The organism is Candidatus Avelusimicrobium sp. (assembly GCF_051874775.1).
GTDB lineage: Bacteria > Elusimicrobiota > Elusimicrobia > Elusimicrobiales > Elusimicrobiaceae > Avelusimicrobium.
Genome location: NZ_JBJEGE010000029.1, coordinates 57,672 through 107,674, shown reverse-complemented (window position 1 = coordinate 107,674; position 50,003 = coordinate 57,672). Strand labels below are relative to the sequence as shown.

Sequence of the window (50,003 nt, the reverse complement as noted above, 5' to 3'; positions counted from 1 at the left end):
CGTCCCAACGTTCACGTGCGGTTTGCTGCGCGAAAATTTTTCCTTTGCCATTTGTTTAGTTCTCCTGTTTTAATATCTACTGCATTGTTTAGTTTCAAAAATAAGCTGGGAGTGGGAATCGAACCCACGACCTTCTCCTTACCATGGAGATGCTCTACCTACTGAGCTACCCCAGCATATCCTACATTTCCCGCCCTAAGGCGGATCCTTCTCAAATTCACCAGCTGGGAGTGGGAATCGAACCCACGACCTTCTCCTTACCATGGAGATGCTCTACCTACTGAGCTACCCCAGCGCGTTTACGCTATATAACACACAAAAACATATTGCCAAGCGGGCGATGGGAATCGAACCCACGTATCAAGCTTGGAAGGCTAGTGTTCTACCATTGAACTACGCCCGCAAGAGGCAATACTTTATTATATCAAAAAAATGACATTACGTAAAAGTTTTTAATATAATCGGCGCAAAAAACATATTTCGGTATGCGCCATAGCGGCTGGTATTCTTTATTTTAACAAAAAAAGACCGTCAGCAAAATAGCCTTATCCTTTGCGAAAATAACCAATAATCCAATACCCCAAAAAGATGCCTAAAATCCCCAGCACGCCGTTAATATGGTTGGGGGCCGGAATCGGAAATTTGAGAGCAGCAAACAGCAATCCTACACCAATTCCAGTAATTAAACTGTATAACGCACTAAGCATAGTAACACCTCCCGGAATCTGCTAGGTTCATTATAACAAAACTTCCGCACGACATACAAAAAAACCGCAGCGCATAAACGCCGCGGCTCAAAGCTCAAAAAAGAGGGAGGCCGATCCCCTACAAGAGGTGTACCCTAAAACGGGCGGTGTTGGCACTCCCATACCGAAAGTATAAGAACAATGTAAAAAAAATCAAGGCCCAAAACGTGACTTTCTAAAATTATGTTTTTTTGCTATAATAATTAAGTAATAATAATTTGACGTATACGGTGCGGTGGCCAAGTGGTAAGGCGTCAGTCTGCAAAACTGATATTCGTGGGTTCGATTCCCGCCCGCACCTTTTCTTTTTTATATTTGAATACCACACGCAAGGGGCGGTTTTTTTACACCCAACCTCCGAAAACCCGTTGACAACGCCGTTCCTCAGCAGCCGTTTTCCAACACCTGAACAGTTTACCCTCTTTGATATAGCATAAGCAAAAGACGGAAAAATCCTGTACCAATTAATAGTTTCCAAGCGGGCCGAACAGTACTGTGTCGTTTTATGATACATATCAACTGCCACGGGTACCGTCCGTGGCTTTTACGCTTCGCGAGTTTTAAACAGCCTTGCTGTTTCCCCGCGCCAACTACAAAGAAAAATCTACAATTTTAGCGCGGCTTTTCTTCACCGCCATAAGCTACTGCCTATGCTTTCCCCCAGTATTACAAAAACCCCGCCTCGTTAGAAGCGGGGTCTTCGCAAAAAATTAAGTACACTACACAATGATCAGCCCAACAGCTACAATGGCTAACAGTACGCCGGCTAATAATTCCACTTTCTTGCTGGCAACCGTTTTTGATTTTTTATTTCCCAAACGAAATCCGAGCAGCGTCAGCCCAAATGTAAGAAGCAACAAAAATACTACTTGCGGGAAAAAAGACGTGTTCATCGTTTCTACAGCATATCCAACCAAAAACGAATTAAGCCCCATCAGCGCGGACACTTTTATCAGTTTACGCGTATCATCCGTTTCCAGATTGGTAAAACTGGGAGATTTTTCAATAGACTCCAACATAAATTTAATTCCCAACAACAACAGAAACGCAAATGCCACCCAGTTGTGGACAAAAGATACCCACTCCCGAAAGAAAATAATACTGAGTAAATATCCTACCCCAAAAAACAACGCGTTAAAACCGGAAAAAAACAACGCCATTTTAATAGAAAAAATGTTTTTGTTTTCAGCATCCAGTTTCATCGCGGTCATGTTGGCACAAACCATATTATCCACACAAATACATACAAAAACAAGAACAACAGCAAACATTTCCATAAAAAACACCTCTAGTTTAGATATCAGAATTCTATCAAATGCCCAGCCCTTCTAGCAACAATTTAACGCCAATACTCACAAGCGCTAACCCGCCCAAGCCTTCCATTAATTTACCAAATTTATGTCCCAGCCACGCGCCCAAATAAAATCCTGCCCAGCTGGTAACAAATACGCACAATGAAAGCATACACACTGTCGGCCAAAAGACCGACGAGGCAAATGCCATTCCCATCCCTACCAAAAGAGCATCCAAACTGGTAGCCACCGAAAGCGCCAACAGCGTTTTAAGCGAATGGAACGAACAGGCACTCTCTTCATCTGAAGATGAGAACGCTTCTTTTATCATTCGGACACCGATAAATACTAAAATCAAAAAAGCAATCCAATGGTCCACCGCCCCGATATACCGCGCCGCTTCGGCACCGCAAAACCAGCCGGCCGAAAACATAATAAAATGCGCCAGCGTAAAGCAAATGCTGACTTTGAAAATATAAGAAAAGGGAACTTTTTCCCGATGGCAGCAGCCGGACGCCACCGTAACGGCGAAATTGTCCATAGATAACCCAAGCGCCACCAACAAAGAAGATAGTATATTCATACCAATTATGATACCATTTTATATATAACTTTAAGGCGGAAGATATGGAATCTTTAAAAGAACTGTATAAAATAGGAATGGGCCCTTCCAGCAGCCACACAATGGGCCCCCGCAAAGCGGCGGATGCGTTTAACCGCACTTACCCACAGGCCGAGTCTTTCAAAACAGTATTGTACGGATCTTTAGCGGCAACGGGAAAAGGACATCTGACTGACTTCGCCGTAAAAGAAGCGTTTTACCCCAAACCGGTGAACATCCAATGGGACAATACCACCTTTATGCCCAAACATCCTAACGCCTTAAAATTTCAGGCACTTGACAAGGCAGGACATATCATCGGCGAGCAAGTGGCCTACAGTGTTGGAGGAGGGGACGTCCGCACGGATGATACCATCGGCAAAAAAATTAACAACGTTTATCCGCACACCTCTATGGCCGCTATTTTAGAATACACTTCCCAACAACGAATGTTGCTGTGGGAATACGTAGAAGAATGCGAAGGCCCCGAAATATGGGATTATCTGACCACCGTTTGGAATACGATGAAGCACACGATCAACCGCGGGCTGGAAAAGCGCGGAGTGCTGCCCGGATCGCTGAATTTAGAACGCAAAGCACGGCGCTACTTATATAAAGCGGAAAATTCGCCCCGCTATTTGCGCCGAATGAATAATCTGTTCGCTTACGCGCTGGCCTGCGCCGAAGAAAACGCCAGCGGCGGCATTGTGGTTACCGCTCCCACCTGCGGATCTTGCGGAGTAGTACCATCTATCTGCCGGTTAATACAGGAAATTTGCGAATTTGAAGACAATACGATTATCCGTGCTTTAGGCACCGCCAGCTTGTTTGGCAATTTGGCAAAAGCGAATGCGTCAATCTCCGGTGCGGAAGTAGGATGTCAGGGAGAAATAGGCGTAGCCTGTGCGATGGCCGCAGCCGCCACTTGCCAGCTGGAAGGAGGCGACAACCGCCGCATCGCCTACGCGGCTGAAATGGGACTTGAACACCATCTCGGACTGACGTGCGATCCAGTAGATGGACTGGTGCAAATTCCTTGTATAGAACGCAACGCACTGGCGGCGTCGCGTGCACTCGACTGTGCAACATACGCCTTAATGTCCGACGGGGACAACCGTGTCTCTTACGACGATGTTCTCGCCACCATGATGCAAACCGGACTAGATATGAACAACGATTACCGCGAAACTTCCCGCGGCGGTTTGGCAAAATTTTTTAAAGAGAAAGTTTTACGTTTAAAAAATGATAAAAAATAAATCCGGCATTGATCTGTGGAGCGTTTAATGAAAAGTTGTTGGATTTACTCGTGTTTAGGGCTGCTATTTGCGGGAGCAGCGGTATTGGTTTATATTGCCACGGAATCTTCTACCCCGCAAGAGAAAGAACAAAACCGCCTCATCCAATGTGCCGGATTGCATTTATCCGATAGAGAAAGAAATATTTTTTATAATGCAATTCTTTCCTTAAAAGAACGGCGAGATTGGCTAATCCTAGTGGACCCGCAGCATCGCTTGCCCGCCGATTATAAGCCGAACGATTTAACCGTGCAGTTTCATCCCCACTGGCCTAAAAAAGCACAACTGCGCCAAGAAGCGTTTGAACAGATGAATCTAATGGCAGAAGCGGCAAAAAAAGACGGAATTACGTTGATTCCCATATCTACTTACCGCACGTGGAAATACCAAAAAATGCTCAAAGACCGCAAGCCGGATAATCCATACGTGGCGCGCGCTGGAGAATCCCAACATCATCTGGGAACGGCCGTGGATTTTAATACGGTAAACCCATCTGACGAGAATATTCCGCCGCTTGCTTGGCTGCGCAAGCACGCAGGCGAATATGGCTTTAGCCTCTCTTTCCCCAAAGGAAAAGATGCCGAAAAGGAAAGTGGCTATCCTTACGAAGCGTGGCACTATCGGTATATTACACGTAAAGCCGTGCAACTGCAAGATGATTTTTTTGATGGAGACCAACATAAAACCTTGACCTTTTTGTACAACTGCGTATTTAATACACCATCTGAAACAGAATCCAAGCGGATTTTGCCCAATTAAAAACAAAGACGATGTTTGCCAAGGGAAGGCGGAATTTGCTAGAATATAGTATCAATTTATGGTGGATGTAGCTCAGCTGGTTAGAGCGCCGGTCTGTGGAACCGGAGGTCGGGGGTTCAAATCTCCTCATCCACCCCATATTATATCCCGCTGAACTTTTGGCGGGATTTTTTAATTATATTTTGGCCTATTTATCCCCGTTTTCCGTCGGGGATTTTTTGTTTATCAGCTATTAGTACTGAAAAGATAGATTATTGCCCCAGCCCTAAAAGATAGGAAAAAGGGCTATTTTAGGCTTTTTGTATCTTTTTGCCTCTAAATTTAACTTTCAAAATTTAATTTTTGCTGACACCTTATTCAAACATATATTAAAATATGCTGAAATGTATTGTATAAAGGATAAACCAATGGACTTATCTAAATTAACAAATTCAGAAATTACCTCATTATATGGCGCAATAATTCAAGAACTTAAAAATCGCAATATTATACGTACCAAAAATATATGTGGGGACTTAGGGGAATTTTTAGTAATTAATTATTACAATACCCATGCCAATCTTCCCAAGCTACAAGAAGCTCCTATAGGGACAAAAAACATTGACGCCATAAGCAGAGAAGGAGAACGATATTCTATTAAAGCCACTACTACAAACACAACAGGCGTATTTTATGGGATAGAGGATAAAACTCAAAAAAAATTTGAGTATGTTATTATCTGCCAACTGGATGAATCTTATTCGCTAAAAGCAATATATGAATTATCATGGGAAAAATTTTTTCAGTTAAAACATTGGCATAGTCGGATGAAAGCCTGGAATATTGTTATTTCCAAAAAGGTAATTGATAACTCCACCGTAATTTATTCTTCTACAATCTAATCATATCTTATCAATCTGCATCAACTGACTCCCCCTCGCGCTACTTAGCCCAAGGGCTTGCGCGCATTCTTTCTGGCTTAAGTTATTTACACGCATATATTCACGTATTTGCAGGGCAAGGGCTTTGTAGTAGGTAGCCTGATCAGCTTTTAAGTGTTGGATTTCTTTGTAGGCTTGGCGTTCTTTTTTCGGTATTCCACCCGGGTGCGGTTTCACAGCGGTGCGGAAACCAAATTGCACCCCGTTTTTCAAACTTACTTCAATATAGCTTTCTTTGTATTCGTAGGTAATCCCAGATACAATTTTCATTAATTCTTCGGTTTGTTTATCTATATCTAATTGATGAAAATCGTTTTTATTTAATAACCCACGTTCCATTAAACGCCTAAATACAGCTTCGTTAAATTCCACCTGCCGAACTGTTTTCGTAGGGCAGGCAGAATACCCATCTCTCACACATTTATGGCATACATAGTAAAAATGCTTCCGGCCGTTCTTTTTTGCATAGGTAGGGACCATTTTACTGCCACATTCTTTGCAATATAACAATCCATTAAGTACGCCCTCTATCCGTTTGCGCACATAGCCGCGAGCAGTATATTTTTCCGCCAATAACTTCTGCACGGCATTAAATGTTTTTTCAGTTACTAATCCGTCATGTTCCCCTTCATATATTTTCCCTTTATAGAGCACCTTACCAATATAAACAGGGTTATGCACTATACGATATAGATAGGAGCGAGATATGGGCCTAGCAGAGCGAATAACCCCGTTTTTATATTTCTTTTCCGGTAAGCCTATTCCTTTAATCTGAAGAATGTTCATCACAGAGGCCAAGTTTTCTTCACGCAACAAACATTCAAAAATAAACCGAACTTGCTCAGCCTGTATATCGTCCGGCACTAATACATGCCGCTCTTTGTCTAACTTATAACCAAATGGGATGGTTCCGCCAATAAATTTTCCTTTCATACGGGAGGCCGCCATTTTATCCCGCGTGCGTTCGCTAATAATTTCACGTTCAAACTGAGCAAAGGATAAAAGGATATTTAATGTTAAACGTCCCATAGATGTCTTGGTATTGAAGTTCTGCGTAACAGATACAAAGGATACCTCATATTTATCAAAAAACTCTAAGAGTTGGGAAAAATCTAACAAAGAACGCGATAAACGATCTACCTTATACACAACTACACAATGTATCTTGCCTGCCCGAATATCATCTAATAAATGTTGCAAGCGGCGTCAATTTACACAAAAGGCGAAGGAGGACACTGGAATGACGAAGATATGATTATGGTTATGCTGGAAGTTGCGCGGACTTCTTTGAAAATGTTAGGGAGTGATATTTTTGAGCAACTTAGCAGGCGATAATCTGATATCTGCCATTATCTTTTAGTAATAGCTTGTAGATTTAAGCAACAAACGGGCATAAGAAAACGGCAGAAATCCTTTATTTTCAAGGATTTCTGCCGTTCTGAACATACTCCTTCTAAAAATATACATTTCTTTTTCCTAAGGGATAGTGTTATCGGTAATATGTAACAGTTGAAAAAAATCAAAGCAGTCAGTACTCTTTAATAAATATTTGAGATTTTGTATTAAATTAGGAAGATTTAACTTGTTCCATAATATTAAAGATATAGATAGCTAATTCAAAAGCTGCAACAATTTTCTGTATGCTTAAAATCGTATTCATTTGATTATTGTATCAAAAAGTTATAAAAAGCAGTGACAACAGTACCCCATACGCAATACTTAGACCCTTCAGCCATTAGGCTGAAGATTTTTTGTCGCTTTAATTGATGAAGGTTGACAGATAGGACTATTTATCATATACTACGGATACGTAAATTATGGCCTAAATTACAATAAGGGAGTAAAGCTATATGAAAAAAATTACTATAATGGCTCTTGCCTTGTTTTTGTGTGGGTCGGTATTCGCGATTACATTTCCCGAACACGAGGGTTCTGTCAAAGTGCACAAAAAATTAACTGCTAAGGTTTTTGAAATGTTGCGTAATGGGAAATATGCTCAAGCTAAAAAATTTTTAGAATCTCTCCCACAATGCCCGGAAGGGACCATTAAAAAAAGTCAAATTCCGGCCTATTGTGCTTCCGGCAAACTGGATTACAAGAACTTTACATCGTGGTTTGATTATGTTGTAGATGTGGAATCTGACACCGAACCAGGTGTTGTGCTCAGGGACTATAACTTAAATACAGTCGCGCCGAATGTTATTTTATATGATGCAATAAGGACACATTATCGTTATCTTGCAGGTAATAATCCGGACGCGCCAGGAGCATTTAATAAGAAAAAGTCCATACAACTCTACAATACTTATAAAGATAATGCTTGGCTAGAGCCACTTGTTAAGAGCTTTGTGTTATTTTTTTGGCCAAGAGCCGGCGAGCAGTATACAACCGACGAAAGTAGATTGGGCGCCGATTTGTATGATCGGGTTGCACTTGCGCAAGCATTAAACTTTAAGATCGATGATGCGCTGGACAATTATACTCTTTTTTGTTATTCTGTATCCGAAACAGAACAAATGCTAAACGCTGTTTCTCGGCGTGCTCAAGAAGCAAACGATAATAAGCCAGTAGTTGCCATTAGACGTAAAATATTTGAAGATATTTTAGACCCCACAAAATATGTTTTGGATCGGGATGGTAGTTGCACATCCTTCGCTTTAAAAACATTTACGTCGGCTTTGGGGGCCGAACAAGAAAAACAAGCTACGCATGCATGGAAAGTTTTGGCGGTGAAGCCGTTTACGCAGACTATGAAGAAAAATGCGCCGAAACTATATCAATTTTGCTTGGCTAACAAAGATGGCTATGGTAGGGGCCGCCGCTCCAGAAAGACCATGAAAAAAATCTGGTGTGATAACTTTGCCAAAAATGCGCTAAAATACGGTTTGCTGGAGCTGAAAGTTAGTACTACCGCCGTCCGTAGTATGGTGCGTGGGAATATCCGTTCAAATTCCAACGGGACTAGTCGGCCCAATAAATAGTTTGATATTATAAAAACCAGCCTCTTAACGACGCTGGTTTTTTTATAACTACTGCTCACAAAACCACTGATTACAAATTTGATTGCAGTCTAAACCTAAAGTGGTTGGTGCAACCTCATAATCACGGGCTAAGTTATCCAAATATACACAGAGAACTTCTGCATTCTGTATTATGTAGGTTATCAGTTGGGAATTTGCTTTTCTCCAATGATTTTTCTGTTACACCCGACTGTAAAACAAAGGACAGACAAACGCACTTTTTCATAAATTTTCTTCTAATACGGCGTACGTTTTTGGACGTTTTCTGCTAATTTAGCGGGCAATTTGCGAATGTGTTTATATCATACGCGAGTTTAATTTCGTTATGTAAGTTGCACTCCTTTACCCTAATGAAAATGCGTTTATGGCGGCGGGCAGCCATATCTTTCTCGCGCCGAATAAGTCCGCCGTGAACCAGTTTATCCAAAATGCGCGTTATGTTCCCTTGGGAAACCAGCATCCGCTGACTGATAGACAGCTGATTAATACCGTCGTCCTCTTCGGCCAACACCGCCAGCACATTATATTGCGCCGCCGTAATGCCGCGGGAAAGCAAGAAAGCATCCGTTCTTTTTTCTGTCTTGGCATACAAGAGAAGGTAAACTCTCGCATCAAAAGCTCGGCGGACGTTTTAGATTTACTAAAGCATTTTTTTGGAAAACTAACTGTTTAATAGCTGTTATATTCAAAGGATGAGTATTTGATAAACGTTTTTCTTAGTGCTCTTGCGCACAGCACGGCAAAAATATACGCTGATTAATCGTTAAATCCATTATCAATTTCTCTTAAATAGAGTAATGCTCTATCAACGAAATAAACTGATGTTAAAAAGTCTGTTTACTGCAACAAAAATGCCCAATAGTATCTCCGATTTTAAATTGCACTAATCATCCTTTGATATAAGCTAAATCTTATACTTAAAATTCGCAATCCACAATGACAGTTCCTCCAGCAATAAGTAATCCTTGCCGAACGCGTCTGTTTTATCATCTTGCCAATAAACGGCAACAATACAAAAACCTCCTCTTTTCTCTTTTTGCTAAAAATTCCTGCTACCTTCTACATTCCCTATAGATAAATTGTCTTGGCCGGTTGTTATTATTTTTGGGAGAAATTTTTCCTGTTCAGTTTTTAGGAAAAAAGGATTTCTCAAATTTGTTATCGCAGATCTGTTTGTCTTCCTTGTCTTTCAACTTGTTTTTTGCTACTATAGGCTGTATCTTTCCGTTTTGGAAAGGACTTTCACAAAGGGAGATGACAAGATGAAAAAAATCGCAGTATTAGGTATTTTGTTGGGTGTATTATTCGGTTTTGCCGCTTCTGCCAAAGCGGAAGGGATTGAAGCCGGTACGCAGTTGGTCAGCGGTTATTTAGGCGGATCCGCTCCGTTGCAAGACGCAGGCTTTGATGATCTGTATTATCGCGATAGCGGAGGCTATACTTTTCACCTGAACGACTTGGACTGGGGCGATGCCGGTGTAACGTTTGGGGCTTCTTATCTGTATTTTCTAAATGATTATTTGGGTTTAGGGGGTGAACTCAGCGGAACCGTATTCGGCGAAGCTGAATACGATACCTATTCTCCTTTTGGTCATTCTACTTTTAAGTCTTCTATGAGTACTTTTAATGCGATGGCTGTAGGACGCGTAAACGTCAATCCCCAAAGCCGCGTTCGCGTCTATTTCCCGTTTGGTTTAGGTTTAACTTCCGCAAAAGGCGAAATTAAGCTGGACTCTCCTATGGGAAACGATTCTACCGACGGCACGACGACTTCTTTCGGCTATTTTATCGGTGCGGGTATTGAAGCCGATTTGGGCCAGAGCAACTGGATCCTTGGAGGCGAAATCCGCTATCAAGGATTCCAATTTGATACCGCTAAATACGATATTGACGGTATTTCCGGAAAAGAAAACTACAGCTATCTGTCATTTATAGCAAAAGTCGGTTACAAATTCTAAGTTGTTTGGTTTAAAAAACCCCGCTTCTTCTGAAGCGGGGTTTTTTACCGTAAAACTTATTTTTTCTTTTGGTCTTTCAAAGCCAAGTATCCCATTAGACGGTAAATTAACTTAGACGTGTTAAATTCCGTAATCGGGTCGGCTTTGCGCTGGCAGGCTTCCACCACGTCCACGGCCACGATGTTTTTATGTTTGATTACTTCGCGGAACAAGTCCAGCGCTTCATACCACATAAATCCGCCGGGCTGCGGCGTCCCCGTGGCGGGGATGACGGACGGGTCAAAACCGTCCACGTCAATCGTAATGTAGACGGTATCGGTCAGTTTTTTTAGCACTTGCGGAATAAGTTTTGCGATATCACGGTTTTCGTGCATCAAAAACGTGGTTACTTTCCCCGCATTGCAGTACTGTTTCTCTTCGCTCGCTACGCTGCGGATTCCTACCTGTACCACGGGCACTTGGCGGGAGGCCGGATACAGTGCGCAGGCGTGGCTTTTGGGCGTGCCTTCAAACGTCTCGCGCAAATCAGCGTGGGCGTCAAAATGCAGAATGCTCAAATTTTTATATTTTTCGATATATGGCTGGGCCAATGCTTGGGTAACCGTATGTTCGCCACCAATGTAGAATGGAACAGCTTTGTATTGCATCAAGTTGCGCACGGTTTTATCGATGTTTTTAAACACCGTATTTGTTGACCCTTTGCAGTTGACGGCCGGCTGTGTATTAATGCCAAGTTCCCACGTTTCGGTTTTGGTTTCTTCGTCCCAGAGCTCGATTTGGGTGGAGGCTTCAATAATAGCAGCGGGGCCTTTGGCGGTACCGTGTCCGTAGCATACCGTTTTTTCAAACGGGACGGGCACTACCACGAATTTACAAAGGGGCAGAGAGCTGTATTTGCTCTCTAGCCCCATAAACTTATCAGTTTGTACGTTGTCGCTCACAATGTTACCGTGATAATTTATTTCACGAATACGGCGGCGGCCACAACAGTAGTCCACATCCCTTCCACGCAGATAGCGGATTGAGTGATGTTGGTTGTGCGGACGATTTTCCCGCTCATTTTCCAGATTTCTTCTTTCTGATCCCAAGTGGTGTTGTTATCAAATTCAATACCCAAGGTGGTAGAAAGCATAAGTGCGGCCAAGTCTTCGGCGTAATCACCGGCTTGTTTGTCGGTTTCGCCAAAACTATGGTGCTCGGAGATGTACCCGTGCGTTTTCTTGTTTTCTTTCGGAATAGCCAGCCCTACGGAAGCCGAAATCAAGCGGCGGTATTCGTTGCTCGTGTTTCTGCTGATGACGCAGTGCAGAATCTGGCCCGGATGCAATTCTTTTAACCCTTTAGAAACGGGGACGGTTTTGCAGCCGGGAGGGAAAATGCTGGACACAGGCACCAAGTTAAAGCTGGCGATTTTGGCGTCTCTTAGCGCCTCTTCAAAACTCGCGAGTTTTTCTTTGTGTCGGCCGATTCCTTTGGTAAGGAAGATTTCTTTAGGTACAAAAGCTTCGTACATTTTTATTTTTCCACTAATTCCTTGATGTGAATTAATATAATATAAATTATAACAAATAACAAAGCAATCCTTTATAGTTTGTTACAATTTACGCGTCCGGCTGCATAAGTTCCGCTTATGCGGACAACCGGTACAATAAAGTGTATTATATTAATATGAAAAAAACAAAGATAATTTTACTTACGGCGTTATTATCCGCCGCAACAGGGGGATACGGTATGCAGGATATGTTTCAAAACGGCGTTTTACATTTTGATTATAAAGCGGAAGAACTGGTTCCGGCCGAAGCCGCTGCACGCGCCCAACTTGAAAAGGATTTGGCGGCCCTCGTCGCCCTTCCCGCCGAGAAACGCACGTTTGACAATACCATTATGGCGTACGAACGCGCTTTTGACGATTACGGTAATGCGCTTGGTATGAGCGGATTTTTATCTTACGTTTCCACCGATAAAAACTTCCGCGATGCAGTACACGATTTGGAAATGAAAACCAGCCAATATATGGTGGACGTGGCCACCCGCCGCGACGTATACAAAGCTATTCGCGAATATACTGACACCCACCCAAAACTAGATCCCGTACAGACCAAACTCGTAAAAGAGATGCTGATCGGTTTTAAAAACAGCGGTATGGAACTTAGCGACGAAGATTTGGAAAAATTTAAAGCCCTTAATAAAGAAAAAGCCGAATATATCATTAAGTTTGATAAAAATATACAAGAGTATAAAGATCCCTTGGCTGTTACGCGCGATCAGTTGCGCGGCTTGGGGGAAGATTATATCGGCAAGCTGGAAAAAACGGCCGACGGCAAATACCTTGTTACCTTGGATTATCCGGATTACGTGCCCTTTATGTTAAACGCCGAAGATGAATCTGCCCGCCGCGAACTGGAATACAAATACAACCGCCGCGGCGGAGAAGAGAATGTACAACTCTTGGAGAAGACGCTTGGTTTGCGCCGCCAAATTGCGCAGCTTTTGGGATATCAATCACACGCTGATTTGCGTTTAGAAAACCGTATGGCCAAGAACCCCAAAACCGTAATGGCGTTCTTGAAAGATTTGCAAAAGAAACTAAAACCGATGGGTAAAAAAGAAGATAAAGCGATGATTGCTTATAAAAATGAAAAATCGGGTAAAAAATCCCGTACTTTATACCCGTGGGAAAGTGGTTATTGGAGCAACAAATACCGCAAAGAAAATTTGTCTTTGGATAGTGAAAAAATCAAAGAGTACTTTCCTTCCCAAGTAGTTATTGACGGTATGCTTGATTTATTCGGAGGCGTGTTCGGTATTACGTTTGAACCGGCCGATATTCCTGTGTGGCATCCGGATGTAAAAGCGTTTAAAATTAAAGACAAGGTCTCCGGCGAACTCGTTTCCTACTTTTATATGGACCTCTACCCGCGCGAAGGCAAGTACAAACACGCTGCCTGTTTCGGCCTTGTGGAAGGCGAAGAAAAAAAGGACGGCAGCTGGCAAATCCCGTTCGTGGCGATTGTGGCTAATATGAACAAGCCTTCGGCTGATACGCCGTCGCTCTTGAAACACGGCGAAGTGGAAACGCTGTTCCACGAATTCGGCCACGTGCTGCACAACGCGCTGACGAAATCGAAATACGGTGCGTTTTCGGGCACCAGCGTCAGCGGGGATTTTGTGGAAGTCCCCAGCCAGATGCTCGAACGCTGGGCGTGGGACCCGCAGGTTCTTAAAAAAATCAGCAAACATTATAAAACGGGCGAACCGCTGCCGGATGATTTAATTAACCGTATGATTGCGGCTAAAAATTTTGGTGCGGGAGGGGCATACCTGCGGCAGAACTTTTTTGCCCAGTATGATATGACGCTCCACACCGCTGCCAAAACGCCCGATTCCACCAAACTGTATTTTGATTTAACTAAAAAAGTGCGCGGACTCCCGCTTACCAAACACACTATTCCGCAAGCTTCATTCGGCCATATTATGGGCGGTTATGATGCGGGGTATTACGGGTATTTGTGGTCGGAAGTGATTGCGGAAGATTTCTTCGGAGAATTTAAAAAGAACGGTATTTTCAATCCCGAAACGGGGCTTAAATTCCGCCGCGAAGTGCTGGAAAAAGGCGGTACTGTAGAAGAAGAAGATATGGTCAAAAATTTTCTGGGCCGACCCGCCGCGAACGGTCCGTTTTTACAGTCTATTGGTCTTACCAAGGAGAACTAATCAATGAGCGTTGTTATCGGGATTGACGTAGGCGGTTCCACCACAAAAATTGTGGGATATTCAAGCGAAGGGAAACTGGTTTCAATGTTAAAAGTGGAAGCGGCCGACCCGCTGACTTCGGCATACGGTGCGCTGGGAAAATTTATCAACGAAAATAGTCTGTCCTTAAAAGATGTCAAAAGAATTATTTTAACGGGAGTCGGATCTTCGCTGTTTAAAAAAAATGTGTACGGTATACCCACGTCTGCGGTGGACGAATTTCAAGCCATCGGGCTGGGGGGGCTTTCTCTGGCGGGAAAAACGGAAGGGTTAATCGTCAGTATGGGTACGGGTACGGCGTTTGTACGCGCCGGCGCGGGAGGAATCCGCCACATTGGCGGATCCGGCGTAGGCGGCGGAACGGTACTTGGTTTGTGCGGCAAATTAAGTGGTGCAACGGCTTTTAAAACGGTGACGGAACTGTCTGAAAAAGGTTCCTTAAAACGCGTAGATTTAAATATCGGGGATATCAGCAAAAGTGTTATCGCCACGCTGCCGCCCGACACTACCGCTTCTAATTTCGGAAAAATGGAGGACGGCGCAACGGCAGAAGATTTAACGCTCGGGGTCCTCAATATGACGTTTCAAACTATCGGTATGATGGCCGTATTCGCCTGCCGCAACGATGAGGTAAAAGACGTCATTTTAACGGGGACGCTGACACAGGTGCCGTTTGCTAAAAAAGTGTTTCAGGCTTTACATAAAATGCACGGTGTAAACTTTATTATTCCCAAAAATGCGATTTACGCCACGGCCACAGGCGCGGCTCTTTCTTACTTGCATCAGAACGGGAAAAAATATGTCGGCTGATAAAAACTCTTATAAAAAATCAAGTTTCGGTCCGGCGTTTTTCTTTTTAAACAGACGCCGGCGCGAAGCGCTTTCAAATTATTACGAATTTTGTCGTCGTATGGATGATATCGCCGATGAGCCGAATATGCCGGAACCGGCCAAAGAACTTGATTTTTGGCAGGAGGAAATTTCCCGCGTATATGCGCACGCCCCGCAAACGGATTTAGGCAAACGGCTGCTTGCGGATATAAAGGAATTCGATATTCCGCAAGATCGTTTTACGCTGCTTATTGAAGGAATGCGCGATGATTTGCGCGGACGCACATACGGCACTTTTAACGAATTGGACGGATATATTTACCGCGTAGCGGTAATTGTCGGGCTGGCGACACTTGATATTTTGGGCGTAAAAGGGGCGGAAGCGGACGCGCTTTCCCACGAATTGGGGGGGGCCGTTCAGCTGACTAATATCATCCGTGATGTACCGGATGATGCTTCCTTGGGCCGTGTATATCTGCCGGAAGAACTTTTGGCACGCCACGGGCTTACCCGTCAGGATGTTTTGGCGGGCCGGGGTTTGGAGCAGTTGTCTTGCGTTTTAGCGGAAGCGGACGCAAAAGCGCAACGTTTATATGCGCGGGCATTTGAACGGATGAAGTCTTTTCCCCGTCTAAAAATGCTGCCCTGCCGCACAATGGGGTATGTATATTTTGCAAATCTTGCTAAAATAAGAAAAACGGGGTTCCGTTTTATGTGTCCCGTTAAATTGACCAAGACCGAAAAATTACAAGGAGTTTGTTATGCGGTGTTTAAAACCGTTTTCCGTTAGCTTATTGTGCGCTCTTTTGCCTGCAGCCTTGTCCGCCGCGACGGAGACGATGACATCGTGTTTGGAACAGGGTAAAAAAGCCTATGCGGATAAACAGCTTTCGCAAGCAAAAGATATTTTTATGCGTTGTGTCAAAATCAATCCTTCAGACGAACAGGCACAGCTGTCTTTGGCGGGCATTCTGTTAACGCTGGATGATTTGGACGGCGCAGAAAAATCGTTTCAAGCTGCACTGAAAAGGATGAACCGTGCGTCGCCGTATATAGCGTATACGTATTCTATGTTGGGCGACATTGCGCTCAAACGCCGCCAAAATAAAGAGGCTCTTGTGTTATACAGCAAATCACTTCTGGTTAATCCGGCTAATGTTAATTCGCTGGTGGGAAAAGGCGTGATTCTAGAATATCAGGGCGACAAATTGAGCGCGGCGGAATTTTACCGCTCTGCGCTGGCAGTGGAACCGCTTAATTTAGTGGCGCGTAAACGGCTGGTTAATTTGGAACCCGAATATATGACGGATGCGGAAATTTTGGCTGCGCTTAAACAGCGTTACGCGGTCAAGCCGGAAGTAAAAGAACTTTCCGATGAACACCGCGCGCTTTTCACCGCTATTCACCGTGCGGAACAGCGGCGCGGAATCGACTATTTAAAAAATAAATATCCTAAAGTACCGGCAGAATTTATCGTTACTATCAATCGGGATACGGATTTTGAACGCGAGATGCTGACTCTTGCCGGCTATACCGCATTAGAAAAACATATCGGGCAGGACGCAATAGCCGTTTTCCAGCGGGTGGGCGTGCCTATTCAGGATGTATTTGCGCTGCGCAACAAGCAGGGCGAAAAAGTTTTTAAAGAGGACAGTACCCTGACCGAGGAGGGCTTTACCGTTTATACCGATGCACTCCAAAACCGTAAGACGTTTCTGCTGCCAAAAGAACCTTTGCCGCCAACACCGGAATTTTTATCCAAACTTGCTGCGCGTGAAAAGGAACTCAAAGAGGCGGGGTATGTGGAAATTACGCATTCGGAACTGAAAATGATTGAAAATCAAACGCTCTGTTCCGAAGAAACCCTGCGTACCAAACTGGGCGTTTATGTACTTCCTGTAAATAAAAATCAACGGCGTTATTTCGTTTTTGCACGTAAGCCTAAAGAACCAATCAAAGGTGTGCCGTATTATTATTTGATGAAAGCACATTCCAAACGAAACCCGAAAATTAAAGTACCTTCCAACTCGCTGATTGAAAGCTATGCGTTGTATGGATATACAGTTTGTTTGTCAGACGGGAATCTTTTGGAATAATACTAACGGAAATTTTTGCAAAAAAAGGAACGGTTTAAAAACTGTTCCTTTTTTTGCGGGATTTTTATTATTTGTGTTGCAGAATAACCGGAAATTATTTTCTATAATTTAACTATGAAAAAAATGATAATGAGTTTGGCAGCGGTTACGCTGCCGTGTGCCGTTTTTGCCGGCGCGTATGGGGAGATGTTTAAAAACGGCAATCTCCGTTTTGATTATACCCCGCAGGAAATTTCCGCTTTGGAAGAACAAGCGTCTACAGAGCTTTCTCAAAATTTAAATTTTTTGGTGAGTATTCCCGCCGAAGATCGGGATTTTGACAATACCGTCCGCGCATTGGAAAATGCATATACGGCGTATTGGTTCGTGCCGAAAAATTTGTCACTTTTGGCGTATTTTCATAAAGATAGTGCCGTACGCGAAGCGGCAGCCGCGCTGGAACCGAAAGGCAGCCAAGTCAAGGCGAGTGTTTTCTCCCGCAAAGATGTATACCGTGCATTGAAAGAATTTGCAGACACTAAACCGTCTCTTTCGCACGAAGACGCGCGGCTGCTCATCAAATGGCTGGAACGGTATGAACGCGCCGGAATGGCGCTGTCCGGCCAAGATGCGGCCGAGTATGCTAAACTAAACGAAGAACGTCTGGCTAAAATCACAAAATATAACGTCAATTTGAACAATTATAAAGACGAATTGGCCGTCACGCGCGGTGAACTGGAAGGAATGAGCGACACTTTTATCAACCGCCTTGCACGTACGGAGGACGGCAAGTATATCGTTACGTTAAAATATCCGGACTATAATCCGTTTATGGCTTCTGCCAAGAGCGAAAAAGCGCGCAAAGCGCTGCAAGAAAAATTTGCGCGCCGCGGCGGAAAAGAAAACGTAAAATTACTTGAAGATACGCTTGAGCTGCGCCGCAAACAGGCCGCACTCTTGGGCTACAAACAATATCCCGATTACGTACTGCCCGTGCGTATGGCGAAAAATTATCAAAATTTGGAAAAATTTTTGAAAAATATCCAAACTAAAATTACGCCGCTGGCGCAGGCGGAGCTGAATGCGTATTTGAAATTAAAAGAAGAACAAACGGGTAAAAAAGCCAAAGAAATGACGGCGTGGGAGCTGCCTTATTGGAGCAATGAATACAAGAAACGAAATTTCCAAGTTGATGACGAAAAAATTAAAGAATACTTCCCGGTACAAACGGTAATAGACGGAATGTTTGAAGTATTCGGCAATTTATTTGGCGTAACGTTTACCCAAACACAGCTGCCCGTCTGGCACGGGGATGTAATCGTCTATCAGATTAAAGATAAAAAAACGGACGGACTGATTTCCAATTTTTATATGGATTTGTTTCCGCGCGACGGTAAATATACTCACGCCGCCACATGGAGTTTTGTAGACCGTTTTGAATTGCCCGACGGCACGATGCAGACGCCTTCGGTGGTGATCGCGGCCAACTTTACCCCCGCCGGAAATGGTGTGCCGCCGCTCCTCACGCACGGGGAAGTGGAAACGTTATTCCACGAATTTGGCCACGTGCTGCAGATGTCTATGGCCTCGTCCAAATACGCTACGCTGACGGGCGATAATGTAGCGTGGGATTATATTGAAACACATTCCCAACTTTTGGAAAATTGGGCGTGGCAGCCCGAGGTGCTGAAAAAAATTTCTTCGCATTATCAAACGGGCGAACAGCTGCCCGATGAGATGATTGCTTCTTTGGTCAAATCTAAAAATGCGGGTGTGGCGCAGGGATTTATCCGCCAGAATTTTTTGGGTCAGTTTGACGTTGCCGCCCACGCGGCCCAAAAGCGTGTGGATACGACCAAGTTATACAGCAAAATGATGAAAGAAATTACCGGCATACCAATGACGGCCGGCACATATCCGCAGGCCTCTTTCGGGCACATTATGTCGCTGACGGATCCGTATGATGTGGGCTATTACGTATATGCGTGGTCTTTGGTAATTGCCGAGGATATCTTCAGTAAGTTTGAAGAGCAGGGTCTGTTTAACGAAGAGTTGGGCGCCAACTTACGGACGTACATTTATACCCCGGGCACGGTGTATGATGAAAACGAAATGGTAGAAAAATTTTTAGGCCGTCCGTATAACGACCAAGCATTTTTAAAAAATTTGGGCGTAATGGAAAAATAGTTTCGTCCGGTTTGTTTCATAAAAACACGGACCTTGGGCCTGCGTGTTTTGCGAATACTTTGTGGAATACCCCGAGTTTGCACTCGGGGTATTTCACAAAATGGAATCTTTCCGCTGTTACAGATAGGGATCTTCTTGGTTTAAGTAGTCTTGTACGTACAGCCGTACGCCTTCCTCAAGCGGCGTCATCGGTTCTTTATAACCCGCTTCGCGCAGTTTGGTAATGTCGGCCTTGGTATAATACTGATATTTACCGCGAAGTTCCTCGGGCATTTCTTTAAATATAATTTTGGGTTCTTTTCCCATCGCTTTCCAAGCGGCGGCCGCCAAATCGTAAAACGAGCGTGCTTCTCCCGCGCCAACGTTAAACAACCCGTTGACTTCGGGATGCTCTAACAGCCATACAATCACATTGACGATATCGCCCACCCATACAAAATCGCGCATCTGTTGTCCGTCGGCATATTTAGGATTGTAGGATTTGAACAATTTAACTGCATTGTCCGCTTTGATATCCGGAAAAATGTGCGCAACTACGCTCTTCTGCCCGCCCTTGTGATATTCATTGGGACCGTATACGTTAAAAAATTTAAGGCCCGCATATTGCTTTGGCGTTTTGCGGCCTTCGGCAATTTCCCGCGCCACTTTCCGGTCGAAGAAGGCTTTGCTCCATCCGTAGGGATTTAACGGCCGCAAGGCCTTTAAGTATTCCAGCGTTTCTTCGTCTTTAAAACCGTTTTCCCCGCTTCCGTAAGTGGCCGCGGAAGAAGCGTAAATAAATTGTTTATTAAAATCACGGCAGAATTCCCATAATTTCCACGTAAGCTGTTGGTTGCTGCGGACGATCAAATCCACGTCTTTTTCGGTGGTAGTTGAAATTGCCCCCATGTGAATGACAGCGGTAATTTCCGATTCGTGCTTAATAAGGAACTCATCCAGATCTTCCGGAAGCACAATGTATGCCAATTCCCGCTTGGCGATATTTTTCCATTTGTCCTCCTGCCCCAGCCAATCTGTTACAACTAAATCTTTGTATCCTTTTTCTTCAAGTCCTTTTAAAATGTTTGAGCCAATAAATCCGGCTCCACCTGTTACAATAATCATAAGACCTCCTAAATCACGGGAAAATTTCTATTCATATGCTACTGCTAAAAGCTATTTTATATTCTACCGTTTTAATACGCGGAAAGAAAAGATTTTTGCTAAAACGGACAGTATGCCACCATCGCGCGTTTCGTCTTGCATAAAAATCCCCTGTTTTGCACAGGGGAAAATAGATTATTTTAACAGCCAGTTTTAGACTTTCTTTTAATGGATCCAACCATATTTCTGTTTTAAGAAATAATAAGTGTCGAGGCGTTTCCACAGCCATTCGGCAAAATGCTCTTCATCGTCTCCAATGCATATTCCTCCGTCAAAACCGTCTTCAAAAAATTCCTCCTTGTACCAAGGCATATTGGATACGGCTATCACAGATCCCTCATATCCGTTTGCCCGCAAATTACGAACCAAGTAGCGTCCGCCTCCGTTTGGCATAACAATATCGGTTAAAATCAAATCGTATTTATTATAGTCGCTGTTTAAGAAAGCTTCTGGGTCAGGTTTCAGGTAATCAATCTCCCATCCGTCCAACTTATGCTGTTGTTTCATCTTTTTCAAATCGTTAATGGCCAGTGCGTCATCCTGCAAGAGGGCGACGCGTAAATTTTCCGGTAAGAATCCGCGTTTTACTGCACCCGTAAAAAGCCCTTTCATATATTTCCAACTTAATTTATGGAAAGCCAACGGACTTTTTACTTTGTAATTAATTCGCAAATGAAACTCGGGACTATCATATACATGATTGTCTCTGCGCGACACAACCGGCACCGTTATTTCCTCCAACGGTTCATACATTCCCGACCCCAGCATAGAATAAAATTTTTGGGCTTTTAACAAATAAACTTTCATTTCCGACAAGGCGGGAGCCTTCCCCCATAACACTTGCGCTTTTTCTACTAATACGAGACTATTGGAAATTTCATCCAGCATCTGACGGATTTGTGCGGGGAGCAAATACTCCGCTTCCGAGGTTCCCAAATAATAAATTTGGGGCCCTATCTGAGCGGATAATTGCTGGATAGACTCTACCGCTTCCATCCATCTTCTTTCTGCCTGCGCCAATTGTGCGGGAGCCAATCTCGTTAAAACGGCACCTTTGCTCCCCAAATCCCATTCGTGTGTTTCCGCCGCCTTCGGCTCGGGCATAACACTCCAGTCTGCTTTCACTCTGTTTTCACGCATTTGTAACGCCGCCTGATGCAGCTGCTTGCGGGACAAGGTGTTAATTGTGTTTGCCTTCTCTAATGCGCGCATTCCCCGAGCCGTTGAAATACTCGCCTTCGTCGCACTAGTTGCCACGGCCCCCGATGCAACGGACGATACGTGAGGCAATACTTTTCCAGTTTTCAAGATTTTTGCTCCGTTTTTAACCACAGGTTGAGCGCAAACAGGAAAACTGATCACAAAACCTAATATATAGATAAAGTTAAATTTCATATGATCCTCTTGCTATTATTATAATAGAAATTAGATATAAAACAAGAGATTAGGAATCAACATCTTCACTAAATGGTCCCTGCGGTATGGCAGAAATGTTAGTTTTCCCCCAACTATTATAACGGGGGCAGCGGCCCGACGTCGCCGTTTTTGGGCAACGCGTACGGATTCTTTAATAATGATTTCGCCGCTTCGTCAAAGCCCCATTTATCTTTAAAAGTAAGCACATACTTATATTGTTTTACCGCGTCTTCGCGGCGGCCCAATAAATCGTACACCTGTCCCAAGCGAAACTCATTCCACAAACCCCAACGGCTTACTTCCTGCCCTTTTAAGGCTTCGCGGCCCTCTTCGAACACTTCGCGCGCTTTATCAAAATTACCTTTTGCCATTTGCACCGTACCAAGCGCGGTATACGCGCGGGCAATATAAATATCTTTATAAAAAGGGTCCTTGCCAATCAATTCCAAAAACCGCCCTGCTTGCGCGGTTACGTTGTCGTAATCGCCCGTTTCGTACAGGCAGATGACTTCCACATAGTGCATCAGCGGATTTTTGGGATATTTGGCGCGCAGTTCGCGGATATATTCCAACGATTTAGCCGGATTATAGTATTTGCTGTTGCGCGTGTTTTGGACTTCAATTAAAATCAGTTTTGCGCTGTCTGACGTAAACATCGCTTTTTCGCGCGCCGCGTTTAGCTGTTTTACGCCCTCGTCCGGATTGCCTTTAATGGCCACAATTTTGGCCAACACCTTAATTACGGACGGCAGCGTGCCTGCGTAATACTGGTAAATGCCAAGGCCGAAATACGCATCGTAATAAGTAGGATCAAGCACTAAAGAGCGTTCCAAATTTTTAATGGCTTTACGCCCCGAAAAATAAGCCGTTATCCAACTGCGGTTGCGCATAGAAAACATTGCGCGAAGCCCGTACAGTGCGCCAATCCCCATATAGGCATTGGGGTCGTCCGGATGTTGTTTAATCCAGCGTTTTATGCCGCTAATAGAATCGTCCAAAATTTTTTCGAATACTTTGCGTTGTTTGTCATCGCTCGTTTCAAATTCGTATTCGTAGCGGGACCACGCAATCATCGCATTTCCGAAATGGGCAAACGGATGGTCGGGATATTGGGCAAACACTTGAGCAATATTTTTATCGGCCGTTTCAAAATCCAAGCTGTACACGCCGTTAATGCCTTCCGTGGCAGACGCCATTACATCCGGCGGCAGCTGTATTTCCGCGCGCGCAGGCAAAACGGCGGCGGATGCCAATAAGCATCCTGCCGCCAGCACACAAATAAATTTGCGCATTATTTTTTAGCCTCGATTTTGTCTTTGCCAAAGTACGGACGCAACGCCTCCGGAATGATAACGGATCCGTCCGCCTGCTGGAAGTTTTCCAAAATGGCAGCGAACGTACGCCCTACAGCAAGGCCGCTTCCGTTAAGCGTGTGTACGTATTCCTGTTTACCTTGGGCGTTTTTGAAGCGCAGCCCCATACGGCGGGCTTGAAAGTCTAAGCAGTTGGAACAGGAGGAAATTTCGCGGAATCTGTTTTCGCTGGGCATCCACACTTCAATATCGTACGTTTTGGCGGACGAAAAGCCGATGTCCCCGCTGCACAGCTCCACCACGTGGTACGGAATTTTAAGGGCCTTTAAAACGTCCTGCGCGTCTGACACCATAATTTCCAGCATTTTGTACGAATCTTCTGGTTTGGACAGCATTACAAGTTCCACTTTATCAAATTGATGGTTACGAATAAGCCCGCGCGTATCTTTGCCGTACGTACCCGATTCTTTGCGGAAGCACGGTGAATACGCCGTTAATTTTATCGGCAGTTCCGCTTCCGGCACCACACGGATACGGTTTAAGTTCGTCAGCGGAATTTCCGCGGTGGAAATTAAAAATTGTTTCGGTTCTCCCGTTAGTTCGTACATATCCTCGCGAAATTTAGGCAGTTGTCCGGTACCGATTAAAATATCTTCGTTTACAATAACGGGAGGCAACACTTCGGTATACCCCTTTTGGGCGTGCAAATCGAGCATAAACGAAATAATCGCACGTTCCAAGCGGGCGCCGTCGCCTTTAAAAAGCGCAAAGCGGCTGCCGGACAGTGCGGCGGCAGCTTCAAAATCCAAAATACCGAGTTTTTCGCCTATAGACTGATGATCCAACGGCTTAAAATCAAATTTGGGAAGAGGAAGGGAACAAGCAATATATTCCGGATTATCCGCGTCCGACACCCCCACCGGAATTTTTTCGTTGGGCATATTGGGAATAGATAAAAGTAAATTGTCAATTTCCGCTTTGAGGGGTTCCATTTCGGCTTCTTTGGCGGCCATTTCTTCTTTTAACTTGCCCACTTCGGCCATGGCCTGTTTGGCGGCTTCGTCGCCCTGTTCTTTTTTAATTTTGCCGATGGATTTAGACATTTCGTTGCGTTTGGCGCGCAATTCTTCCACCTTGGCGAGCACCGTTTTGTAGGAAGTGTATTTCGCCAATACTTCGTCAATCTGCGCGGCCAGTTCGGGCTTGCGCAAAGACAAACGTTTTTTTACTTCTTCTGGATTTGCAACGATTTGTTTAATGTCTAACATAGATTCCTCTTTATTCTGTTTCTAACTTGATTAAATACGGTTCCGGAAATAAATGGCGGTACGGTTTAAACGTAGATACGGAATACTCCATTCCATACGTTGTTAAGAGCCGCACGCTGACGGGAGCCGATGAACTCTGCCCCGCAACCAGCGCTCCCACCACCAAAGCCAACAGTATAAAAGCCGTTTTTACGAGCGCAAAAAATGATTTAAACACAAATGCCGCCGACTGTTGGGCAAAAGTATAAGGACGCTTTTTCATCTCTCGTTCCGCCGTTTGGCAAGTTCCTTGGTAAAACTTTTGACGAGCGCGCGGGCGATGTCGTCCGCCGCGTTTAATGCGTTGGGCGAAGAAGCATCGTCCGACCCGATCCAAATAATTTCCGCCGTTTCCACGTCCACCAGTTTGGCAATGATTCCCACCCGGGCGTTAATCGTGTATTCCGTGGGTTGTACTTCAGTAGAGTGCGAAACCCGCGTACCGATGTTACGCGTATATCCTACATACGTACCGTCCGGCAGCTGCATTACGTCCTGCGTGTAAACGGGGCGCGATTCGGTGCGGCGCGTGGCAGACATTTTAAGCTCCGTCCGCGCGGGAGTATACGAGCTCATCTCCCCAATAAGTAACACATCCACACCTAAAATACGGCCGATTTCGCGCGTTGTCTCCGGCGATAAATAGCCCGATACGGAAATATGATGTTCCCGCAGCACGCTTTCCAGCTGTGCGCGTTCTACCACCTTAAATCCGGACGCGATTAAATACTTGGCAAACAAATTTTCCACGCCCTGCACTGCTCCCCATTGATTCGTAAAAGACATTACGCCAATGCGGTTCATTTGGTCGAAATCATACGTTTGGCTGATTACCGTTTTGGGTGTACAACCGCACGCATACAGGCAGAAAACTATCGCCAAGGCCAAAAGTTTCTTCATACGTTTATTATATAATTTTTGGGCATAGGGAAATAAAGGTATAATGGAAGTATATGACTAACGTTTCTCCCCTTTTTATACAAAAGGCAAAACAAATCAAACTCCTGCTGACCGATGTGGACGGCGTAATGACCAACGGCACTCTCAGCTTTTTTACCGACGCGCAGGGCCAAACGCACGAAATAAAACATTTCGATTCGCTGGACGGCATGGGCCTCATGTATTTGGCCTGGTGCGGAATTGATACGGGCATCATCTCGCGCGGTGCGAGTAATACGCTTGAGTTTTGGGCGGGCGTATTGGGTATGAAATACCTGTTTTACAATACGTCCGTAAAACACCACGCGCTTGCTTATCTGCAAAAAGAATACAACATTTCGCCCGAAGAAACCGCATTCATCGGCGACGATTTAATCGACCTCGGCGTTTTGGAACGTGTGGGCCTCCCGCTCGCAGTAGCCAACAGCGTGCCCGAAGCCAAAACGCTGGCCGTGTACACTTCCCCTTTGCAAGGAGGACGTTCCGCCGTACGTGATATTGCCGAACAAATTTTGCGCGCCCGCGGACAGTGGGACAATGTGGTGGCCGCCAATAGGGAAGGGACCTTTCAAGCCCCTAAAAATACCCCGCGTATTGTAAAAGGGTTGTAAAATTTTTACAATAATAAAGACAGTTAAAATCTTAAGGAGTCTTATGAAGAAATTATTTTTATTGTGCGCCCTGTTCGCGGCCGTTCCGGCTTTTGCGCAGGACTATTACGGCCTGCAGGAATACGGCCTTCGTAAAAACACCACCCGCATTGAATTTTACGGCGGGATGACGCTTCCCAAAGACGATTGGAAAGTGCACGGCACCGAACTCGGTACCACCGGTTGGACCGCCGGTATCGGATTCACCCGCAACCTTATACCCTTCTTTGGCTTGGGTTTAGACGCTAACTATGCGCAGCTTGGCGACGGAGATACCTTCGGCGGCTCGTATTACCGCACCGGCGTAGCAACCGGCCTTGTTACCGGACGCTTGACCCTGTTCCCTTCTCAGGCCACCCGCTTATATGTTCCGTTTGGCGTAGGTGTCGGCCATATATTCGCCCGTCAGAAAAATGCGGATGGATCCCACCTTACCACCGACAGCACCGACTTCGCGCAGATGGTGGGTCTCGGGTTGGAATTTGATATTGACGAAACCATCATCTTCGGCGTAGAAGGACGCTACTACTTAATTGAAGCTAAAAACGAATTCAAAGACGCCTTTGGTAAAAGCCGCTACCAAAATATATTGGTTATGTTAAAAATTGGCTGTCGCTTCTAATCTACACACACATAACGAAAACCCCGTCCGCTTGGACGGGGTTTTTTTGCCGTTTTTAACTAAAAAAAACATTAGAAAAATGAAAAAATGTGCGTTTACTTAGAATATGGAACAACAAATCTCTACTTTTATATTGACTCTGTTAAGCGGGCTAGTATTGGCGGTAATGATCTTGCCGTTTTTAGTACATAAAATCGAACAAGAATTGGAAATTTTCCTGCTTATATGCGGTTTATGCGCCGCAACCATATCCCGAGCGTGGAACACTCATTTGGTATGGGAAGCCTTAAAAGAACCGTGGATGATTACCGCCGCAGTATTGGTTCTCGGACTGCTGTTTAAACAATTCGGGCACCATACGGCAAGCGTTATTCATACCATAGAACAAAAAACAGGGCCAAAAATTTTTCTGTTTTTAGCGATCTTGTGTATCGGACTGTTTTCCAGTCTGCTTACTGCCATCATCGCTGCACTCTTAGCGGCAGAAATCATTAAACTGTTAAATCTCTCCTCCAAAGAAAAAATAAAATTGTCCATTTATACGTGTTTTTCCATAGGATTTGGCGCAGTGCTTACGCCTATCGGAGAACCGCTGTCCACTATTGTAGTGGCAAAACTAAAAGACGCACCTTACTTCGCCGATTTCTTTTTCCTCGCTAAACTGCTTGGCCCGTGGATAATTCCCGGGCTGTTCCTGTTTGCATTTTTAGCTATGCGTATGGGCAAAAAACCCGTTACGTTACCCGCTCAAAACGCCGCGCCAAACGAAGAAACACATAAAACCATTTTTCTCCGAGCAGGAAAAGTTTACCTTTTCGTAGCCGGCCTCGTACTGCTGGGAGAAGGATTAAAACCGCTGGCCGTACGGACAATCCCCCTCCTATCCAAATATGCGCTATACTGGCTGAATATTCTTTCGGCCGTGCTGGATAACGCCACCGTAGCCAGCATTGTCATTACACCGCAACTGCCGCACGATGTTCTGTTATTTCTGTTGATTTCTTTAGTATGCGCGGGCGGGTTGCTAATCCCGGGAAATATCCCCAACATTATCTGCGCCGCCAAACTGGAAATAAAAACACGCGATTGGCTTTTGGCAGCACTTCCCCTAGGAACCGGCCTGCTGGCTGTTTACTTTATCGTCCTCTGTATTGTATTATAAGAATATGTACGATATGCTAATTAAAATTTTCCTCGCGCTGATGCTGGGCGGCGTATTGGGCATGGAACGCCAATATCACGATAAGCCCGCCGGTTACGCCACCAACTGCCTAATTTGTTTGGGGGCAATGCTGTTTACCGTGTTATCCGAATATATGGGCGCCGCGGGGGGCGATCCCGGCCGTATTTCGGCACAAATCGTAACAGGCGTGGGTTTTATCGGCGCAGGCTCCATTCTGCGCGACGGAAACAAAATCTCCGGCTTAACCACTGCCGCAGGAGTCTGGCTGGTAGCTGCTATCGGGATGGCCGTAGGTTACGGACAGTATGTGTTGGCTGCCGTAGCAGCTGCGTCTATTCTAATCATTCAACTGGGGGTACGAAAAACTCTGCGCCTTGTCGAATTTGTTAAACATTATGAAACCATTTACTTAACGTGTGAACCTAAATGGGATGTCGTGAATACAATTACACGAAAAATTGAAAAACAAAAGGTATCCGTGTTAAAAAAAGAAGTGACAAAAATGGATAACGTATTCCACGTCAGCATCGTAGCAACCTTTACGGGACACGAATTCCAAAACATTACAAAAGAACTATTGGAAATGCCCGAAGTACACAGTTTGTATAAATAAAACAGGAGAGAAATCCGCTTATGACGGACGATATAAAACCCATACCGCTGTTTAACCTCAAAGAACAATACGAAGCTTTAAAACCCCAAATCCACCAAGCCGCCTTGGAAGCAATGGACTCTATGCACTGGCTGCTTGGCCCGCAAACCGAAAAATTCGAAGAAGAATTCGCCCGCCTTATCGGCGTGAAACATTGCATCTCCTGCTCATCGGGCGCAAGCGCGATTCAAATTGCGTTAAAAGCGGCCGGTATCGGCGAAGGAGACGAAGTCATCACTACACCGTTTACGTTCATCGCCACCACTTCCTCCATTTCCTTGACAGGAGCCAAATTCGTTTTTGCCGATATTGATCCGCACACCTATAATATAGATGTAAAAGATGTGGAACGTAAAATTACCAAAAATACCAAAGCTATTTTGCCCGTCCACCTCTACGGCTATCCGGCCGATATGGACGCTATTATGCACCTTGCCAACGAACACGGCTTAAAAGTGATTGAGGACTGCGCCCAAGCCCATCTGGCGATGGCCGACGGCGTAATGGTGGGGGGCATCGGCGATGCGGGCTGCTTTAGCTTTTATCCCAGCAAAAATTTAGGAGCCTGCGGCGATGCGGGCTGCATTACCACCAACGACGACGAACTAGCTGACGCCTGCCGTTCGCTGCGCCATAGCGGCCGCGCCAAAAACAAAGCGTACGAATATGATTTAGAAGGCTCCACTCTTCGTATGGACGAAATTCAGGCCGCTGTGTTACGCGTAAAATTGCCATACTTGCAGGAATGGACCGAAGCCCGCCGCAAGGCTGCAGCTTGGTATGCCGAAGGATTAGCCGGTGTACCCGTTCTTTTGCCTCCTACACCGTCTGTAGGGTACGACCAATCCTTCTATGTGTACACCATCCGCGCCGAAAAACGCGACGAATTACAAGCATACTTGAAAGAAAAAGGAATTGCTTCCGCTGTCTATTATCCAGTTCCCCTATATAAACAGCCCGCTTACAAACACTTGGGACTGCAACCGGAGAACTTTCCGGAAGCGGAAAAAGCCGCAAAGGAAGTGTTATCTATTCCAATGTTTCCGGAAATTACCGAAGAACAAGTGGCACGCGTATGCGAAACCATTCGGGCATTTTACGAACAAGACAGTGCCGTATGATCCAACATCTTCCACAAAATCCCGCTCTCTTAAGGGCGGGATTTTTTATAGGAAATATCCTGCGCACACCTCTCAAAAAATGGATCTCAGCGCGGCGCGCAAGGACAATCTCCCGTATACAAATATAACGTGATGATTGATTCAAAACTTAGCAATCTATTTTAGAAAAAATCTTTAACCGCGGCACAATCTCCTTGAGTAACAATTTTAAAAAATAACCCTTTTTTGCGCATTGCAAATGACGACAGAAATATTATCCTATACTTGTAAGAACGATTTAATCGGTCTTGGGGGAACCGTCCCACCCGGGCGGAACAAAGGACCAAAAGGGGATAAGCGGAACGACTAAAGAATACCTGTCGTTCCCAAACATAAACCCCGCCGAAGAGGCGGGGTTATTTTTTAATTTAAATAAATAATGAGAAAATAGCAAAGTACGGGAGAAGAAGTATAATTACCTCATAGACTATAAAATTATCCTTATTTTTTAAGTATTTTTATTTTTACTAAAACTCTCCGAGCTCATATTCGGGGAACTTACGAGCCGTATTAAAAAACACAATGGACGAAAAAATATTTTCGTCCATTGTATATAAACCGACGGTTCTAAACAATTTATTTCCTTATAACATCTTATTCTTTAAGCGGCTAGCAATGTTATCCAATTCGTCCAGCGAATGGTAGTGAATCACCAGCGTGCCTTTTCTCATATTTTTGCCATATTTCACTTCCACTTTGGTGCCTAACGCAGTTTGTAACTCATTTTCAAAAGAAGCTACTTCAGCGGGTTTACTCTCTTTTTCAGATTTTTTAGACGGGAACATCAACGCACGGGCAGCGTCCTCCGCTTGACGAACGGACATTTTGCTGCCGTACATTTTTTTAAATAAACCATCTCGTTTGGCACTATCCGTTACCATTAACAGCGCGCGTCCGTGCCCCTCGCTGATCATACCGTCCTGCAAAGCCTGTTGGATTTCCGGCTCCAAATCAAGTAAGCGCAGGGCATTAGAAATAGCTGCTTTTGATTTTCCGCAATAAGAGGCCAAATCTGTCTGCGTAATATAAAATTTACTCATTAAATTACGATATCCAAGCGCGGTTTCAATGGGATTTAAATCTTCACGCTGAATGTTTTCTATTAACGCAAGGGCACACATTTCTTTATCGCCTAGATGTTTATGGACAATTGCGTCAATTTCCTTAAGCCCCGCCAACTGCGTGGCGCGGAAACGTCGTTCCCCTACTACAATTTCGTATTTATCCAGTCCGGCATCGTACACTACCACAATCGGCTGGGTAAGACCGTGTTCTTTAATAGATTGGGAGAGTTCCTGCAATTTAGATTCGTCAAATACGCGGCGCGGCTGGAAACGGTTGGGCACGATTCTATCCACCGCAATACGCGTCACGCTGGCACCGGTAGGTTCCACCGCCTGCGCTGCCTCTTGCGTGGTCATTTGCACCACTTCTTGGGTTTGTTTAATAAGAGCGTCTAATCCCTTTCCTAAAGCCTGTCTGGACATCTCAGCCTCCAAAATCATAATTTACGGGCATTTCTCCCGTCATTTTAAAATCTTTATACATTTCCGCCTTCGCGCCTCTGCGGGTTAAAAATTCTACGGCCAACTGAATATAAGCATTTGCACCGCGGCAAGCCGGATCATAGTCAAAAATAGACTGCCCAAAACTGGGGGCTTCCGCCAAACGGATATTGCGCGGAATAGGAGTTTTGTATACCTGATTCCCAAAAAAACGGCTTACTTCCGCAAAAACTTGTTTGGATAAGTTCATACGGGCATCATACATCGTCAGCACACCGCCGTCCATTTTAAGCTGCGGGTGTAAAAATTGTTTGATTTTTGCTACCGTACTCATAAAATGGGCAAGACCTTCCATTGCATAGTATTCACATTGTACGGGAGTAATCACACTGTCTGCCGCCATCATTGCATTAAGCGTCAATAAACCTAAAGAGGGAGGACAGTCGATAATAATATAGTCATACATTTCGCGTAACGGAGCCAAGGAGTCTTTAAGCATATTTTCGCGGCCGCGGATATTAACTAACTCTACCTCCGCCCCCGCCAAGTTTTTACAAGCGGGCAGAACATCCAACATTTCACAGGAGGTTTGGCGAACAACCTGTTCAAACGGAGCTGTGCGTGTAAGTAGATGGTAAACAGATTTTTCTCCATCCGCTACATTGACACCCAAACCAGAACCGGCATTCCCCTGAGGATCAAAATCCACCAAGAGAACATCTTGATCCAAACACGCAAGCGCGTACGACAAATTGATAGAAGTAGTGGTTTTCCCTACTCCGCCCTTTTGGTTGGCAACAACGACTATTTCTCCCATAAGGCCTCCAAATAGAATATACGTATATTAAACATTAATTGAGTAGAAAAAGCAAGCGCCCCAGTATAAAAACGGGGCGCTTTTGGCTTTATTTTCACGTGAAAACTATTTAATTAAACGAATTCTGTCAAAAGGCCAATGAATAAACCAAGCTTTTCCTTTAATGTTTTCGCGCGGAATAGGACCCCAAAAACGGGAGTCGCAAGAATTATCACGATTATCTCCCATCCCAAAATAGTGATTTTCCGGCACAGTAACAGGACCAAAATTATCACGCAAATACATACCATAGTAATTATCTAATTGATGATTTTCCCATACTTGTTGATATAAATCTAAATCTTCTTCTGGTTCAAAAGGCAGCCGATCCACTTGTTCATACCGTTCATACGGCTGATGAGGTACCTTTTCCCCATTTACATATAATTGACCACCTTTTACTTCTACCCTATCTCCCCCTACCGCAATTACACGTTTTACAAAATCTCGCCCATACTGGCTATCACCACAATTAATTTGTTTTTTATCTTTTGCCGGAAAACGAAACACAATAATATCACCAGTTTTAATGGGCTGAAACTGACCAAAACGAATATCCGTCAACGGAATACGAAATCCATAAGCTGCCTTATTAACAAACAGCTGATCTCCTACTAATAGCGTATCTTGCATAGATTCGGAAGGAATTTTGAACGCTTGAATAAAAAAGAACATTACAAAAGAAGCTACAAATCCCGCAAAATAAACGGTATTTGCCCATTCTAAATCCTTTTTCATTAATTTTTCCCGTTGTTCAGGAGTTGCTTTAACAGATCCAAAATATCCCCAAATGGCGCATCCTAACGAAGCCACTACTCCCAAAGTTAGTTTAACTGGACTTATCGCTTCTCCGGATCCTCCTCCCATTACAAATAATAAAATATATATTGCACAATTTAAAATTAAAACCAGATAAGCAAAATGCCACCACCTAAATACTTTAGGAGAAGATAATTTATTATGTTTTTTCAATCTAAGTGTACACAGCGTAAAAGCATACATAATACAAGCCACTATAAATAATCGTTGTTCCATACTAACTCCTTAATTTGTTTTCACGTGAAAACTATTCTTTTTCCAGCTCATCAGTTTTCACGTGAAAACTATTTAAAAATACTTGTTGGTAAAGATGTTGATATTGTAGAGAAGAATCCGTTATCTGCTGGGAAATTAACACAGAATCCCTTTCCATTCCTTTACGCCTTTTGGTAGATAACAGTTCTGTCATAAAACAGCTAAACAGACCAATATCCCCCCCATTTACCACAAAACCATTCTTACCGTGTTCTACCCATAAAGGCATATCGCCTACATTAGAAACGATACAGGGAAGCCCTACTTGCAGTGCTTCCAATAAAGATAAAGGCAACGATTCTTCTATAGACGATAACATAAATACATCCGCCAAATTTAACCAAGCATTAATATTATGTTGTTCTCCTGCCAGTAAAACTACATCTTTTAATCCGCTTTGGAAGATAAAATGCTCCAGTTTACTGCGTTCAGTTCCTTCTCCCACAAATACTAAACGAGCCTGTGGATGTAAACGATAAACATTACAAAAAGCTTGTAAAATAGTAATGGGATTTTTTTCCGAAGCCAAACGAGCTATACTGATAAACACCGTATTATCCGGCTGATATTTATATTCAAGACGCATTTTTTCACGCAAAGAATCGTCCCGAAAAAAGACCGATTTATCCACCCCATTAGAAAGTAAAAAAACTTTATTCTTATTATACCGTTGCTGTTCTAGCAAATAACGCGATGTAGAAAAAGATTCCGCTACCGTTAACGTATCAATATCTTTTAACATTTTATCTATAAAACGGCAGAAAAAACTCTTTTTAGATAAATCAAAATGAGGGCTGGAAATTAATTTTATCCCTTTTCCAGCACAGGATAAGCGGGCAAATTGGATTCCCCGATACAACATTGCGTGTACTAAATCTGGCTGAAACAATTTTATTTCCCGTTCTAATTTTCGTACTACTCCAAAAGGAATTAATCCTGTCATTGACAGTGACACTACCTCTGCCCCGCATTGGCGCAACTCCTCCGCCACCGGTCCCAACGGTTTTAAACAAACCACTTTTACCGTATTTTTTTTAACTGTTTGAGAAACTAAAGACAGCAGCGCTTTTTCCGCACCGCCCGTGTGGGTGGAAGTAATGACATATAAAATTTTCATACTGTTATTATAGCAAGTTTCGCTTGATATATACCATAACGCCAACGGGCTTTCCTTTGATAGGAAAACCCGTTGGTGTTATGTTAAAAAATACTTAAATTTTAAGCATTTTTTTCAAAAATAGCCCAAATTTTAATTTTCAGGCTTAAACTGGTCCTTTCCTACCCCGCAAACAGGGCAAACCCAGTCTTCTTTTACATCTTCCCATTTCGTTCCGGCCGGTACTCCGTTTTCCGGATCTCCCACCGCGGGATCATACGTATAACCACAAACTTCACAAACATACTTTACCATAATTTTCCTCCCAAACTGTTTAATACACTTACGAGTGTGTTGCGCCTTTTGGCGTTTTGCCTTTAATTACGTTATGATAATACGCATACGTTAATGCTTTACCATCACGTTTCAATACGCCGGCGTCTTTTACCTCTCCAATAAACAGTGTATGTGTTCCCACATCCACTGTCTGGCAAACCTCTACTTCCATATACGAAAGCGTATGCTCCGTTACAATAGGGCATCCCAAAAACCCCGTCTTATACGGTACTTTGGATAATTTATCAAAGTTGCGCCCCGTGCGAAAACCAAACGTTCCAATAAAAGGCAGCGTAGTAGCTTCTTCCAGCGGCATAGTGGCAAAGACACGGCTTTTTAAAATCATCTCGTGGGTAAGGCTCTGTTTATTGACGGAAATAGCCACTCGGGCCGGTTCGGCGGTTACCTGAAAAACGGTATTTACAATCAGTCCGTTTTTCTTTTCTCCGTCGATAGTAGTAACGATATACAGCCCGTAGGTAATATACGTTAAACCCTGGTTAATTTCCTCAATAGACATATCTTCTCTCCCGCCTTATTTTAATTTTTCGGCGATTTTTTGGCTGACTAAAAACCCCAAATCACGGCATTGCTGTTTGATTTTATCGTTGGGAACAAACGGAGATTTTATCGCTGGAGACACCACCTCTACATTCATTCCTTCCAGCATTTTTGTCAGTTCATCCACCGGAGCGCCGTTCCAACCGTACGAACCGAAAGCTGCCCCGACAAGCCCTTTCTTGCGAAGCCCTTTTAAATAACAAAGAACATCCGCCATAGATGGGAAAATGTTACTGTTTAATACGGGCGCCCCGACAATCAGAGCTGACGCATCTAGCAGTTCGGTCACTACATCGCTGCGGTGGTTGCTGTGCATAGAAAGCTGTTTGACCGCTGTGCCGCCTTCACGCAATCCCTCGGCAATATAAGAGGCCATTTTCTCCGTGCTTCCCCACATTGTATCATAAACGATAACGGCTTTATTGTGGGGAGCCTGAGATGCCCATTTGGCGTACAAATTAATAATTTTAGACGGATCTTTACGCCAAATAAACCCATGATCCGGAGCAATCATTTTAGGAGAAAGCCCCATTTTTTGCACTTGGGCTAAGAAGCGAAGCACAATATCCGAATACGGCAAAACAATATTGGCGTAATATTTTTCCGCTTCGTACAACCATAACCGTTCTTCATTCTCATCATCAAAAAGTTTACCGGTGGCATAATGCATACCGAATACGTCATTAGTAAATAATATGTTTTCTTTTTCTAAATACGAAAACATACTGTCCGGCCAATGAAGCATACGCGCTTCCACAAACGAAATAGTATCTCCCCCTACGTCGATACGGTCTCCGGTTTTCACAATTTTCAATTTTAAATCTTGATGGAACTGGGCAGTAATATCTTTAAACCCCATATCGGATACATATACTTCTTCGGGCTGAATGGATTCCATAGCCAGCGGAAGCGCACCGGAATGGTCCATTTCCGAATGGTTGGAAATAATAATCTTAATTTTTTTGGGGTCAATGACGCTTTGAATACGCTCCATCATTTCGCCGTAAAATTCTTTTTTAACAGTATCAATCAGCGTCGGTTTTTCGCTCAGCACCAAATATGCGTTGTACGTCGTACCTCGGTTGGTGGAATAGCCGTGGAAATCGCGAATGTTCCAATCAATGGCACCCACCCAATATACTTTTTCCGAAATTTGTACAGCTTTCATCATAATATTATTTCTCCTAACTGGAAAAAGGCCCTCTAAATTAATTTTCAGCTTTCCACAAACCGTGTAAGTTGCAGTATTCGCGCGCGGTTACTTTATCGGAATCCGATTTAAAAACCGCTTCTGGTTTATCTCCCGCTTTTAAATGTTTGCGCTGCACTTTGCCGCATTGTTCGCATACCAGTTCAATCCATTCAATGTAATGAGCATCTGTCATCGGGTGTTCCACACTGCCGACTTTTACTTTATAGCCGCCTTCTATTTTTTCAATCACCGGCACGTGTTTTTCAGCCGCTCCATCGGAAATACCCTCTTCCATACGTTTCATCGGCTGGCCGCAACATACCAATTCTCCGGCTCCCGCGTGCACTACTTCTACAATATTACCGCAAACAGTACATTTATAAATTTCGTTTACTTTAGTCATATTACCACTCCCCAGTTATACTAATTTTTTTATTTCTTGCAATACAGTTTCATAATCCGGTTCTTGTGTGACTTCTTCTACAAACTGTATATATTGTATGATATCTTGCCCGTCAATTACAAATATCGCACGGGTTAATAACCCCAAATCGGAAAGAAGCACCCCGTAATCGCGCGCGAAACCAAAGTCGCGGTAGTCGGATGCGGTCACCACTTTATCCACCCCATTAGCCGCACACCAACGCGTTTGCGCAAAAGGCAGATCGCGGCTGATGGTCAATACTGCCACGTTTTCCGGCAGTTTATTTGCCTCTAAATTAAAACGGCGCGTTTCTACTTCACATATAGGAGTATCTAAAGAAGGTACGCAGGAAATAACCAAAATCTTTCCGTTGAAATCCGCTTTCGTAACCGGTTCTAATAAATTCCCTATTAGTGTAAATTCAGGCGCTTTATCCCCTTTTTTTAACTCGGTTCCGGATAGTTTTACCGGATGACCGTTCATTTTTATACTTTTTACCATCTTATTTTACCCCTTATTAATAATAATTCTTATTAATAATAGTATATCAATTATCCACCTCCTGTGCTATGGGTATTATATGAAGTTATATTCTGTTTACCACCTGTAAAAAGTAACTAGTTTAAAACGATAACAGATATAATATTTTGTGAAAATTACGTTTTTAACGCTCCAAAACATTTTAAATAGTTAGATAGCCAAAAAAAATAAAAATGTAAAAATAGCGTGTTTTTACGTATTTAAACGCTATTTTTATATTTTTTAATTGACCAAGCGTTTAATAAGTGGTATTATTTAAGAAACTATTTTTTATTTGGCGGCATTATGGTGGATAATTTACAATCTTACCCCCAGTTGGTTCCTGTTTTTAAAGATATTGAAAATATTATAGGCAAAGATACATACGATATGTGGCTCCGGCCCGCTGTGTTTGAATATAAAGAAAACACGTTGACTATTATCCTGCCAACTCCATTTTGGGGAAAAACGATTAAAGAACGATACCAATGTATTATTACGGACGCTTTTTTAAAACACTTAGGCGTGGAAATAACAATTGTCTATCAAATTGCGCCGCAAGAACCGGCTCCGGTGATTAACTCAGCACAGGATGTAATTGCCGCCTCACCCGCCGAAGTAGCTGCGCCCATACTCAAAACAGCAGTCAACAATCCGTTCCCGTCGCGGTTAAATTCTTCGTATACTTTTGATAATTTTATAGAATCCCCTTCCAACCGCTTTGCTTATAAAGCCGCCGAAGCTGCCGCCACAAAAATGGGTAACCGCGAAAATAACCCGCTTGTGATTTATTCTTCTCCCGGGCTCGGCAAAACACACTTGCTTCACGCGATAGGTAATCAAATTTTAAAAAGCAATCCGAACGCACGTGTTCTTTATATGTCGGGGGAAGAATTTGTCAGTGAATTTTTGGAATGTTTGGCCAATAAATCGTCTGACAGTTTCCGCAAAAAATACCGCGGGTTAGACTGTTTGCTGATGGATGATATTCAATTTGTTGTTGGAAAACAACACTGTTCAAGCGAATTTTTCTATACATTTAATGCGCTGTTTGAAAACCGCAAACAAATAGTGCTGTCTTCGGACCGGACACCTCAACAGTTAGAATGGGATGAACGTCTTTCCTCGCGGCTGCTATCAGGTATTATTGCAGAAATTAAACGCCCCAGCGTGGAAACTCGTATCGCCATTTTGCGCCAAAAACGCGATTCTATTAATTTTGATATCGGAGACGACGTACTTTCTTTTATTGCCGAAGGCGTACAAAGCAATATCCGTGAATTGGAAGGATCTCTGTTCCGTTTAGTAGCATATTGTGGTATGCACGGCGTCACCCCCACAATTTCTATTGCTAAAGAATTACTGGCTGATATTTTAGTTTCCGGCAATGATCTAGTTATTAATGTTAATTCCATTAAAAAAATAGTTGGCAAACGCTTTAGTATTAAGATGGAAGATTTTAATTCAAAGCGCAAAACGCAGTCTATTGCGTGGCCGCGCCAGATTGCAATGTACTTAACCACAGAGCTGACGGATATGTCCTTGCCGGAAATCGGCAGGGAATTCAACCGTGACCACAGTACCGTTGTACACGCACGGGATGTGGTAAAAGAAAAAGTAGAAGCTGATCCATTTTTTGCAGCAGAAATCAACCAGCTTATTTTGGACATTAAAGCTGTGGATAACAAGTAAAAAACAGTGGATAAACTTCCGTAAAAAGACGGACTGTAGAGGATAATATTTTCGGTAGTGCATGGTGTGGATAAAAGAATCAGGTTATACACAATCGGCCCTAATACATCGTATAGGGCAAATAACATTATCCCCACAATCAACAGGATATATTAATAGGGATTAAGATATGAAAATAAATATTACTAAATCTACTCTTTTGGAAGGCATACAAATTGTGTCTGCGGGCGTTTCCTCCCGTACCACTTTGCCTATTCTGCATAACTTTTTAATTGAGGCGCAGAGCGGAAAAATAAAACTCGTGCGCACCGATATGGAAATGGCCACCGTCCACTTTGTAAACGCTGAAGTGGAAGAAGAAGGCAGTTTGACTGTTCCGATGAAGGAGTTTTCCGATATCATCAAAAATTTACCCGATGATAAAGAAATTAATTTATATTCGGATGAAAATCATAAATTTCATATTAAATCCGGTAAAAGTAAATTTTGGGTAATCGGCACCCCAAAGTCTGAATATCCCGCTATTCCCGAAGTGGAACGCGAAAACAACGTGTCATTTGATCCGGTGGAATTACAGAAGATGATTGAAAAGACATCGTTTTCTGCTTCTACGCAGGAAACCCGTTATATTTTAAACGGTTTGCTATGGAACAATACGGCCGAAAAATTTGAAATTGTTGCTACGGACGGCGGTCGTTTAGCCGTTGCTACGCACGAAGCGTTGGCTGGATCCCGAGAGTTTAAAATTATCATTCCCACAAAAATTTTAAATGAAGTTTGCCGCTATATCAGTATAGCTAAACCGGATAAGGACAGTAAAATAGAAGTCAGCGTATCCTCTAACCAAGTTAGTTTTGTAATGAACGAAACTACATTTATTTCGCGGCTGATTGAAGGTAATTTTCCTAATTACAATCAGGTAATTCCGACTAAGAAAAACATTGGTTTTGAAGTATTTTCCAAAGATTTACTGGCTTCCACCCGCCGTTCGGCGTTGTGCTCCGGCGAATTTGGCAGCGTGGTTAAATACAAACTGGAGAACAACACACTAACCGTATCATCCAATTCTCAAAATATGGAATTTACAGATGAACTGCCTGTAGAATATACTCAAGAATTGTTTGACGCGGCGTTTAATCCACAGTATATTATTGATGTATTAAAAAACATCGGTACGGATAAAGTGTCATTTTCGTTTGTAAATGCTTCTCAGCCTGTGCTGGTGGAGCCGGTCGGCGATACAATGTTTAAATATGTGATTATGCCGGTGCGGGCGTAATGAAATTCGGCCAACCCCCTAAAAAACAGTGGTATTCCAGCGCGGAGTTAGATAAAAAATATAACGTGCTGAACCGCCGTTTGAATCGTTTGATGATTTTGGACCATATATGGACGCAATTGGTGGGAAATAAAGCAAAATTCTGGGGATTGAAGGCTGTTCAGGGCGGCACGTTGTATGTGCAGGTTAAAATTTCAGTTGCGAAAAACGAACTGATTGCTCGACGGCAGCAGCTGATGGCGGAGCTTAATAAACATTTTGACGAACCTTGGATTAAAAAAATAGAAATTCAATAGATTTTAGTATTCTGACTCAAGGAGTTTTCATGACTGACGAACAGAAAGAGAAGGATTATGATTCTTCAAAAATTACCGTTTTAGAAGGTTTGGAAGCGGTGCGCAAACGCCCGGCCATGTATATCGGCTCGACGGGCTTGCCCGGTTTGCACCACCTGGTGTACGAAGTGGTGGATAACTCCGTCGACGAAATTTTAGCCGGCGGCGCCACCACCATTACCGTTACCATTAAAGACGATATGACCTGTTCTATTCAGGACGACGGACGCGGTATCCCGGTCGACCTGATGAAGAACGCCAAAGACGCCAAACTGCGTAATAAATCGGCCCTGGAAGTCGTTATGACCGTACTCCACGCGGGCGGTAAGTTCGACAGCGGCGCCTATAAAGTGTCCGGCGGTTTGCACGGCGTGGGTGTGTCCTGCGTGAACGCGCTTTCCGAAACCATGGAAGTGGAAGTCCGCCGCGACGGCAAAGTACACTTCCAGCGCTACCACCGCGGTAAGCCGGAAGACAAAGTGGCCGTCATCGGCGACACGAACGAACACGGTACCAAAGTAACCTTCCACGCCGATAAAGAAATCTTCGGCGACGTAGCGTTTTCGTACGAAACCATCGGAAACCGCTTGCGCGAACTTGCGTTTTTGAATGCGGGCGTCAAAATTATCTATACAGACGAACGCAAAGAAAACGACCAAACCGTTACCTTCCATTTTGAAGGCGGTATCGCCCAATTCGCCAAGTATTTAAATACCAACAAAACCGTTATCAACCCAGAACCGATTTATCTCACCAAAGAAGTGGGGGATAATTACATTTCGTTCGCCATTCAATACAACGAAAGTTATTCCGAAAACACCTTCTCCTTTGTGAACAACATTCACACCGTGGAAGGCGGTACGCATTTAAGCGGTTTTAGAAGCGCGCTGACGCGTATTATTAACGAATACATTAAAAACAACAACCTTTCCAAACATAAAGACATTTCCGTCGGCGGTGACGATATTAAAGAAGGTTTGACGGCCGTGTTATCCGTCAAAATTCCGCACCCGCAGTTTGAAGGGCAGACGAAAACAAAGCTCGGCAATTCGGAAGTGGAAGGTATCGTGCGCTCTGTAGTGGGGGAAACGTTATCTACTTTTTTTGAAGAAAATCCCAAAACGGCCAAAGCCATTTGCGAAAAATGCGTAGGTGCGGCAGTAGCGCGCGAAGCGGCACGCAAAGCGCGTGATTTAACCCGCCGTAAAGGCGCTTTGGAAAGCGGGGGACTGCCCGGTAAACTGGCGGATTGCCAAGAACGCGAATCTGCCAAGTGCGAATTGTTCCTCGTCGAAGGTGACTCCGCAGGCGGTTCGGCCAAACAGGGCCGCGACCGCGTGTTTCAGGCTATTTTGCCGCTACGCGGTAAAATTTTGAACGTGGAAAAAGCTCCGCTCGTTAAAATTTTGTCCAGCGACACGGTGCGCGACTTAATCGCCGCAGTCGGTACGGGCGTAGGCGAAGGGGAAGGCGGTTTTGATATTACCAAACTCCGCTACAACAAAATTATTCTGATGGCCGATGCCGACGTTGACGGTCAGCATATTTCCACACTGCTCTTAACATTCTTCTACCGTCAGTTAAAGCCGCTTATTGAACAAGGTCACGTTTATTTGGCGCAGCCGCCGCTCTATAAAGTAAAAAAAGGCAAAGTGGAACAATATCTGCAGACGGAAGACCAAATGCAGCAGTGGTTGATGAAAGAAGGGCTTGCCACGGTAACCGTTACGGATATGAAAAAGAATGAAGATTTGACGCACGATTCACTGCGCGACCTGTTAAAAGTGCTGCGCGACATAGAGGACGTGCTCGGTAAACTGGAAGTCAAAAACATTACGCTTGCCGACTTTATGGCGTTCTTGGCCGAAGGCCGCGTGCCGGTATACCGTATTCCGCTCAAAAGCGGCGGATTCCGCTATTTCTATACAGAACAGGAATACCGTGCCTACGAAGAACAATATATGCAGGAAAAACGCGAAGAACTGGCCGCGGACGGCGTGGACGTAAGCGCGGTTTCCAATGACAGTTTGGTGCCGGAACACCAGAGCCTTTTCGAATTCGGCAAACTGCTCTCCGACGAAAAGAAAATGGAAGCGTTTGGTTTTACCTTTGCGCAGTATCCGGTAATTACCAACGAAAAAGAACGCGTAAACCCCTTGTTTAAAGTAAACAATGGCAAGACGGACGCGCTCGTCTACAGTTTGGCGGAACTCTTGCACGCAGTGAAAGAAGCCGCTTCCGCCGGCGCGACGATTCAGCGCTACAAAGGTCTCGGTGAAATGAACCCCGAACAGCTGTGGGAAACGACGATGGATCCGGCTAAACGTAAATTAATCCAAGTAAAAATCAACGACGCCGCCGATACGGAACAGGCGTTTACGATGCTGATGGGCGATCGTGTAGAGCCGCGACGCGACTTTATTCAATCCCACGCCTTGGAAGTAAAGAACTTGGATATTTAATCCCGTGCGCCGTAGTGTACGTAAGATTTCCTGCGGCGCAACACGATTTATCCGTAACAGGAGATTTTTAGTATGAGTGAAGAAAATTTGAACCAGCCTGAGTCCCAAAATGTGGACTTGTTCGGCAATATCCAACAGCGTGACATTGCAGGCGAAATGCGTTCGTATTATATTGATTACGCAATGAGTGTAATCGTTGGCCGCGCTTTACCGGATGTGCGTGACGGCTTAAAACCCGTACACCGCCGCGTGTTGTATTCTATGAACGAGATGGGTTTAAAATACAATAAACCCTACAAAAAATCCGCCCGTGTGGTTGGTGACGTGCTCGGTAAATATCACCCGCACGGTGACACCGCCGTCTATGATACTCTCGTACGCTTGGCGCAAGATTTTTCAATCCGCAAAACTTTAGTGGATGGACAGGGCAATTTCGGTTCTATAGACGGAGACTCTGCCGCCGCTATGCGTTATACCGAATGCCGTCTCCAACGTATTTCCGAAGAAATGCTGGCGGATTTGGATAAAGACACCGTCAAAATGATTCCCAACTATGACGGTTCTTTAATGGAACCTTCCGTGTTGCCGGCTAAACTGCCTGCGCTACTTGTTAACGGTTCGTCCGGTATTGCCGTAGGTATGGCCACCAACATTCCCACGCACAATTTAGGTGAAGTGTGTGACGGCATTATCGAATACATCAAAAATCCCGATATTACGACCAAAGAGATGATGAAAATCATCAAAGGGCCGGATTTCCCGACAGGGGCGATTATCCGCGGGAGCAAAGGTATTTACGAGTATTTTGAAACGGGCCACGGCAGCGTGCGCGTACAGGCCGCTACGGAAATTGAAGAACGCAAAAACGGCCGCGAAGCTATTATCGTAACCGAAATTCCGTATCAGGTAAACAAAACCTCGCTGATTGAAACCATCGTCGGCTTGGTGCGCGATAAAAAGATTACTGATATTTCCGATATCCGCGATGAGTCGGATAGACGCGGTATGCGTTTAGTTATTGAAATTAAACGCGACGGAAATGCCCAAGTGGTGCTCAATCACCTTTACAAACATACTCAGCTGCAGACCAGCTTTCCCGTCAATATGCTGGCGATTGTAGATGGTCGTCCGCGCGTACTGTCGCTCAAAGAAGTGATGAAAGCATATGTAAAACACCGTCAAGAAGTCATTACCAACCGCACAAAATTTGATTTAAATAAAGCGATGAAACGCGAACACGTGCTTAACGGGTTGTTAATTGCAATTGCGAATATGGACGAAGTCGTCGCTATTATCCGTAATGCCAAAGACCCAACCGAAGCCAAGTTTACGTTAATGACGCGTTTTACTTTGTCGGAAGTTCAGGCGCAAGCCATTTTGGATATGCGTTTACACCAGCTGACCCAGCTGTCATCTTTGGCGATTGAAAATGAACGCAAAGATCTGCTCAAACTTATTGAAGAATTGCAGGGAATTTTGGGCAGCCCGCAGAAAATTTTGGATATTATCGTGGAAGAACTGACCGAGCTCAAAAAGACGTACGGCGATGAACGCCGCACGCAAATCGGGCCGGATATGACGGATTTCTCGATGGAAGATTTAATAGAAAAAGAGGACGTTGTCATCACGATTTCTAATGACGGCTATGCCAAACGCATTCCGCTTTCTACGTACAAGAGCCAGAACCGCGGCGGTAAAGGCATCATTGGCAGTAAGACGAAAGAAGAGGACTTTATGGAACATCTCTTTATTACGTCTTCGCACGCTACGATTTTGATGTTTACCAACCGCGGGCGCGTATTTGCGCTGCGTGCGTTTGAAATTCCCGAAGGCAACCGTATGTCTAAGGGTAAGGCGATTGTAAACCTCTTACAGCTGACCGGAGAAGAAAAAGTAACCTCTGCTGTAGCGATTGAGGATTTTGATCCTAAAAACTGCGAAAATACGTACCTGACGATGTGTACCCGTTACGGCAGCATTAAACGTGTGGAACTGGCCGAATTTGCCAACATTCGCAGATCGGGTATTATTGCCATCGGGCTTGAGGAAGGAGACGTATTGGTGGGAGTACAGACGACGCACGGCAAGTCGGATATTATCGTTGCCACCAAACACGGTAAATCAATTCGTTTTGACGAAAACCAAGTCCGCTGTATGGGCCGTCCGGCTAAGGGTGTGCGCGCCATTAACTTGGGTGAAGGGGATGTGGTCGTCGGTATGGAACACGCGCCGAACGACGAACCCCAGCCCGATGTGCTGTCCGTCTGCGAAAACGGTTTTGGCAAACGCACCGAATTTAGCGAATACAAACGCCAGAACCGCGGCGGTATGGGCGTCATCACCATTAAAACGAGTGCGCGCAATGGCTCCGTGGTGGGGATTAAACTTGTCGACGAAAGCAAAGACCTGATGATTATAACTGAAAAGGGAATGACTATCCGCGTCCGCTGTGCCGACATCCGCTCCGTCAGCCGTAACGCCCAAGGCGTGACGCTGGCCAAAATGGAAGAAGGCGACCGCATTGCCCGTATCGCTCCCGTTGTAAAAGACGAAGAGGAAAACGGGTCGTCTTCCGAAGCCAAATAGTTTGGTTTAACGCTTCATACGCCGGAGAAACAGAATTTCTCCGGCATTTTTTTGTCTTGAATTTACCGGACGGTAAAAAATGTTTGCAAGACGGCGCGGAAAGTGCTATAAAAATAATTAGGGGAATAAAAAATGAGGACAAATCCGCACATCTTAGAAATAAATACGCGTTCTTGGCTTAACCGTCTAGAAGCGAAGCAAGGGCGTGCTTTTACGTTGGACGATGTCCCGGAAGAATTTCTGGACAACGCCAAAACAATGGGGTTTGACGCCATTTGGCTGATGGGTGTATGGAAACAAAGTCCGGCGGCGCGGGAAATCGCGCGCGGTTTGGACGAAATTACCAACGCCGTTCGCGCCATCGAACCAAAGTTTGATCCGCAGGATATTACGGCTTCGCCGTATGCGGTGTACGAGTACGAGGTGGACGAAGCGCTCGGCGGAAACGAAGCGCTTTCCAAACTGCGCGAACGAATGCACCAAAAAGGCATTATCCTATTGCTTGATTTTGTGGGCAATCATACCGCTATCGACAGTCCGACCGTTACCTCTTCTCCGGATTTGTACATCAACACGGGCTTGTCCGAACCGCACGCACACAAAGATTGGTTTTTTAAAAATAAAAACGGGATCTCTATTGCTCACGGACGTGATCCGTATTTTGCTCCGTGGACCGATAGCGCACAGCTGAATTATTTTAATCCTAAAACACGCGAATTTATGCTGGATAATCTGCGGCGCGTGGCCGCGTTGTGCGACGGCGTCCGCTGCGATATGGCAATGCTTTCGCTCAATAAAGTCCACCGCGATACGTGGTGGGAGTTTATCGGCGGAGAATTGCCTAAAGAAGAATTTTGGCACCAAGCATTAACCGCCGTGCGCGAGAAATATCCCGAATTTGTGTTTATTGCCGAAGTATATTGGGGTCTTGAATGGGAAATTCAAGAAATGGGATTTGATTACACATATGATAAAGTGCTCTACGACCGGCTGCGCTTTTCCACTCCGGAAAACATCAAGGGCCATTTAGGTGCAGAACACTTGTACCAAATGCGTTCTATCCGCTTTACATCCAACCACGATGAAGAAGAAGCCTTAAAAGCCTTCGGGCGCGAAAAATCGCTTGCCGCCAGCACCATTATTGCTACACTGCCCGGGGCAAGGCTTTTTCACCTGTTCCAAATTTTGGGCCGCCCCGCGCGTATGCCCGTTCAGTACGCTAAGGATTCGTTCCAAGAGGATGAAACAGTCTACGCGTATTACCGGAAACTGCTGGAAATCGCATCCGCGCCGGCGTTCCACGGGGGCCAATGGTCCTTGCGGGATGTATCTTCTGCGGGAGATGATTCCAACCGTAATATTTTAAGCTGGCAGTGGAAACAGATGAATACGGGTAAAATTATTATGATTAACTACAGCGGCACCCCCGCCAAAGGACGCATTCCGATGAAGGGACTGTACGGACAGAACGGCACGGTAACCGAAGAATTCTCGGGGCAGAAAATTACCGTTACGCCGGAAATGCTGTCCCAAGGTTTTGAGTTGTATTTAAAACCGTACGAAAGTAAAATTTTTACGTTTGCTGTTTAACTTTGTGTTTTTTGTAAAAACCCCGCCTAAAAGGCGGGGTTTTTTAATACAATAAAAGAGTGGCTTTTTAATCGAAAGTTTTTTATAATATTATTATAACTTACCGTACGGTAAGTTATTCGGGAGCAAGAATGGCGTTAGGGCCTTTTTCGAAAGGAGACCATATTGAAATTACCACGCTGGGGTTGGAATTTGCTTCGGCGGTGGGGTTGTGTACGTGGGCCGGATATGTGTTAGACAAAAAATGGGGGGCTGCGCCGTGGCTGCTTGTATTGGGTGCGCTTGTCGGATTTGCTTTAGGATTTTATATGATTGTGCGTGCGGCGAAGAATATGTCCCGCGCGGGTGTAAATTTAAAAAAGGCGGAAAAAAAAGATGGACGTAGCTGAAATTATTTCTCATCATATTTTGGATCACGATTGGGGCGTTGTTTTGGGCGGGATGCGGATGCCCGTTACCACTCACTCTGTTACCATAGTAGCGGTAAGCGTTATTTTATTTTTTGGACTGTACTGGATCTCGCGCCGTCACGAAAGCCGTGCGGGGCGTCTTTTAACTACATTGGCGGAAGAATACGTAACGTTTATCCGCGACGGGATGGTTCTTCCCAATATGGGGGTTGAAGGCCGTTCTTTTCTGCCCTATTTCTGTACGCTTTTTCTGTTTATTTTAAGCGTCAATCTGGCGGGGATGATTCCCGACATGAAAACTGCTACCTCCAACATTTCCGTTACCGCAGCGCTGGCGCTTTGTTCGGGCGGGCTGATTTTATTCAGCGGGCTTAAATTCCACGGGTTTTGGGGCTTTTTAAAGGGATTTGTCCCGTCCGGTACGCCGGCGTGGTTGGTGCCGCTTATTTTCCCGTTGGAAGTGATCAGCTTGATCATTAAAGTGTGTGTGCTGGCCATTCGTTTGTTTGCCAATATGCTTTCTGGTCATATGGTGCTGATTTGTCTGTTACTCATTATTTTTATTGTCGGAAATATGCACGTAGCCGCAGGCGCGGGGTCTTTGATTCCTGCGATGGGGTTAGAAATTTTTATGACGTGTTTGGAACTGTTAGTGGCATTTTTGCAGGCGTATGTATTTACGCTGTTAACTGCCATTTTTGCCGGATCTGTTATTCATACGCATTAATTTAAAATCTAGTACAAAGGGCTTCGGCCCAAAAGGAGAAAGAATATGGAACTCGTAGCACTTAAATATATTGCGGCCGGTATCGGCGCGGGACTTACCGTCATTGGCGCGGGCCTCGGTTTGGGTAAAATCGGCGCCGCGGCTTTGGAAGGTACCGCCCGTCAACCCGAAGCCGGTTCCGATCTGCGCACCACGATGATCATCATTGCCGCTTTGCTCGAAGGCGCCGCGATGTTGGGCCTCGTTATCTGCTTGCTTACGATGGTAATGAAATAACCCGTTAGGAAGCGGCTATGGAAGATTTATTGAAACCCGACTACGGGGTGATGATTCTTACCGTCTGCAACTTTTTGCTTTTGGTATACTTGCTTAAAAAATTTGCGTGGAAAGGCATTATCGGCGCCTTGGAAAAACGCGAACAGCAAGTGGCCGATGACAAAAAACAGGCGCAGGAAGCCCGTGAGTCTGCGGAACAATTAAAGCGCGAACTGGACGAAAAGCTGGCCCAAATTGCAGATGAAGCCGCCAAAAAAATGGCGGAAGCTGTCCGCGTTGGGGAGGCACAGCGCGACCAGATGCTGGCTGCGGCAAAGGAACAATCCGAACGCTTAACACAGCAAGCCAAAGCGCAAATTGAAGCCGAAAAGAACCAAGCGCTGGCCGAAGTACGCGGCGAAATCGCCCGTACAGCCGTGCTGGCTGCTGAAAGAGTCATCCGTCAGCAAATCAGCGACGCGTCCGCCCAAGAGGCGGTTGACCGCGTGCTGGAAGAAGTAAAGGCCAAATAATGAATAGTTCAGATAGAATCGCGTTGCAGCGTTACGCCGCCGCTTACGACGGGCTAAGCTCCACAAATGAGGAAGCCGTCCGCCGCACGGCGGATTTGCGTGCGGCGGAAGAAGCGCTTGTTTCGGTGCACGAATTTATGACCAGTCCACGCGTTACGCTTCAGCAAAAGAAAGATGCGGTACGCGCTGCTTTGGCCGGTGCGCCGGTAACGGCTTCGTTTATTGAACTTTTGCTTGATGCCAAACGTTATGCGCTGCTACCCGCTGTTACGCGGGAGGTAGAAGCGCTTTTGGACGGGAGGCTGAATATCGTCCGCGCGCAGGTGTTTTCGGCGCGGGAGCTTTCCGCCGAACAAAAAAAGAAGACCGAAGAAGCCCTGTCTGCGCGTTACGGCGGCAAGGCAGAGGTTTCTTTTCACACGGATCCGAACCTTTTGGGGGGACTCAAAATTTGGTGTCGGGGAGAACTGGTGGACGGAAGCCTGCAAGGGCAGCTTGCCAAACTGCAGGAAGAATTGACGAAATCACGGTAACTATATGGCAATCAGACCAGAAGAAATAACCAATATCATTAAAGAAAAAATAGAACATTTTGACGCCAAAGCCGACATTAGCGAAGTGGGCACCGTCATCCAAGTAGGCGACGGCATTGCCCGCGTACACGGGCTTTCCAACGTCAAAGCCTCGGAACTCGTGGACTTCGGAAACGGAGTTAAGGGTATGGCGATGAACTTGGAGTATGATAACGT

The 50,003-nt window shown here is 44.7% G+C and carries 50 protein-coding genes and 5 tRNA genes (1 of these 55 only partly in view); 30 read left to right on the top strand and 25 right to left on the bottom strand.

Annotated features, from left to right (window positions below; all coding sequences use genetic code 11):
* Positions 1-103: 103 nt before the first annotated feature.
* The 4 genes from ACI351_RS06845 to ACI351_RS06830 all read right to left on the bottom strand — a co-directional run bounded on the left by ACI351_RS06845 (position 104) and on the right by ACI351_RS06830 (position 707).
* Positions 104-176, bottom strand: a tRNA-Thr gene (locus ACI351_RS06845).
* A gap of 46 nt (positions 177-222) precedes the next feature.
* Positions 223-295, bottom strand: a tRNA-Thr gene (locus tag ACI351_RS06840).
* Positions 296-332: 37 nt separating this feature from the next.
* Positions 333-403, bottom strand: a tRNA-Gly gene (locus ACI351_RS06835).
* Positions 404-545: 142 nt separating this feature from the next.
* Positions 546-707, bottom strand: a complete 162-nt coding sequence (locus ACI351_RS06830; protein WP_439734502.1) for a XapX domain-containing protein — start codon at positions 705-707, stop codon at positions 546-548.
* Between the two features lie 268 nt (positions 708-975).
* Here ACI351_RS06830 and ACI351_RS06825 point away from each other — a divergent pair.
* A tRNA-Cys gene (locus ACI351_RS06825) sits at positions 976-1,047 on the top strand.
* Between the two features lie 418 nt (positions 1,048-1,465).
* Here the strand turns inward: ACI351_RS06825 and ACI351_RS06820 are convergent.
* Positions 1,466-2,023: a manganese efflux pump gene (locus ACI351_RS06820; RefSeq protein ID WP_439734501.1), complete on the bottom strand. Its 558-nt coding sequence runs from the start codon at positions 2,021-2,023 to the stop codon at positions 1,466-1,468.
* Positions 2,024-2,057: 34 nt separating this feature from the next.
* Positions 2,058-2,621: a manganese efflux pump MntP gene (locus tag ACI351_RS06815; protein WP_439734500.1), complete on the bottom strand. Its 564-nt coding sequence runs from the start codon at positions 2,619-2,621 to the stop codon at positions 2,058-2,060.
* 44 nt (positions 2,622-2,665) lie between these two features.
* Here ACI351_RS06815 and ACI351_RS06810 point away from each other — a divergent pair, with 44 nt between their 5' ends.
* The 4 genes from ACI351_RS06810 to ACI351_RS06795 all read left to right on the top strand — a co-directional run bounded on the left by ACI351_RS06810 (position 2,666) and on the right by ACI351_RS06795 (position 5,574).
* Entirely contained in the window at positions 2,666-3,895 is a 1,230-nt protein-coding gene (locus ACI351_RS06810; protein WP_439734499.1) for an L-serine ammonia-lyase, read from the top strand.
* A 27-nt stretch (positions 3,896-3,922) separates the two neighbouring features.
* Positions 3,923-4,693 (top strand): M15 family metallopeptidase, encoded by a 771-nt coding sequence (locus ACI351_RS06805; RefSeq protein WP_439734498.1) that lies wholly within the window; start codon positions 3,923-3,925, stop codon positions 4,691-4,693.
* A gap of 61 nt (positions 4,694-4,754) precedes the next feature.
* A tRNA-His gene (locus ACI351_RS06800) sits at positions 4,755-4,831 on the top strand.
* Positions 4,832-5,100: 269 nt separating this feature from the next.
* Complete coding sequence (locus ACI351_RS06795) at positions 5,101-5,574, top strand: DUF6998 domain-containing protein (RefSeq protein ID WP_439734497.1); 474 nt, start codon at positions 5,101-5,103, stop codon at positions 5,572-5,574.
* Here ACI351_RS06795 and ACI351_RS06790 read toward each other — a convergent pair whose 3' ends face one another.
* A complete protein-coding gene (locus ACI351_RS06790) occupies positions 5,575-6,762 on the bottom strand; it encodes a recombinase family protein (RefSeq protein WP_439734496.1) in 1,188 nt (395 codons plus the stop codon).
* A 42-nt stretch (positions 6,763-6,804) separates the two neighbouring features.
* Here ACI351_RS06790 and ACI351_RS06785 point away from each other — a divergent pair, with 42 nt between their 5' ends.
* Together ACI351_RS06785 and ACI351_RS06780 are read left to right on the top strand one after the other, a co-directional pair.
* On the top strand, positions 6,805-6,948 hold the full coding sequence (locus ACI351_RS06785; RefSeq protein WP_439734495.1) for an EcoRI family type II restriction endonuclease: 144 nt from the start codon (positions 6,805-6,807) through the stop codon (positions 6,946-6,948).
* Between the two features lie 515 nt (positions 6,949-7,463).
* Positions 7,464-8,594, top strand: coding sequence for a hypothetical protein (locus ACI351_RS06780; protein WP_439734494.1), 1,131 nt, complete (start codon positions 7,464-7,466; stop codon positions 8,592-8,594).
* 307 nt (positions 8,595-8,901) lie between these two features.
* Here ACI351_RS06780 and ACI351_RS06775 read toward each other — a convergent pair whose 3' ends face one another.
* Positions 8,902-9,225 carry a MarR family winged helix-turn-helix transcriptional regulator gene (locus tag ACI351_RS06775; RefSeq protein ID WP_439734493.1) on the bottom strand — a complete coding sequence of 108 codons (324 nt, stop codon included), beginning with the start codon at positions 9,223-9,225 and terminating at the stop codon, positions 8,902-8,904.
* A gap of 670 nt (positions 9,226-9,895) precedes the next feature.
* Here ACI351_RS06775 and ACI351_RS06770 point away from each other — a divergent pair.
* The gene (locus tag ACI351_RS06770) at positions 9,896-10,591 is read left to right on the top strand and encodes an outer membrane beta-barrel protein (protein ID WP_439734492.1); all 696 of its coding nucleotides are present in this window, start codon (positions 9,896-9,898) and stop codon (positions 10,589-10,591) included.
* Between the two features lie 56 nt (positions 10,592-10,647).
* Here the strand turns inward: ACI351_RS06770 and speB are convergent, their stop codons facing one another.
* Together speB and ACI351_RS06760 are read right to left on the bottom strand one after the other, a co-directional pair.
* Entirely contained in the window at positions 10,648-11,532 is an 885-nt protein-coding gene (speB, locus tag ACI351_RS06765) for an agmatinase (RefSeq protein ID WP_439734491.1), read from the bottom strand.
* Between the two features lie 17 nt (positions 11,533-11,549).
* Positions 11,550-12,104 (bottom strand): pyruvoyl-dependent arginine decarboxylase, encoded by a 555-nt coding sequence (locus tag ACI351_RS06760; RefSeq protein ID WP_439734490.1) that lies wholly within the window; start codon positions 12,102-12,104, stop codon positions 11,550-11,552.
* 155 nt (positions 12,105-12,259) lie between these two features.
* Here ACI351_RS06760 and ACI351_RS06755 point away from each other — a divergent pair, with 155 nt between their 5' ends.
* The 5 genes from ACI351_RS06755 to ACI351_RS06735 all read left to right on the top strand — a co-directional run bounded on the left by ACI351_RS06755 (position 12,260) and on the right by ACI351_RS06735 (position 19,437).
* Positions 12,260-14,305, top strand: a complete 2,046-nt coding sequence (locus tag ACI351_RS06755) for a M3 family metallopeptidase (RefSeq protein ID WP_439734489.1) — start codon at positions 12,260-12,262, stop codon at positions 14,303-14,305.
* A 3-nt stretch (positions 14,306-14,308) separates the two neighbouring features.
* Positions 14,309-15,154, top strand: coding sequence for a BadF/BadG/BcrA/BcrD ATPase family protein (locus tag ACI351_RS06750; RefSeq protein ID WP_439734488.1), 846 nt, complete (start codon positions 14,309-14,311; stop codon positions 15,152-15,154).
* Positions 15,144-15,965 carry a phytoene/squalene synthase family protein gene (locus ACI351_RS06745; RefSeq protein ID WP_439734487.1) on the top strand — a complete coding sequence of 274 codons (822 nt, stop codon included), beginning with the start codon at positions 15,144-15,146 and terminating at the stop codon, positions 15,963-15,965. The genes ACI351_RS06750 and ACI351_RS06745 overlap by 11 nt, the downstream gene beginning before the upstream one ends.
* A complete protein-coding gene (locus ACI351_RS06740) occupies positions 15,937-17,271 on the top strand; it encodes a tetratricopeptide repeat protein (protein ID WP_439734486.1) in 1,335 nt (444 codons plus the stop codon). The genes ACI351_RS06745 and ACI351_RS06740 overlap by 29 nt, the downstream gene beginning before the upstream one ends.
* Before the next feature lie 114 nt (positions 17,272-17,385).
* The gene (locus ACI351_RS06735) at positions 17,386-19,437 is read left to right on the top strand and encodes a M3 family metallopeptidase (protein WP_439734485.1); all 2,052 of its coding nucleotides are present in this window, start codon (positions 17,386-17,388) and stop codon (positions 19,435-19,437) included.
* A 117-nt stretch (positions 19,438-19,554) separates the two neighbouring features.
* On the opposite strand, the gene rfaD is transcribed toward ACI351_RS06735, so the two are convergent.
* The 6 genes from rfaD to ACI351_RS06705 form a co-directional block, all read right to left on the bottom strand.
* The gene (rfaD, locus tag ACI351_RS06730) at positions 19,555-20,541 is read right to left on the bottom strand and encodes an ADP-glyceromanno-heptose 6-epimerase (RefSeq protein ID WP_439734484.1); all 987 of its coding nucleotides are present in this window, start codon (positions 20,539-20,541) and stop codon (positions 19,555-19,557) included.
* A 204-nt stretch (positions 20,542-20,745) separates the two neighbouring features.
* Positions 20,746-21,975: a hypothetical protein gene (locus ACI351_RS06725; RefSeq protein WP_439734483.1), complete on the bottom strand. Its 1,230-nt coding sequence runs from the start codon at positions 21,973-21,975 to the stop codon at positions 20,746-20,748.
* 116 nt (positions 21,976-22,091) lie between these two features.
* A complete protein-coding gene (locus ACI351_RS06720; protein WP_439734482.1) occupies positions 22,092-23,288 on the bottom strand; it encodes a tetratricopeptide repeat protein in 1,197 nt (398 codons plus the stop codon).
* On the bottom strand, positions 23,288-24,577 hold the full coding sequence (gene serS / locus ACI351_RS06715) for a serine--tRNA ligase (RefSeq protein ID WP_439734481.1): 1,290 nt from the start codon (positions 24,575-24,577) through the stop codon (positions 23,288-23,290). The genes ACI351_RS06720 and serS overlap by 1 nt, the downstream gene beginning before the upstream one ends.
* Positions 24,578-24,587: 10 nt before the next feature.
* Positions 24,588-24,839, bottom strand: a complete 252-nt coding sequence (locus ACI351_RS06710) for a hypothetical protein (RefSeq protein ID WP_439734480.1) — start codon at positions 24,837-24,839, stop codon at positions 24,588-24,590.
* The gene (locus ACI351_RS06705) at positions 24,836-25,516 is read right to left on the bottom strand and encodes a CsgG/HfaB family protein (protein WP_439734479.1); all 681 of its coding nucleotides are present in this window, start codon (positions 25,514-25,516) and stop codon (positions 24,836-24,838) included. Before ACI351_RS06705 ends, ACI351_RS06710 begins: the two co-directional genes overlap by 4 nt.
* A 53-nt stretch (positions 25,517-25,569) precedes the next feature.
* On the opposite strand from ACI351_RS06705, the gene ACI351_RS06700 reads away from it, so the two are divergent.
* From ACI351_RS06700 to ACI351_RS06680, 5 genes are all read left to right on the top strand, one after another.
* A complete protein-coding gene (locus ACI351_RS06700) occupies positions 25,570-26,166 on the top strand; it encodes a KdsC family phosphatase (RefSeq protein WP_439734478.1) in 597 nt (198 codons plus the stop codon).
* Positions 26,167-26,209: 43 nt separating this feature from the next.
* Complete coding sequence (locus tag ACI351_RS06695; protein ID WP_439734477.1) at positions 26,210-26,827, top strand: outer membrane protein; 618 nt, start codon at positions 26,210-26,212, stop codon at positions 26,825-26,827.
* Positions 26,828-26,933: 106 nt separating this feature from the next.
* Positions 26,934-27,989: a DUF1646 family protein gene (locus ACI351_RS06690; protein ID WP_439734476.1), complete on the top strand. Its 1,056-nt coding sequence runs from the start codon at positions 26,934-26,936 to the stop codon at positions 27,987-27,989.
* 4 nt (positions 27,990-27,993) lie between these two features.
* Positions 27,994-28,623 carry an MgtC/SapB family protein gene (locus ACI351_RS06685; RefSeq protein WP_439734475.1) on the top strand — a complete coding sequence of 210 codons (630 nt, stop codon included), beginning with the start codon at positions 27,994-27,996 and terminating at the stop codon, positions 28,621-28,623.
* 20 nt (positions 28,624-28,643) lie between these two features.
* A complete protein-coding gene (locus ACI351_RS06680) occupies positions 28,644-29,783 on the top strand; it encodes a DegT/DnrJ/EryC1/StrS family aminotransferase (protein ID WP_439734474.1) in 1,140 nt (379 codons plus the stop codon).
* Between the two features lie 623 nt (positions 29,784-30,406).
* On the opposite strand, the gene ACI351_RS06675 is transcribed toward ACI351_RS06680, so the two are convergent.
* The 9 genes from ACI351_RS06675 to tpx all read right to left on the bottom strand — a co-directional run bounded on the left by ACI351_RS06675 (position 30,407) and on the right by tpx (position 37,367).
* A complete protein-coding gene (locus tag ACI351_RS06675) occupies positions 30,407-31,309 on the bottom strand; it encodes a ParB/RepB/Spo0J family partition protein (protein WP_439734473.1) in 903 nt (300 codons plus the stop codon).
* Position 31,310: 1 nt separating this feature from the next.
* Complete coding sequence (locus ACI351_RS06670) at positions 31,311-32,144, bottom strand: ParA family protein (protein WP_439734472.1); 834 nt, start codon at positions 32,142-32,144, stop codon at positions 31,311-31,313.
* A gap of 105 nt (positions 32,145-32,249) precedes the next feature.
* Positions 32,250-33,218, bottom strand: coding sequence for a signal peptidase I (lepB, locus tag ACI351_RS06665; RefSeq protein WP_439734471.1), 969 nt, complete (start codon positions 33,216-33,218; stop codon positions 32,250-32,252).
* 31 nt (positions 33,219-33,249) lie between these two features.
* Entirely contained in the window at positions 33,250-34,374 is a 1,125-nt protein-coding gene (locus ACI351_RS06660; RefSeq protein WP_439734470.1) for a glycosyltransferase, read from the bottom strand.
* Between the two features lie 132 nt (positions 34,375-34,506).
* Positions 34,507-34,668, bottom strand: coding sequence for a rubredoxin (gene rd, locus ACI351_RS06655; RefSeq protein WP_439734469.1), 162 nt, complete (start codon positions 34,666-34,668; stop codon positions 34,507-34,509).
* 28 nt (positions 34,669-34,696) lie between these two features.
* The gene (locus tag ACI351_RS06650) at positions 34,697-35,209 is read right to left on the bottom strand and encodes a flavin reductase family protein (RefSeq protein WP_439734468.1); all 513 of its coding nucleotides are present in this window, start codon (positions 35,207-35,209) and stop codon (positions 34,697-34,699) included.
* 15 nt (positions 35,210-35,224) lie between these two features.
* A complete protein-coding gene (locus ACI351_RS06645) occupies positions 35,225-36,421 on the bottom strand; it encodes an FprA family A-type flavoprotein (RefSeq protein ID WP_439734467.1) in 1,197 nt (398 codons plus the stop codon).
* Between the two features lie 37 nt (positions 36,422-36,458).
* Positions 36,459-36,845: a desulfoferrodoxin gene (locus ACI351_RS06640; RefSeq protein ID WP_439734466.1), complete on the bottom strand. Its 387-nt coding sequence runs from the start codon at positions 36,843-36,845 to the stop codon at positions 36,459-36,461.
* A gap of 15 nt (positions 36,846-36,860) precedes the next feature.
* Positions 36,861-37,367: a thiol peroxidase gene (gene tpx, locus ACI351_RS06635; protein WP_439734465.1), complete on the bottom strand. Its 507-nt coding sequence runs from the start codon at positions 37,365-37,367 to the stop codon at positions 36,861-36,863.
* Between the two features lie 324 nt (positions 37,368-37,691).
* On the opposite strand from tpx, the gene dnaA reads away from it, so the two are divergent.
* From dnaA to atpA, 12 genes are all read left to right on the top strand, one after another.
* Entirely contained in the window at positions 37,692-39,077 is a 1,386-nt protein-coding gene (gene dnaA, locus ACI351_RS06630) for a chromosomal replication initiator protein DnaA (protein ID WP_439734464.1), read from the top strand.
* Positions 39,078-39,246: 169 nt separating this feature from the next.
* Positions 39,247-40,356 (top strand): DNA polymerase III subunit beta, encoded by a 1,110-nt coding sequence (dnaN, locus tag ACI351_RS06625; RefSeq protein ID WP_439734463.1) that lies wholly within the window; start codon positions 39,247-39,249, stop codon positions 40,354-40,356.
* Positions 40,356-40,652, top strand: coding sequence for a DciA family protein (locus ACI351_RS06620; RefSeq protein ID WP_439734462.1), 297 nt, complete (start codon positions 40,356-40,358; stop codon positions 40,650-40,652). Before dnaN ends, ACI351_RS06620 begins: the two co-directional genes overlap by 1 nt.
* Before the next feature lie 29 nt (positions 40,653-40,681).
* A complete protein-coding gene (gene gyrB, locus ACI351_RS06615) occupies positions 40,682-43,153 on the top strand; it encodes a DNA topoisomerase (ATP-hydrolyzing) subunit B (protein WP_439734461.1) in 2,472 nt (823 codons plus the stop codon).
* 72 nt (positions 43,154-43,225) lie between these two features.
* The gene (gene gyrA, locus ACI351_RS06610; protein ID WP_439734460.1) at positions 43,226-45,739 is read left to right on the top strand and encodes a DNA gyrase subunit A; all 2,514 of its coding nucleotides are present in this window, start codon (positions 43,226-43,228) and stop codon (positions 45,737-45,739) included.
* Between the two features lie 132 nt (positions 45,740-45,871).
* Complete coding sequence (locus ACI351_RS06605) at positions 45,872-47,329, top strand: alpha-amylase family glycosyl hydrolase (RefSeq protein ID WP_439734459.1); 1,458 nt, start codon at positions 45,872-45,874, stop codon at positions 47,327-47,329.
* 131 nt (positions 47,330-47,460) lie between these two features.
* Positions 47,461-47,718 carry an AtpZ/AtpI family protein gene (locus ACI351_RS06600; protein ID WP_439734458.1) on the top strand — a complete coding sequence of 86 codons (258 nt, stop codon included), beginning with the start codon at positions 47,461-47,463 and terminating at the stop codon, positions 47,716-47,718.
* Positions 47,705-48,466, top strand: a complete 762-nt coding sequence (atpB, locus tag ACI351_RS06595; RefSeq protein ID WP_439734457.1) for a F0F1 ATP synthase subunit A — start codon at positions 47,705-47,707, stop codon at positions 48,464-48,466. The genes ACI351_RS06600 and atpB overlap by 14 nt, the downstream gene beginning before the upstream one ends.
* 45 nt (positions 48,467-48,511) lie before the next feature.
* Complete coding sequence (atpE, locus tag ACI351_RS06590; RefSeq protein WP_432635219.1) at positions 48,512-48,742, top strand: ATP synthase F0 subunit C; 231 nt, start codon at positions 48,512-48,514, stop codon at positions 48,740-48,742.
* A gap of 17 nt (positions 48,743-48,759) precedes the next feature.
* Positions 48,760-49,254 carry a F0F1 ATP synthase subunit B gene (atpF, locus tag ACI351_RS06585; protein ID WP_439734456.1) on the top strand — a complete coding sequence of 165 codons (495 nt, stop codon included), beginning with the start codon at positions 48,760-48,762 and terminating at the stop codon, positions 49,252-49,254.
* Complete coding sequence (gene atpH / locus ACI351_RS06580; protein WP_439734455.1) at positions 49,254-49,787, top strand: ATP synthase F1 subunit delta; 534 nt, start codon at positions 49,254-49,256, stop codon at positions 49,785-49,787. The genes atpF and atpH overlap by 1 nt, the downstream gene beginning before the upstream one ends.
* 4 nt (positions 49,788-49,791) lie before the next feature.
* Positions 49,792-50,003, top strand: partial view of a F0F1 ATP synthase subunit alpha gene (gene atpA, locus ACI351_RS06575; RefSeq protein ID WP_439734454.1) — the 5' portion only. The gene runs 1,315 nt beyond the window's last position; only the first 212 of its 1,527 coding nucleotides appear in the window; the start codon lies at positions 49,792-49,794; its stop codon lies off the right edge, out of view.

Bases quoted from the DNA above. Each gene is read 5' to 3' on its own strand.
- ACI351_RS06745 (WP_439734487.1), top strand. From the start codon at position 15,144: ATGTCGGCTGATAAAAACTCTTATAAAAAATCAAGTTTCGGTCCGGCG.
- ACI351_RS06710 (WP_439734480.1), bottom strand. From the start codon at position 24,839: ATGAAAAAGCGTCCTTATACTTTTGCCCAACAGTCGGCGGCATTTGTG.
- ACI351_RS06640 (WP_439734466.1), bottom strand. From the start codon at position 36,845: ATGACTAAAGTAAACGAAATTTATAAATGTACTGTTTGCGGTAATATT.
- ACI351_RS06675 (WP_439734473.1), bottom strand. From the start codon at position 31,309: ATGTCCAGACAGGCTTTAGGAAAGGGATTAGACGCTCTTATTAAACAA.
- ACI351_RS06605 (WP_439734459.1), top strand. From the start codon at position 45,872: ATGAGGACAAATCCGCACATCTTAGAAATAAATACGCGTTCTTGGCTT.
- ACI351_RS06815 (WP_439734500.1), bottom strand. From the start codon at position 2,621: ATGAATATACTATCTTCTTTGTTGGTGGCGCTTGGGTTATCTATGGAC.
- ACI351_RS06685 (WP_439734475.1), top strand. From the start codon at position 27,994: ATGTACGATATGCTAATTAAAATTTTCCTCGCGCTGATGCTGGGCGGC.
- ACI351_RS06645 (WP_439734467.1), bottom strand. From the start codon at position 36,421: ATGATGAAAGCTGTACAAATTTCGGAAAAAGTATATTGGGTGGGTGCC.
- ACI351_RS06810 (WP_439734499.1), top strand. From the start codon at position 2,666: ATGGAATCTTTAAAAGAACTGTATAAAATAGGAATGGGCCCTTCCAGC.
- lepB (WP_439734471.1), bottom strand. From the start codon at position 33,218: ATGGAACAACGATTATTTATAGTGGCTTGTATTATGTATGCTTTTACG.
- dnaA (WP_439734464.1), top strand. From the start codon at position 37,692: ATGGTGGATAATTTACAATCTTACCCCCAGTTGGTTCCTGTTTTTAAA.
- ACI351_RS06700 (WP_439734478.1), top strand. From the start codon at position 25,570: ATGACTAACGTTTCTCCCCTTTTTATACAAAAGGCAAAACAAATCAAA.
- serS (WP_439734481.1), bottom strand. From the start codon at position 24,577: ATGTTAGACATTAAACAAATCGTTGCAAATCCAGAAGAAGTAAAAAAA.
- ACI351_RS06600 (WP_439734458.1), top strand. From the start codon at position 47,461: ATGGCGTTAGGGCCTTTTTCGAAAGGAGACCATATTGAAATTACCACG.
- atpB (WP_439734457.1), top strand. From the start codon at position 47,705: ATGGACGTAGCTGAAATTATTTCTCATCATATTTTGGATCACGATTGG.
- ACI351_RS06670 (WP_439734472.1), bottom strand. From the start codon at position 32,144: ATGGGAGAAATAGTCGTTGTTGCCAACCAAAAGGGCGGAGTAGGGAAA.
- ACI351_RS06780 (WP_439734494.1), top strand. From the start codon at position 7,464: ATGAAAAAAATTACTATAATGGCTCTTGCCTTGTTTTTGTGTGGGTCG.
- ACI351_RS06750 (WP_439734488.1), top strand. From the start codon at position 14,309: ATGAGCGTTGTTATCGGGATTGACGTAGGCGGTTCCACCACAAAAATT.
- rfaD (WP_439734484.1), bottom strand. From the start codon at position 20,541: ATGATTATTGTAACAGGTGGAGCCGGATTTATTGGCTCAAACATTTTA.
- ACI351_RS06690 (WP_439734476.1), top strand. From the start codon at position 26,934: ATGGAACAACAAATCTCTACTTTTATATTGACTCTGTTAAGCGGGCTA.
- ACI351_RS06795 (WP_439734497.1), top strand. From the start codon at position 5,101: ATGGACTTATCTAAATTAACAAATTCAGAAATTACCTCATTATATGGC.
- atpF (WP_439734456.1), top strand. From the start codon at position 48,760: ATGGAAGATTTATTGAAACCCGACTACGGGGTGATGATTCTTACCGTC.
- ACI351_RS06805 (WP_439734498.1), top strand. From the start codon at position 3,923: ATGAAAAGTTGTTGGATTTACTCGTGTTTAGGGCTGCTATTTGCGGGA.
- ACI351_RS06820 (WP_439734501.1), bottom strand. From the start codon at position 2,023: ATGGAAATGTTTGCTGTTGTTCTTGTTTTTGTATGTATTTGTGTGGAT.
- ACI351_RS06830 (WP_439734502.1), bottom strand. From the start codon at position 707: ATGCTTAGTGCGTTATACAGTTTAATTACTGGAATTGGTGTAGGATTG.
- gyrB (WP_439734461.1), top strand. From the start codon at position 40,682: ATGACTGACGAACAGAAAGAGAAGGATTATGATTCTTCAAAAATTACC.
- ACI351_RS06725 (WP_439734483.1), bottom strand. From the start codon at position 21,975: ATGAAATTTAACTTTATCTATATATTAGGTTTTGTGATCAGTTTTCCT.
- ACI351_RS06660 (WP_439734470.1), bottom strand. From the start codon at position 34,374: ATGAAAATTTTATATGTCATTACTTCCACCCACACGGGCGGTGCGGAA.
- ACI351_RS06650 (WP_439734468.1), bottom strand. From the start codon at position 35,209: ATGTCTATTGAGGAAATTAACCAGGGTTTAACGTATATTACCTACGGG.
- ACI351_RS06760 (WP_439734490.1), bottom strand. From the start codon at position 12,104: ATGTACGAAGCTTTTGTACCTAAAGAAATCTTCCTTACCAAAGGAATC.
- ACI351_RS06785 (WP_439734495.1), top strand. From the start codon at position 6,805: ATGTTGCAAGCGGCGTCAATTTACACAAAAGGCGAAGGAGGACACTGG.
- ACI351_RS06680 (WP_439734474.1), top strand. From the start codon at position 28,644: ATGACGGACGATATAAAACCCATACCGCTGTTTAACCTCAAAGAACAA.
- ACI351_RS06695 (WP_439734477.1), top strand. From the start codon at position 26,210: ATGAAGAAATTATTTTTATTGTGCGCCCTGTTCGCGGCCGTTCCGGCT.
- ACI351_RS06755 (WP_439734489.1), top strand. From the start codon at position 12,260: ATGAAAAAAACAAAGATAATTTTACTTACGGCGTTATTATCCGCCGCA.
- ACI351_RS06735 (WP_439734485.1), top strand. From the start codon at position 17,386: ATGAAAAAAATGATAATGAGTTTGGCAGCGGTTACGCTGCCGTGTGCC.
- dnaN (WP_439734463.1), top strand. From the start codon at position 39,247: ATGAAAATAAATATTACTAAATCTACTCTTTTGGAAGGCATACAAATT.
- atpE (WP_432635219.1), top strand. From the start codon at position 48,512: ATGGAACTCGTAGCACTTAAATATATTGCGGCCGGTATCGGCGCGGGA.
- tpx (WP_439734465.1), bottom strand. From the start codon at position 37,367: ATGGTAAAAAGTATAAAAATGAACGGTCATCCGGTAAAACTATCCGGA.
- ACI351_RS06770 (WP_439734492.1), top strand. From the start codon at position 9,896: ATGAAAAAAATCGCAGTATTAGGTATTTTGTTGGGTGTATTATTCGGT.
- rd (WP_439734469.1), bottom strand. From the start codon at position 34,668: ATGGTAAAGTATGTTTGTGAAGTTTGTGGTTATACGTATGATCCCGCG.
- ACI351_RS06705 (WP_439734479.1), bottom strand. From the start codon at position 25,516: ATGAAGAAACTTTTGGCCTTGGCGATAGTTTTCTGCCTGTATGCGTGC.
- atpH (WP_439734455.1), top strand. From the start codon at position 49,254: ATGAATAGTTCAGATAGAATCGCGTTGCAGCGTTACGCCGCCGCTTAC.
- ACI351_RS06740 (WP_439734486.1), top strand. From the start codon at position 15,937: ATGCGGTGTTTAAAACCGTTTTCCGTTAGCTTATTGTGCGCTCTTTTG.
- ACI351_RS06620 (WP_439734462.1), top strand. From the start codon at position 40,356: ATGAAATTCGGCCAACCCCCTAAAAAACAGTGGTATTCCAGCGCGGAG.
- gyrA (WP_439734460.1), top strand. From the start codon at position 43,226: ATGAGTGAAGAAAATTTGAACCAGCCTGAGTCCCAAAATGTGGACTTG.
- ACI351_RS06720 (WP_439734482.1), bottom strand. From the start codon at position 23,288: ATGCGCAAATTTATTTGTGTGCTGGCGGCAGGATGCTTATTGGCATCC.